The following is a 57,476-nucleotide window of genomic DNA, read 5'->3' on the forward strand; positions in this document are numbered from 1 at the left end:
CGCAGCCCTGATCTACGACGAGCAGCTGAACCCGAAGGGCCAGTACGACGTGCTGCAGCAGGATCTGGCGCTCGCCTCGGGCGCCCCGCACCGCTACGGCCGGGGCATCGGGCACTGAGCATGCGAAAGGGTGGTGGCCGCTCGGCGGGGCGGCCACCACCCTTTCATCCCCTTTTCACCCTCCGGCCGGCGCCGCTCGCACAGCGCCGGCTCGGACACTCAGCGGGAGGCGCCGGAGCGGCGCTTGGTCCACACGTCGAAGGCCACCGCGGCGAGCAGGACCGCGCCCTTGACGAGCATGACCTGCTCGCTGGGGGCACCGATCAGGCTCATGCCGTTGTTGATGACACCCATGATCAGGCCGCCGGTGATCGCGCCGACCACCTTGCCGACGCCGCCCTGCACCGCCGCACCGCCGATGAAGGCGGCCGCGATGGCGTCGAGCTCGAACGCGTTGCCGGCGGTCGGGTTGGCCTGGTTCAGCCGCCCGGCGAAGATGATGCCGGCGAGCGCGGACAGCACGCCCATGTTGACGAAGAGCCAGAAGACGACGCTCTTGACCTTGACGCCGGAGAGCGTGGCGGCCTGCAGGTTGCCGCCCACGGCGTAGATCTGGCGCCCGAAGACCGCTCGGTTGGTCATCACCGAGTACCCGATCACCAGCACCGCCAGCAGCACCAGCACCCAGGGCAGGTTGCGGAACCGGGCCAGCTGCACGACCACGAACATGAGGATCACCGAGGCGATCGCGATCTTCGCGATGAACAGCGGCAGCGGCTCGACCGCCTGCAGGTACTGCTGGCGGGCCGCCCGGGTACGCCACTGGGTGTAGACGATGGCGGCGACGGCGAGCAGGCCGACGAGGATGCTGAAGAAGTCGGCGCCGCCGAGCGCGCCGAGGCCGATGTTGCCCAGGTAGCCGTCGGTGAAGCCGTTGGCCAGGGTCCGCACCTCGTCCGGGAACGGGCCGATGCCCCGGTTGCCCAGGATCATCAGCGTGACCGCCCGGAACAGCAGCATGCCGGCCAGCGTGACGATGAACGCCGGGATGCCGAAGTACGCGATCCAGTACCCCTGCCAGGCGCCGATGGCGCCGCCGAAGATCAGCGTGACGATGAGGGCCAGCGGCCAGGGCACGTCCCAGTTGACCATCATGACCGCGGCGAACGCGCCGGTCGCCGCCACCACCGAGCCGACCGAGAGGTCGATGTGCCCGGCGATGATCACCATGATCATGCCGATCGCCAGGATCAGGATGTACGAGTTCTGCACCACGATGTTGCTGATGTTCTGCGGGGCGAGCATGTCGCCGCCGGTCAGCACCGTGAAGAGCAGCACGATCAGCGCGAACGCGATGTAGATGCCGCTCTGCCGCAGGTTGAAGTTGAACCGCCGCGGCGAGTCGCCCGGCTCGGACGCCGAGGGCGTGCCGAGCGCCAGGTCGGCGTTCGTGGGTGCCACGCTCGTCACGGCGCGACCTCCTGTCCGATGGTCATGAGGGTCATGAGGCCTTCTTGGGTGGCGTCGGCGCGGGACACCTCACCGGTGATCCGTCCCTCCGACAGGGTGTAGATACGGTCGCAGAGACCGAGCAGCTCGGGCAGCTCGCTGGAGATCACGAGCACGCCCTTGCCCTCGTCGGCGAGGCGGTTGATGATCGTGTAGATCTCGTACTTCGCGCCCACGTCGATGCCCCGGGTGGGCTCGTCGAGGATCAGCACGTCCGGATCGGTGAAGATCCACTTCGACAGCACGACCTTCTGCTGGTTGCCGCCGGAGAGCTTGCCGGTGACGCTCGCGACGCTGGGCGCCTTGATGTTCATCGACTGCCGGTACTCGTCGGCGACCTTGAACTCCTCGTTGTCGTCGACCCAGCCGCCCTTGGCGAGCTTGCGCAGCCCGGCCGCGGAGACGTTGCGCTTGATGTCCTCGATGAGGTTGAGGCCGTAGCGCTTGCGGTCCTCCGTCGCGTACGCGATGCCGTGGTCGATGGCGTCGCGGACCGACCGCAGGTGCACCTCCTTGCCGTCCTTGAAGACCCGGCCGGAGATGTTCGCGCCGTACGAGCGGCCGAAGACGCTCATCGCCAGCTCGGTGCGGCCGGCGCCCATCAGCCCGGCCAGGCCGACGATCTCGCCCCGGCGCACGGTGAGGTTGGCGTCGCGGACGACGACCCGGCCGTGCTGGGTGGGGCTGTGCACCGTCCAGTCCTCGATGCGCAGCACCTCCTCGCCGACGTGCGACTCGTGCGGCGGGAACCGGTGGTCGAGGTCGCGGCCCACCATGCCCGAGATGATCTTGTCCTCGGTGACCTCGTCGTCCACGATGCTCATCGTCTTGATGGTGCGCCCGTCGCGCAGGATCGTGACCCGGTCCGCGATGGCCATCACCTCGTTGAGCTTGTGCGAGATGATCACGCAGGTGATGCCCTGGTCGCGCAGCCCGCGGAGCAGGCCGAGCAGATGCTCGGAGTCCTCGTCGTTGAGCGCCGCGGTGGGCTCGTCGAGGATCAGCAGCCGCACCTCCTTGGAGAGCGCCTTGGCGATCTCGACGAGCTGCTGCTTGCCGACGCCCAGGTCGATCACCTCGGTGGTCGGGTTCTCCCGCAGGCCGACCCGGCGCAACAGGTCCGCCGCCGCCGCGTTGGTCCTGTTCCAGTCGATGAATCCCCGGCTGGCCTGCTCGTTGCCGAGGAAGATGTTCTCCGCGATCGACAGGTTGGAGGCGAGCGCCAGCTCCTGGTGGATGATGACGATGCCGCGGCTCTCACTGTCGCGGATGCCGGAGAACCGGCACGGCTCGCCGGCGAAGATGATCTCTCCGTCGTACGAGCCGTGCGGGTACACGCCCGACAGCACCTTCATCAGCGTGGACTTACCGGCGCCGTTCTCCCCGCAGATCGCGTGGATCTCGCCCTGGCGCACGTCCAGCGTGACGTCCTGCAGGGCCTTGACGCCGGGGAACGTCTTGGTGATGCCCTGCATGTGAAGGATGGTGTCGGCGCCGGTCACTTCAGGTCGGCCTCGGTGTAGTAGCCGGAGTCGACGAGCTCCTTCTTGTAGTTGGTCTTGTCGACGATCACCGAGTCCAGCAGCATCGACGGGACGACCTTGACACCGTTGTTGTAGTCCTTGGTGTTGTTGGTCTGCGGGGTCTGGCCCTTGAGCACCGCGTCGGCCATCTCGACGGTGGTCTTGGCCAGCGCCCGGGTGTCCTTGTAGATGGTGCTGTACTGCTCACCCTTGATGATCGACTTGACCGACGCCTGCTCGGCGTCCTGGCCGGTGACGATCGGGTACGGCTGGCCGGCGGTGCCGTAGCCGTTGCTCTTCAGCGCCGACAGGATGCCGATCGACAGGCCGTCGTAGGGCGAGAGCACACCGTTGACCTTGGCGCCGCTGCGGTACGTCGAGGTCAGCAGGTTCTCCATCCGGTCCTGGGCCACCTTCGGCTGCCAGCGCAGCGTCGCGACCTGCTTGAAGTCGGTCTGGTTGCTCTTGACGACCAGGGTCTTGTCGTCGATGTACGGCTGGAGCACGCTCATCGCGCCGTTGAAGAAGAACGTGGCGTTGTTGTCGTCCGGCGAACCGGCGAACAGCTCGATGTTCAGCGGGCCCTTCGCGCTGCCCTTGGAGCCGTCGGCGTTGAGCACCTTGAGCCCGGTCAGCAGCGACGTCGCCTGCTGCACGCCCACCTTGAAGTTGTCGAAGGTGGCGTAGTAGTCGACGTTGGGGCTGTTGCGGATCAGGCGGTCGTACGCGATGACCGGGATGTTGGCGGCCTTCGCGTTCTCGAGCTGGGTGGTGATCGCGGTGCCGTCGATCGAGGCGATGATCAGCAGCTTGGCGCCCTTGGTGATCTGGTTGTCGAGCTGCTGCGTCTGGGTCGGGATGTCGTCCTCGGCGTACTGCAGGTCGACCTTGTAGCCCAGGCCCTCGAGCTGCTTCTTGACGTTGTCGCCGTCGCTGATCCACCGCTCCGAGGACCGGGTCGGCATGGTCACGCCGATGAGCGCGCCCTTGTTGTCGGCGGCGCCGCCCTTCTGGTCGACGGTCTTCTCACTGGATCCACAGGCGGCCATCGCCGCCGCGAGCGTCATGGCCGTGGCCACGGACGCAAGCCGGGTGAACTTCATCGTTTCTCCTTCATATGGCTGCGATGGACGCGCACAAGTGGGACGACTTTCCCGCACGTCCGATCAGAAGTGAACAGGTACGGACACGGTTGTTAGCGGGGCGTTACCTTTGGGATCACCTGGGGAACTGCCGGTAATACGCCTGGTTCCAGCGGACCCGGTCGGCGAAGTCGTGCGTGGTGGTGCTCTCGTCGATGACGAGCAGCTCGGTGTGCACCATCGTGGCGAAGTCGCGCAGCGTCTCCACCCCCACCGCCTGGGTCAGCACGGTGTGGTGCGGGCCGCCGGCCATCAGCCACGACTCGGCCGAGGTCGACAGCGACGGCGCGGGCTTCCACACCGCCCGCGCGACGGGCAGCTTCGGCAGCGGCTCGTCCGGCGGCGTCACCTCGATGGTGTTGGCCACGAACCGGAACCGGTCCCCCAGGTCGGCCAGGCCGATCACCACGCCCGGGCCCGCGGCGGCGTCGAAGACCAGGCGTACGGGGTCCTCACGGTTGCCGATGCCCAGCGGATGGATCTCGCACGACGGGCGGTCGGCGGCGATGCTCGGACACACCTCGAGCATGTGCGCGCCGAGGATCTTCTGCTCCCCGGGCCCGAAGTGGTACGTGTAGTCCTCCATGAACGAGGTGCCGCGCCCGGTCGCCGTACCCATGGCCTTCACGGCCGCGAGCAGCGCCGAGGTCTTCCAGTCGCCCTCGCCGCCGAAGCCGTAGCCGTCGGCCATCAGCCGCTGCACGGCCAGGCCCGGCAGCTGGCGCAGGCCGCCCAGGTCCTCGAAGTTCGTGGTGAAGGCGCCGAAGCCGCCGTCGGTGAGGAACTGGCGCAGGCCGGCCTCGATGCGGGCCGCGTAGCGCAGCGACTCGTGCCGGGCGCCGTCGCGGGCCAGCTCCGGCGCGAGGGTGTACGCGTCCGAGTACTCGGCCACGAGGGCGTCGACCGCGGAGTCGCCCACCCCGTCCACGACCGCGACGAGGTCGTTCACCCCGTACGTGTTCACCGAGACGCCGAACCGCAGCTCCGCCTCGACCTTGTCACCCTCGGTGACCGCGACGTCGCGCATGTTGTCGCCGAAGCGGGCGAGCCGCAGGCCGCGCAGGTGCGCGGCGCCCGCGGCGGCGCGCGCCCAGCCGTCGATCCGGGAGACGACCGTGGGGTCGGCGGCGTGCCCGGCGACGGTCTTGCGGGCCACGCCGATGCGGGTCTGGATGTAGCCGAACTCCCGGTCGCCGTGCGCGGCCTGGTTGAGGTTCATGAAGTCCATGTCGATGGACGCCCACGGCAGCGTCTGGTTCAGCTGGGTGTGCAGGTGCAGCAGCGGCTTGCGCAGCGCGTCCAGGCCGGTGATCCACATCTTGGCCGGCGAGAACGTGTGCATCCAGGCGATCACGCCGAGGCAGGCCGGATCGGCGTTGGCGTCGATCATGACCTGGCGGATCGCGCCGCTGTCGGTCAGCACCGGCTTGCCGACGATCTCGGCGCTCAGCCCGCCCGCGACGAGCAGCTGCTGGATCTGCTGCGACTGGGCGGCGACCTGTTCGAGGGTCTCCGGTCCGTACAGGTGCTGGCTACCGGTCAGGAACCAGATCTGCGGCTTCACTTGGCGGGCTCCTGTCCGTAGACGTTCTGGTATCGGGCGTACAGCGCGTCGATGTCCGCCCGGTCGATCGGCACGGGTTCACCGATCTGTCGGGAGATGTGCACGGTCCGGGCGACGTCCTCGCACATGACCGCGGCCTTCACCGCGGCCTTCGCGTCCCGGCCGATCGTGAAGACGCCGTGGTTGCGCATCAGCACCGCCGGCGAGCGGTGGCCGCGCAGCGTCTCGACGATGCCCCGGCCGATCGAGTCGTCGCCGATGAGCGCGAACGGCCCGACCGGGATCTCACCGCCGAACTCGTCGGCGATCATCGTCAGCACGCACGGGATCGCCTCGCCGCGCGCCGACCAGGCGGTCGCGTACGTGGAGTGGGTGTGCACCACCCCGCCGACCTCCGGCATGTGCTTGTACACGTACGCGTGGGCCGCGGTGTCGCTCGACGGGCTCAGCTCCCCCTCGACGAGGTTGCCGTCGAGGTCGCAGACGACCATGTTCTCCGGGGTGATCTCGGCGTAGCGGACCCCGGACGGCTTGATGACCAGCAGGTCCTCGCCGGGCACCCGGGCCGACACGTTCCCGGCGGTCCAGACGACCAGCTCGTTGCGCGGCAGCTCGGCGTGCAGGTCGGCCACCTGCTTGCGGATCTCCTTCAGCACGCTCGTGATCACGCCGCCACCGCCCGCCGGCGAAGGGCCCGCAGCTTGCGCATGACCTTGTTCTCGCCCCGGCCGAAGTAGTCGTGCAGCCGCGTGTACTCGGCGAAAAGCTCGTCGTAGACCTCGCCTGCCGCGGGGTCGGGCTGCCACACCGCCTCCTGCTTACGGCCCATCGCCGTCGCCGCGGCCCGCACGTCGGGGTACGCGCCCGCGGCCGCCGCGGCGTGGATCGCCGAGCCCAGCGCCGGCCCCTGATCCGAGCCGATCACCGACAGCGGCCGCTTCAGCACGTCCGCGTAGATCTGCATGACCAGCGCGTTCTTCATCAGCCCGCCCGCGACGACGAACTCGCGCACCGGCACGCCCGCCCGGTCGAACGTCTCGACGATCGTCCGGGTGCCGAACGCGGTGGCCTCGATGACCGCCCGGTACACGTCCTCCGGCCGGGTCGCCAGGGTCTCCCCCACGACCAGCCCGGACAGCTCGTGGTCGACGAGCACCGAACGGTTGCCGCTGTGCCAGTCGAGGACCAGCAGGCCGTGCTCGCCGGGACGCTGCTTCGCGGCCAGCTCGGTGAGCTGCTCGTGCGTGTACGTCGGCGGCACGTAGTGCGCGAAGATGTCCCCGACGCCGCTCTGGCCGGCTTCGTAGCCGTACAGCCCGGCGACGATGCCGCCTTCGACCACGCCGCACATCCCGGGCACCGTCGCGACCTTGTCACCGTTCATGACGTGGCAGGTGGACGTTCCCATGATCGCGACCATCTGCCCCGGCTCGAGGGCCTGCGCGGCCGCGGAGGTGACGTGGGCGTCGACGTTGCCGACCGCCACCGCGATGCCCTCGCGCAGCCCGGTCCACTCCGCGGCCCGGGCGCTCAGCGTGCCGGCCGCGTCGCCCAGCTCGCCGATCGGCTGGTCCAGCTTCTCCGCGACGAAGCCGGCGAACGCCGGGTTCAGCTCGGCGAGGAACTCCTGCACCGGGTAGTGCCCGTCCTGGCGGATGCCCTTGTAGCCGGCCGTGCAGGCGTTGCGGACGTAGTCGCCGGTGAGCTGCCAGACGATCCAGTCGGCGGCCTCGACCCAGCGGGCCATCGCGGCGTAGATCTCGGGGTCCTCCTCGAGGACCTGCAGGCCCTTCGCGAACTCCCACTCCGAGGAGATCAGCCCGCCGTAGCGGGCCAGCCACGGCTCGCCGCGCTTCGCGGCGAGCCGGTTGATCCGGTCCGCCTGCCCCTGCGCGGCGTGGTGCTTCCAGAGCTTCGTGTACGCGTGCGGCCGGCCGGCGAACTCGGGCAGCTCGTCGAGCGGCGTGCCGTCGGCGGTGGTGGGCACCATCGTGCAAGCGGTGAAGTCGGTGCCGATGCCGATGACCTCGGCCGGATCGATGCCGGCGGCGGCCACCGCGGCGGGCACCGCGGTCTTGAGCACCTCGACGTAGTCGGCGGGAACCTGCAGCGCCCAGTCCGGGCCCAGCCGGGTGCCGCCGGGCAGCGCCTCGGTGAGCACGGCGTGCGGGTACTCGTGCACGGCCGACCCGAGCTCGGCGCCGTCGGAGACGCGGACCACGACGGCCCGGCCGGACAGGGTGCCGAAGTCGACGCCGATCACGAAGGACCCGGACGGTGCGACGGACATGGTGAAGTACCTCCGCGGAGGGGGGAACCGGCGTGTCACAGACCACATGCCGGTCGGCGTGCGTCGAGTGTGAACGCTAACAATTCTGGTGTCAACGGGTCGGCGGCAACAAGGTCGCAATCTCGCGGAAATGGCGGGCCGGGTTGCCCCTCGGGGCAGCCGGGGGTCAGGCCGGCGGTGCGACGCTGGCGCGCTCGACCAGGGTCGGGGCGATCACGACCCGGTCCGGCGTGGTGGTCTCCGCGGTGATCTGCGCGAGCAGCAGGTCCAGGCCCGCGTGCGCGACCGCGCCGAAGTCCGGCCGTACGGTCGTCAGCGGCGGGATGAAGAACGCCGCCTCCGGGACGTCGTCGAAGCCCACGACGCTGACGTCCCCGGGGACCCGGCGGCCCCGTTCGCTGAAGGCCCGCAGCAGGCCCAGCGCCTGGTGATCGTTCGCCGTGAAGACCGCGGTCACCTCGGGCATCCGGGCCAGCATCTGACCGGCGTCGTAGCCGGACGCGGCCGACCAGTCACCCGGGACCAGCGGCGGCACCTCCGCGCCGGCGTCCTCGAGCGCGGCCCGCCAGCCCTCGATCCGCCCGGCGGCGTCGTACCAGTCGGCGGGCCCCGAGACGTGCCAGACCGTACGGTGCCCGGCGGCGAGCAGCCGTTGCGTGGCGAGCCGGGCCCCCGCCGCCTGGTCGACGATGACCAGGGCGTGCGGGCGGCGCGGGTCGCCGTCGATCGTGACCAGCGGCACCCCGGCCGGCATGTCCTCGAGCGCGTCGTCGGCCGAGGCGACCGGCGCAATGACGACGAGCCCGGCCACCCGCTGGTCGAGGTGCCGCTCCACCGCCCCGGCGATCGACTCGCGGTCGAGCCGGCCCACGCTGCCCACGCTCACGGCGAAGCCGGCCTCCGCGGCGGCCTGCTCGAACGCCGCCAGCAGCGAGGCCGGGCCGTACAGGGTGCTGTTCTGCGCCACCACGCCGATGAGCTGGGACTTGCCGGTGACCAGGGCGCGGGCCGCGCGATTGGGGCGGTAACCCAGCTCGGCGATGGCCGCCCGCACGCGCAGGCGGGTCTGCTCGCGGACGTTCGGATGGTCGTTGAGGACCCGCGAGACGGTCTGGTGCGAGACCCCGGCGAGCCGGGCCACGTCGGTCATGGCCGGGCTGCGGGTCGCCCTGACGTCCATCACCACTCCATCCCGCCGCCTGACGGCGCCCGTTCGTGCGGCCGCCGGCAGACCGGCGCCACCCAGCGACCGGGCACGCAGCTCACCGCTCCGGGCCGGATCGTATCCCCGGGGCACGGGTGGCTGTGGACCCGGTGTGCGTCCCGGTATCCGGACCCGCGATGCATTGTTAGCGATAACAAGATCCGCGTCAACCACCCGGCGCTTCCGGGCGGCCCCGGGTGCGTACGCTCGGTAGCGATGGACGCGAGACCCGTTTCCCCGCCCACCGCCGGCCCGGCGGAGCCCGCTTCTCCCCCGGTCACGGAAGGTTCTCCCGCCCCCGCGGCGGGCGATGCCGTCCCGCCGACCGGCCACATCGTGCTCGACGGCGGGCGCGACGACGGGTTCACGTCCCTGCGCCGGCCCGGCCGGCCCCGCGCGGAACGCTACGAGCTGGGCCGCTCCCTGCGCGACCGCTCGCCGCGCTCCGACCTCGCGCACTGGAAACCCGCGCCGGACCGCGCCGACCCCGTCGACCAGATCATCCAGGCGCATGAGGGGCGGCTGGACTGGCTCGTCCCCGTCCGCGTCGGGCGCATGATCTCCTCGCCGTACGCGTTCCTGCGCGGCTCGGCGAACATCATGGCGGACGACTTCGCGAGCCTGCCGCGCACGGGCATCACCCCGGTCATCTGCGGCGACGCCCACCTGGGCAATTTCGGGTTCTACGCCTCCCCGGAGCGGGAGCTGGTCTTCGACCTCAACGACTTCGACGAGGCGCATCCCGGCGCCTGGGAGTGGGACCTGCGCCGGCTGGTGACCAGCGTGCACGTCGCCGGGCGGCAGAACGGCTTCCGCGAGCACGACTGCGCCGATGCGGTGCAGCACTGCGTGCAGGAATACCGCGAGCAGATCGGCCACCTCGCCGAGATGCCGCTGCTGGCCCGCTCGTTCGACACCGTCGACGTCGACGATCTGCGCAAGGCGGCCAGCAAGGCCAGCTTCAAGGACGAGATCGAACGCGCCGCGCGCCGCGCCCGCCGCCGCACCAGCGACCGCGCGCTGCCCCGCTTCACCGAGCAGCGCGACGGCACCGTACGCCTGGTCGAGGAGCCGCCGCTGATCACCCGGCCGACCGACGCCGACCTCGACCACCTGGCCGCGGCGCTGGACGGCTACCTGAACACGTTGCCGCCGCACTGGGCGCGCATTCTCGCCGGCTACCGGATCGTCGACATCGCACACAAGGTCGTCGGCGTCGGCTCGGTGGGGCTGCGCGCGTACGTGGCGCTGTGCGAGGGCAGCAGCCCGGACGACGTGGTGTTCCTGCAGCTCAAGCAGGCCCGCCGCTCGGTGATCGCCAAGCACCAGCACGGCGCCGCCGCGTGGCACCGCCATCAGGGGCAGCGGGTGGTGGAGTATCAGCAGGCCCTGCAGACGGTCAGCGACCCGCTGCTCGGCTGGACCACGGTGGGCGACGTGCAGTACTACGTCCGGCAGTTCCGCGACATGAAGGGGGCGATCCTCGTCGAGGACATCAACGCCTCCGCGCTCGAGGACTACGCCGGGATCTGCGGCTACCTGCTGGCGAAGAGCCACGCCCGCACCAGCGGCGCGTCGATGATCGCCGGGTACGTCGGGGGGAGCGACAAGGTGGACGAGGCGCTGGGCAAGTTCGCCCGCGCGTACGCCGACCAGGTGGAGAGCGACCACGAACGGCTGGTGGCGGCCGTCCGCGCCGGCGTCCTGCCCGCGGAGACGGCCCGGTGAGCGGGCCGGTGGATCTGCGGTCGCCCGCGCTGCTCGAGTTCTGGACCGCGCGGCATCTGTGCACGTTCACCACGCTGCGCCGGGACGGCTCGCCGCATGTCGTGCCGGTCGGCGCGACCCTCGACGTCCCCGCCGGCCTGGTACGGGTGACGGCGTCGCGCACCTCGGCGAAGGTCCGGCACGTCCTCGCCGGCGGCACGCGCGTGGCGATCTGCCAGGTCGACGGCCGGCACTGGAGCACCGTCGAGGGTGCGGCGGTCGTCCGCGACGACCCGGCCGCGATCGCCGAGGCCGAGCGGCGTTACGCCGAGCGGTATCGCCAGCCGCGGCCGAACCCGGCCCGGGTGGTCATCGAGGTGACGATCACCAAGGTGCTCGGCTCGGTCTCGCTCGGCGGAAGCTGATCCCCGTCCCGGCGCGGCAGCCGGGCCGGGACGGCCGCGTCGGCAGGGCCCGGCGGCGGTACCCCGCCGTCGCGAGCCGGACGTGTCCCGGCCGGCCCTCTGGTCACTGGAAGCTGACCAACTCCGGGACGTTCTTGAACTTGAGCAGGTCCTTGGCGCCGTACCGCTTGATGTCCTCGTCGTAGAAGAGCTTGTAGCCCAGGTGGAACTGCTGCGGGCGGCGGAGCCTGTTCCAGGTGGCGTCCTTCTCCGAGCGGGTGCCGAAGCCGTCGACGTGCTGGACCATGGCCAGGCCGGGCCGCTTCTGGATGCGGGCGACGTCGGGCAGCATCGACGAGCGGAACTGGTGCAGCACGAACAGCTTCTCCGGCAGGTTGTGCCGCTTCACCAGGCCGGCGACGTAGTCCGAGACCCGGTTGACCTCGGCAGAGCCGACCCGGCCGATGGTCTTGCCGGGGACCTTGCCCTTGGGCATGCGCCACTCCGGGTCGAGGGCGAGCCCGACGTGCGGCTGGACGAGGAACCGCTCCAGCTGCCGCGCCTGGGGCAGGAAGTCGCCGCGGCCCGGCTGCAGGTCGAGGATCACGAGGACCTTGTTGCGTCTGGCCTGGTCGACGTACTGCTGGATCTTGTTCATCGCGATCATCTGGCTGTAGTCGCCGTCCTTGCCCGGCCCGGCCTGGGCGACGCTGGCGATCAACTCGTACGCCACCTGCACCTTGCGGCCGCCGGCGAAGGGTTTGGCGGCGGCGCGCAGCTTCGGGAGCATCTTGTCCGGGCTGCCCTCGCCGAGCACGCCCAGCGTGGCCGTTCCGGCCGTGCCGTAGTAGGCGACCACGCGATAGTCCGGGAAGATCTTGGTGCCGCCCAGCGGAAGCTGCGCGGCGGGCGTGGCACCCGGCCCCGCGCTCGTCGACGCGGCGGGAGACACCGACGGAGTGACCGGCGCGGGAGCCGAGGCCGGCGCGGAGGCCGGGCTCGGGGCCGCCTCGTCGGCGGACGGCTCCTCGGTGCCACAGGCGGCGAGGGCCGCCACGGCCAGAACGGTGACAGCACGGCGCACCAGCACATCGACCTCCTCGTCTGCGAGCTCGGGCCACCCTACTGCCGGACACCGACAAGACCGTCCCGGGTACCCGGGACGAGGTAGGTATTCGGGCTCATCCGTGCAGGCCGGCGCCACGAAAGAGTGGCTGCCATGACCTCCGCCACGCTGCTGGCCGCCCGTACGCCGGCCACCCGGGACCGCTACGCCGACCTGCTGAGGGTCGCCTCGCTCGGCACCGTGATCGCCGGACACTGGCTCATGGCCGTACCGGACGGCGCCCGGATCACCAATGTGCTCGCCGTCGTACCGATCCTGCAGCCGCTCACCTGGCTGCTGCAGGTCATGCCGCTGTTCTTCCTGGTCGGCGGTTTCGCGCACGCGACGGCCTGGGCGTCGATCCAGCGTCGCGGCGGCGGGTACGCCGACTTCGTGCGTACGCGGTCGGCCCGGCTGCTGCGCCCCGCCGCCGTGTTCCTCGGAGTCTGGCTGGTGATCGCGCTGGCGGCGGCTTCGGCGGGACAGGACCACGGCATCGTGCGCGTGGCCCTGCGTACGGTGGTGCAGCCGTTGTGGTTCCTGGGCGTCTATCTGGGACTGGTGGCGCTCGCGCCGGTCATGCTGCGGCTGCACCGGGCTTTCGGCGTACGCGTGCCGGTCGTGTTGTTCGCCGCGGCCGCCGTCGTGGACCTTCTGCGATTCCACGGGTACGCCGGAGCCGCCACGCTCAACCTCCTGCTGGTGTGGGCGGCGGTGCACCAGCTGGGCTACCTGTACGCCGACGGCACCCTCCAGCGGTACGGCCTCCCGCTCGCCGTCGGCGGCATGACGACGCTGCTGCTGCTGACGACCGTGGGCCCGTACCCGACGTCCATGGTGGGTGTTCCCGGCGAGGCGGTGTCCAACATGTCCCCGCCCACGGCGGCCCTCGCCGCCCACGCGGTGTGGCTGACCGGCCTGGCGATGCTCCTGCGCGGCCCGGCGACCCGCTGGCTGGCGCGCGCCCGGGTGTGGCGTACGGTCGTCGCCGCCAACCGCCTGGCCATGACCGCCTTCCTGTGGCACCTCAGCGCGGCGTTCGTCCTGCTCGCGGTCTTCCGGGCGGGCATCGGCGGCGCACCCGGAACGACGTCGTGGTGGCTGACCCGGCCCGTGTGGCTGGCGGCGGCCGGCGCGATCACCGCGGCGCTGGTGTCGGCCTTCCGGCGGTTCGACACGCCCGGTCCGGCGGAGATCACACCCGGGGCGTCGACGGCCCGGGCGGCGCTGGGTACGGCCCTGTGCACACTCGGCGTGCTCGGCGTGTCCGCGGTCGGCTACGGCGGCCTGCTGACCGGGAAGGCGGCGACGCTGCTCGTGGTGCCCGTCACCGCTCCGGTGTCGCTGGCGCTGCTGGCCCTCGGGGCGGCGCAGCTCCGAAGCCGTGGGAACTGTCAGAGGGCGCGGGTAGCGTCGCCGGCATGAGCAATCTGCAGGCGGATCCCGAGGTCGGCGGCCACGTCGCGGAGGTGCTGGAGGGCGCGCCGGTCGCGCTCGGCGGCCCGCGCGGCATGGAGGTCGTGCGGACCCTGCCGAACAGGCATCGGCGCATGGTGGGCGCGTGGTGCTTCCTGGACGCGTACGGGCCGCACGACCTGACCACGGCCTCCGGCATGCGGGTCGGGCCGCACCCGCACATCGGCCTGCAGACGGTGAGCTGGCTGGTGCAGGGCGAGATCCTGCACCGCGACAGTCTCGGCAACCTGCAGGAGATCCGGCCCGGCAGCCTCAACCTCATGACCGCGGGACGGGGCATATCGCACTCCGAGGAGACGCCCGGGACCCATGGGCCGGTGCTGCAGGGCGTACAGCTGTGGGTGGCCCTGCCCGCCGCCGACCGCGACGTGGCGCCCTCCTTCGCGCATCACGACGACCTGCCGGTCGTGACCGCCGCGGGCCTGACCGCGACGGTCCTGATGGGCGAGCTGGCCGGCGCCACGTCACCGGCCCGCTGCCACACCCCGCTGGTGGGCGCGGAGATCACCCTCGCCGCCGGGTCCGACGCCCGGCTGCCGCTGCGACCCGGCTTCGAGTACGCGGTGCTGGCGCTGGACGGCGAGGCGGCCGTGGCGGGGACGCCGGTGAAGCCGGGACCGTTGCTGTACCTCGGAACGGGCCGGTCCTCGTTGGCGTTGTCGGCGGGGATCGAGAGCCGGGTGCTGCTGCTGGGCGGGGAGCCGTTCGAGGAGAAGCTCGTGATGTGGTGGAACTTCGTGGGCCGCGAGCACGAGGAGATCGTCGCGGCGCGGGAGGCCTGGGAAGCTCGGGAAGCGGAGGCTTCCGAAGGGCGGGAGGCTTCCCCACCGCGAGGGGCCGGGGGAAACGGCGGGGGTGGGCGGTTCGGGGTGGTTCGCGGGTACGACGGGGAGCCGATACCCGCTCCGCCCATGCCGATCACCCGGCTGGTGCCGCGCGGAAGGGTTCGCTGAGGACGCCCGCCTTCGGGACGCACGAAGATGGCTTGACGCTCGTAGCAGGGCGCCGGAAGTTCCGTCGCACGAAGATGGCTTGACGCTGGTAGCGGGGCGGCGGATGGTCGGGAGAGACAGCTTTTCCCGGCAGGCCGGAGGAGCCGATGAGCCTGCTCGACGTGGGCAAACTCGCCCTCATCACCGTGACACCGACGCTGCTCGGCACGGCAGCGGTCTACGGACCGCGCCTGTGCTCGGCGATCGCCCGCGCCTGGGCGGACCGCAGGCCCGAGGAGCCGCGCCCGCTCGGCCCGCCGATCGAGCAACTCGCGGCGGACCTGCGCCGCCTGCTGCGCCTGCATGAAGCCTTGACCTACTCGGCCCACATCGCGATGCGCGCCCACCGGCTCTGGGCCGTGGAGGCGGCGATCGCCGTCCGCGCGGTCGAGGCGGCCCAGGCGCTGGACGTGCCGCACCGGCAGCCGGAGAGGCCGGGCGAGCTGACGCGAGCGGAGCTGGCTGCGCTGCTGCACGGGCTGGCGGACGCGGGGATGGTGCTGCCGTCCACGGTGGGGCACTTCACCAGCGACGGCCGCCTCTGATCCCGACGTCGCACCCGCCGGCGGGCCGGCAACGCTTGCGCGGCAGACGCGCAAGCGTTGCGGCCCGGGACCGCCACGCCGCGTGCCACGCAGCAGCCAACCCCTGCGCAGTCGCCGCGCGAGCAGCGCCCCTCGGAACCGCCACGCCGCATCCCACGCAGCCGGGCCCTCGGGCGTCGAACGCCGCAGGAGAGCCTGCCGTCCGCGGACCGGCACGCGGCTGGAGAGCGCAGGCCCGCACGCGGCGGGAGCGGCCGGGCGCCACAAGGCCCGCACGCCCGCAGACCGCACGCGGGTCGGGCGACCTCCCGGCCGCAGGCCGGCGGCCGGTGGACCAGCGCGGCCGCAGGACCCCGGAAGCACCGCGGCCGCCCCCGTCACAGCGACGGGAGCGGCTCGGCGTTCTCTCGGTTCGGGCGAAACGGCGGCGGGTGCACCCGCCGCCGTCTCTGGGCCCCGGCGGCGGCTAACGGGGGCGGACGCCGCCTGCCGGGGAGTTCATGGTGGACAGAGTCCAGGTGTCCAGCCGGCGCAGGGCCGTGCGGACGGTGGCGCGTACGGCGCCGAGGTCGAGGCGCGGCATGATCCGCTCCTTCCGATCAGTGTCGGGTATCCGTCTTTTCCGGGGACTCGAGGCTCCCGGGGCGGCCGGTCCGGACGTCCGGCGAAGGCCGGATCGCGCGTCCGGCAGCGGGCCGGCACGGCGCAGGGCCGGCCTTCGTCCTCCACGGTGCCACCTTCCCACCCATGATCCGTACGGCGCCGGCGTGTCCCTCGCCACGATCACGACGGTCACCGGGGGTAGCCGCAGGCCGGTCGGGACATTCTGCTCGATTTCCTCAGCGGGCCATTAAGAATGGCTTAACTTCTGCGGCCCGCTACTCGCGGGAAACATTCCGGGTCGCTCCCGGAATGGCCGGCTCCGGCTCCCGTCGTGGTGACTGTGCGTCAAAGCCGGTCGACCTTGCGTACGCCGCAGCACGGGAAATGAACCGCTCGGCCGCTGTGCCCGTACTGTGTGTCGACGGTCGACTCCCGGCGGGCCGCGGCGCCGGGCCGGCAGGCGGGTGCGAGGGGCGCCGGCGGGCCGGGTGACGGGTCTCCGCGGGCGGTAGCGCCGTACGCAAATCCGTGGTTAACCTTCCAACTCGACCGCGCGGAAGGTGCCAGGGGGCGCCTGGCGCGCGTACGCGGCGGCGAGGACGGGGGGACGGATGCGGCAACGGGCCGGCTCGGCGTTCCCCGGGCCGTGGCGCACCGGGGCGGGCCGATGAGCTACGAGGACGACGAGTACTGGGAATCCGAGTACGAGGACGAGCGTCCCGTGCCGTACGCCGAGACAACCGCTACGGCGCGTGATCCGTACGCGGAAGCCGCAGTTCTCTCCCGCTGGGGTCCCGACACGCGAAAACCGCCGGAACCGCGCCGCCCCGCGCCCCGCGCGCAATACATCGAAGACGATGACTTCGACGATTCGCCGCGCCATTCCCGTACGCCCGAACCGGCGGCCCCGCCGGCCGTCGACGAGCTCGCCGAGCGCCGCCAGCGACGCCAGGCCGGACACCAGCGGTCGCCGAACCGTGACAAGCAGATCAAGTCCGCGTTCGACGGCGAGCGCCCGAGCTGGCTCGACGACCCGGACTTCGAGGAGGCCGACCTCGACGCCGCGCCCGTCTCGCCCGGCATGGACGGCTGGTCGATGCGCAGCATCGACTTCGACGAGCTCGAGTACGACGACCGCGACTTCGACGCCTCCGACTGGGAGGCGCAGCGCCGCTACGTCTCGGCCCAGCGCGCCCGGCGCATCGAGACGTCGTCGTTCTGGGACGAGGACCAGCAGGACGAACCGGCCCGCCCCCGCCGCGGCCGCCGCAAGACCGCGGAGCCCTCGGCCCCGGTCACCGGCCGCGCCCGGGTCACGCCGCCGGAGCCCGACGAGGACGACCAGGCCGTCCAGGACCTCTACGAACCCCCGCGCGAGGGGCGCCGCCGGTCGCGCCGGCCCGAGGACATCCCGTACGCGGACAAGCGCAGCCGCCGCGACGGATCCCGCGACGACCGCCCCGCCACGGGCACCCCGGCCGCCCCCGGTCGCGGCGCCCGGCCGGCGTCTCCGCGACGCGACGCGGAGGACCCGGCGGCCTTCCGGCGCGACGTCGAGCAGCCCGCGGCGTTCCGGCGCGACGCGGAGCAGCCTGCCGCGTTCCGGCACGACGTCGAGCAGCCCGCCGCGTTCCGGCGCGACGTCGAGCAGCCCGCCGCGTTCCGGGGTGACGTCGAGCAGCCCGCCGCGTTCCGGGGTGACGTCGAGCAGCCCGCCGCGTTCCGGGGTGACGTCGAGGGGCCGGCAGCGTTCCGCCGCGAGGGGGAGGGGCGGCCTGCTGCTCCCCGTACCGAAGTCTGGTCGGACGTTCCCGACGAGCACGCGCCGTACCGTCCGGCCGCCAAGCCGCAGCCGGGTGACCGCCCCGCGGAGCCCGGGAGCGACGGACCTCGCGTCCTGAGCCGCGCCACTCCCCCGGCCGCGCCGAAGATCCTCAGCAAGGCCGCCCCGCCGGCACCGCCGAAGGTCATCAAAAAGGCCGACCCGCCGGCGCAACCCCGCGTCGTCAGCGCCCCGCCGCAGACCGCCCCGCCCCGCGCCGTCACCCCGGCGCCGCCCGCGACGCCGGAGCGACCGGCGGCCCACAGCCAGCCGGCGCCGACGCTCGATCGGCCGGCGGCGGCGGCTCACGGCGGCCCGGCGCCGACGCTCGATCGGCCGGGGGGCCACAGCGGGCCGGCGGCCGCTCAGGACCGTCCCGGGGCCGCTCACGACCAGCCGGCGGCGGCTCACAGCCGGCCGGGAGCCGCTCACGACCCGGCGGCGGCACATGATGGGTCGGCGGCCGCCTACGACGGTCAGGCGCGGCCGGGCCGCGTCGGGTACATCACCGCCGAGGGTCCGATCATTCCGCCGGGCCGCGACCACCGCGCCCGGGGTACAGCAGGCGTCCAGCCCGCGGACCCGGGCCACAGCGCGGCCGGCCCGGAGACGCGGCCGGCCAGCCCGGCGGCGCTGGACCGGGGTAGCGAGCGGCCGGTCAGCCCGGCCGCCTACGTGCCGCCGCCGGCCGGCCCGGCCGCTGCGCCGCCGCCGGTCATGCCGGCTACTCCGCCCGCCGACGGACCGACGCCGTTCATGCCGGCCGCCGGACCGACGCCTGGAATGCCGGCCGCCGCGCCACCGCCGGTCATGCCGGCCGCCGGACCGACGCCTGGAATGCCGGCCGCCGCGCCACCGCCGGTCATGCCGGCCGCCGCGCCACCGCCGGTCATGCCGTCGGCTCCGCCGCCGATCCGCCGTCCCGCTGCCGCCGCTCCCCCGCAGAGCCCGGTCGCCGACCGGCCCGCCTTCGCGCCGCCGCAGGCGTCGCCGGCCTTCAGCCCGTGGGGCGACCAGCAACCCAGCTCTGCGCCGCCCGCCGCCGGGCCGCAGCACGCCGCGCCACCGGGGGCTGGGCAGCATCCGGCAGCCGCGACGCCGCCCGGGGCCGTCGTTCCGCAGGGCCGGTCGTCGGTGGAGGACGCCACGACCGCGGAGCGGCCGATCGTGGGTGGTCCGCGTACGGCGATGATCCTGTCGACCGGTGAGCCGTCGCCGGTGCCGTTGCCGCCGCGGCCACCGTCGCGCATCGCGCCGGTCGGCGGCGCACCCGGCCACGAACGCCCGATCAGCGGGGCGCCCGGGCACGAGCAGCCGGTCAGCGGGCCTGCGTACGCCCGCCCCACCAGCGGCGCACCCGGCCACGAGCGACCGGTCAGCGCGATGCCGGGCGCGTACGTCCACCCGGCCGCCGGCGCGCCGGGCCAGCAGCAGCCGGTCAGCGGCGCGCCGGCGCAGGCGCGTCCCACCAGCGGCGCGCCGGCGCAGGAGCGGGCCCCTGGTCAGCACCGTCCGGTCAGCGCGGTACCTGCCCAGCAGCAGCCCGTCACCCCCGCGGTGGCGAAGGGGCGGGCGACGATCGACCCGCGCCTCATCGGTACGCCGACCGACGAGGTTCCGATCGTCACGTCCCCCGGCGACAGCGCCCGCGGCGACGCTCCGACGGTGGGCGTGTCGCGATCGGCGGCCGTACCGGTGCCGGCGCCGCGGGCCCCGCACGTGGAGCGTCCGCAGGTCCCGAGCCCGGACCGGCAGGCCGAGGCCGAGGCCGCCCGCCGAGCGGAAGCGGCACGCCAGGCGGAACAAGCCCGGCAGGCCGAGGCGGCACGCCAGGCCGAACAAGCCCGGCAGGCCCAAGCGGCACGGCAGGCCGAGGAAGCCCGGGCGCAACAAGCTCGGCAGGCCGAGGAAGCCCGGGTCGAGGAAGCACGCCGGGCGGAAGCGGCGCGGCAAGCTGAAGAGGCCCGGCAGGCGGAAGAAGCCCGCCAGGCCGAAGCCGCCCGGCAAGCCGAAGCGGCCAGGCAGGCCGAGGAAGCACGCCAGGCGGAAGCGGCCCGGCAGATCGAGGCGACTCGGGCGTTGCAGCAGGGCGGGCAGTCCACGGCTGCGCAACCCGTCTCGGTGGCGCCCCCGGCGTCGCGGCCCGGGCCGAATCCGGCCGCCAACGCCGCCCCGATCGCGCGGTTGGCGACTTCCGGGCCTGATGGTCCCCGCAAGTACGCCGACTCGGATCTGGGGCCGACGTGGTTCGGTCCCCCGAAGCCGCGGGCCGAGAAGCCGAACCCGCCGGCCGAGAAGCCGAACCCGCCGGCCGCCCCGACGGACCACCAGGTACCGGGTACGGCGACGGACCAGCAGGCATCGGGCGTCGAGCCGGAGGCGCAGGCCGCGACCCCGGCAGCACCGACGACGCCGTCTCCGGAAGCCACGGCAGCCCCCGCCGAGGCGCCACCGGCCGAGAAGCAGGGCGCGGCCGAGCAGGCCAACGGTGTGTCCATCGACCTGGACCTCACCGGTTTGATGAACGGTCTCATCGGCGCCGCCGCGACCATCGCCCGGCAGCCGATCGCGCCCGCTGACAAGAGCACGACCGACAAGAGCACCCCGGACCACAGCACCCCGGACCACAGCACCCCGGAACACAGCATCTCGGAGAAGAACTCCCCGGAGGACGACGCCTCCGAGAACAACGCCCCGGCGAAGACGGCCGCCGACAGCACTCCGACGGCGGACACTTCACCCCGGAAGACCCCCACGCCGGCCGCAACCCGCGCTCCCGGCGTACCGGAGAAGACGAAGAGCAAGCCGCTCGGCCCGGAGGATCTCGCCGCGATCCGGTGGCGTCTGGACGGGGCGACCCTCAAGGAGGTCGTCGACGATCGGGAGGCGCTGCGGGAGCTGGGTGAGCGGCTCGACGGCCCGCTCGCCGAGGAGCAGGACAACGTCGCCCGGGCCGGGTTGCTCAGTTTGCGGGCCGAGGTCTACCGGCTGCTGGACGAGCTGGGGATGGCCGCCGCCGCGAGCCGGTTGGCGCTGGCCCATGCCGAGTCCGCCGGGGATGTGCAGGCGACCGTCATCGCTCAGGCCGAGCTGGCGCACGTGCTGCGGTTGCGCGGCGACTACCAGGAGGCGGACCGGCTGTTCGAGCAGGCCGCCAGTGCGGACGTGCCGGATCTGCTGCGCAGCGTCGTGCATGAGAACGCCGGGCGGAGCGCGTTCGATCAGGGGCGGCACATGGAGGCGCTCGATCATTTCGCGCGGGCCGTGCGGCTGGGGTTGCCCGACGATCAGGAGTTGGTGCAGCGGATCGACGTCGCGCTGGAGGCGATCTACATCCACGTGCTGCGCGACGGGTGGGGTCCCTATCCGCGGCTGCGCCGCGAGATACTCGGGCTGGTCAAGGCCGCCGGTCCGGACGCCGGCTGATCCGGGCGTACGCGGTCCACGTTGTGGCGGTCGGGCGCGGTGGCGGTACGGCCCCGGCCCGACGTCTTGGCCTGATAGAGGGCGGCGTCCGAGGCGGTGACGAGCTCGTCGACGGTGGTGGCGTCGCCGGGCAGGACCGCGACGCCGATGCTGAGGCGGGGCGGGCCACCCGCGAGGCCGGCGGCGGCCGACACGAGTTCCCGGACCGTCTCGGCCACGCCGATCGCGGTGGGGCGGTCCGTACGCAGCAGCATCACGAACTCGTCGCCGCCGAGGCGGGCCGCCACCCCGGCGTCGCCGACCGCGTGGCGTAGCGCGGCGGCGACGGTCTGCAGGGCGCGGTCGCCCTCGGTGTGCCCATACGTGTCGTTGATGGCCTTGAAGTGGTCGAGGTCGACCGTGACCAGCGCGAGGCTGCCGCCGGTGCTCGCGGCCCACGCGCCGGCGTCGCGCAAGGACGCGGCGAAGAAGCGCCGGTTGGCGAGCCCGGTGAGGGCGTCGGCGTTGGCCTGTTCCTGCAGCACCGCGCGGAGCTTGTCGCCGCGGGCGCGCAGGCCCGAGACGACGATCGCCGTCATGGTCATCGCCAGGACCATCGCGACCCAGTCGGCTAGCCCGCGGCTGGGACCGAGGATGCGGAAGACCACCACCGCGTCGCCGATGAACACCAGGGCGAGGTTGAGGTGGATGAGGCGGCGGCCGAGGAAGTTGGCGGCGTACAGGACGGGCCAGAGGTAGAACAGCTGGGCGCCGGTGCTGGCGTCGTGGGTCCCCACGTTGAGCACGGAGATCAGCGCCGTGGAGAGGACGGGCACCGCGAACCAGAAGGCGCGCGGGAGCCACTCCGGCCGGCGCCAGCAGGTCAGGCCGGCGGCGGCCATGACGGCGGCGACCAGGACGATGCCGGCCGCGCCGAGCCGGGTGAGGTGTGGCGTCAGCAGGCCGGTGACCAGCACGTACGGGGACGCGGCCAGGGTGAGGTACGCGACCGCGCGGGAGGCTCCCTGCAGGTCGCGCAGCTCGTATCCGGGGCGGTCCTCCCTGAGCAACACACCCCCAGATCGGCGTACCGGCGGCGGACGTGAGGGTTTGGCGCCCGGTCGCCGGGGTCACTCGGTGCGCAGCGCCACGACCGGGTCGAGACGTCCCGCACGCTGGGCGGGCACGACGCCGAAGACGATGCCGACCGCCGCGGACACGCCGAAGGCCAGCGTGAGCGACCACCAGGTCACCGCCGCCGGCACCGGCGTGAGCCGGTCGGCGAGCAGCGCGGCGCCGATCCCCAGCGCCATGCCGAGCACGCCGCCGATCGTGGTGAGCAGGACGGCCTCCAGCAGGAACTGCAGGCCGATGTCGCGGGGGCGGGCGCCGACGGCCTTGCGCAGGCCGATCTCCTTGGTGCGTTCGCGGACGGACACCAGCATGATGTTGGAGACGCCGACGCCGCCGACGAGCAGGCTGATCCCCGCGATGGCGGCGAGGACGCCGGTGAGCACGCCGAGGATGTCGCCGAGCACGCCGAGGATCTGCTGCTGGGTGACGGCGCTGAAGTCGGTGTCGGGGTGCCGCTCGCCGAGCGTGGCGACGATGTCGGCGCCGAGCGCGTCGATGCGGTCGCGGTCCGGGGCGCGGATGGCGAGGGCGTCGATGCGGTCGGTGCCGAGCAGCCGCTGGGCGGCGGTGACCGGTACGTGCACCTCGTTGTCGCGGTCGACGCCGAGGCTCTGCCCGAGCGGCTCGAACGTGCCGATGACCCGGAAGCGGACGCCGCCGATGGTGATCTGCCGCCCGATCGGATCACGGTCGCCGAACAGCGCCGAGGCGACGCCGGCCCCGAGCACGGCCACGCGGCGGGCGGTGTTGACGTCGGAACGGGTCAGGTACGACCCGCGGTTGAGGTGGCGGACGAACACCGTGGGCGTGGTCTCGAGCACGCCCTGCATGCTGGCGAAGGTCTGCCGGCTGCCGGCGCGCACGTTCTCGCCGGACGCGACGGTGACGGCGACGCGGTTGCGGTCGCCGACCACCCGGCCGACCGCCTCGGCGTCGTCGAGCGAGAGGGTCGACGCCGAGGGGGCTGCGCCGGCCTCCAGGCGGCCCGGCACGACGATGAGCAGGTTGGAGCCGAGCCCTTCGACCTGCCGCTCGATCTGCTGTTTGGTGCCGGTGCCGATGGCCACCAGCGCGACGACGGCGGCGACCCCGATGACCACCCCGAGCATGGTCAGCACGCTGCGCAGACGGTTGGCCCGCAGGGCGTCGAGCGCCACGCGCCAGGCCTCGGCGAGCCTCACGAGGCACCGCCCGCCCCGCTCGCGCCGGGCGCCGGGACCGCGCCGCCGGACGGGTCGAGGCCCGCGGCCGGAGCGGCGCCGCCGGACGGGCCGTGGCCCGGGGGAGAAAAGGCGGCGGCGGGCGGATCCGCGGAGACGATGAGGCCGTCGCGCATGACGATCCGGCGGCGGGCGCGGGCCGCCACCTCCGCGTCGTGGGTGACCAGCACGACCGCCACGCCCTCGGCGTTGAGCGACTCCAGCAGCTCGAGCACCGTCTGGCCGGTCGCCGAGTCGAGGTTGCCGGTGGCCTCGTCGGCGAGCAGCACCGAGGGGCCGGTGACCAGGGCACGGGCGATCGCGACGCGCTGCTGCTCGCCGCCGGACATCTGGTTGGGCTGGTGGTCGACGCGGTGCCCGAGGCCGACGCGGTCGAGCATCTCGGCGGCGCGGGCACGGCGTTCCCGGCGGCCGACGCCGCGGTAGACCAGCGGCAGCGCCACGTTGTCGCGGGCGGTCGTCCGGGCCAGCAGGTGGAACGACTGGAACACGAAGCCGATGACCTCGTTGCGGAGCCTGGCCATCTCGGGTGGCGAGAGTGTGGACACGTCGCGGCCGCCGATGACGAGCGTGCCGCCGGTCGGCCGGTCCAGGCCGCCGAGCAGGTGCATGAGCGTGGACTTGCCGGAGCCGGAAGCACCCACGATGGCCACGTAGTCGCCCTGGTCCACGGTCAGCGAGACCCCGCGCAGGGCCCGTACGGAGACGCCGCCGAGGTCGTACGTGCGGCTCACGCCGGTGGCGACGATCGCGGGCCCGCTCACGGCAGGTCTTGCCCGGCACTGACCTGGTCCGCGCCGGCGACCACGACCCGGTCGCCGGCGGCGATGCCGGAGACGATCTGGACGACGTCCTCGCCCTGCACGCCGAGGGTGACCGGGACCCGCTGCGCCTTACCGCCGCGGACGGCCCAGACGGTGTCACGGCCGTCGCTGGTGACGACCGCCCCGGCGGGGACCGTCACGGCGTCGGCCGCCTGGCGTACGCGCAGCCGCACGATCGCGCTCATCCCGGGGCGCGGCGTGGGGGCGGCGCTGCCGTCGGCGTACGTGCCGGCGCCCAGCGAGAGGCGTACGCGATAGGACACGCCGCCGCGCGCCGAGGTGGTCGGCAGCAGGTCGGCGGCGCGCACCTTGGCCGGGTACGTGGCGCCGGTGGCCGCGTCGAGCTCGACTGTGCCCGTGCCACCGGGCTTGACCAGCAGCACATCGGTCTCGTCGACCTCGGCGGTGACGCCGAGCGCGCCGGTGTCCACGACGGTGAGGATCGGGGTGCCCGCGCTGACCGCCGCGCCGACGGGAACGGCCTCGTCGACGCCCGGCAGCGGAGCCTGCGCGGCCGAACCGAGCGCCGCGGGATCGGCGTTGTCGATGAGATCGGTGAGCGACGGCGCGCCCGCGGAGCCGGTGCCGCCGAGCTGGACGACGCCGGAGACCGGGGCTCGCAGGGTCAGCGCGTCGACGGCGGCCGCGGCCAGGTCGTACGCCTGCCGGGCCTGCACCCGCTGGGCGGCGGTGAGGGCGTCGACGGCCCGGCTGACGCCGGCGACCCCGCGTTGCAGCGAGTCGACGGCGGCCGAGGCGGCCGAGGAGACGGCCTCGTACTGCTTCTGGGCGGCGGTGACCTGGGCGAGCAGCGCCTTGCGCAGGGTCTCGTCGGTGACCTTGCCGGCGGTCTCCCGCGCTGTGGTGAAGGCTTCGGCGGCGTCGGCGTCCGTGCGCTGCCGTACGGCGGTGAACCCGGCCGCGCCGCCGCCGGAGGGGACGCCACCGGCCGGGGCGGCGTCGAGCGCCTCGGTGGCCGCGTCCAGCCGCCGCTCGGTGGCCGGGGAGTCGACGACCGCCACGACCTGGCCCTTGCGGACCTTGTCGCCGCTCTCCACGCGCAGCGCGGCCAGGGTGCCGTCGGCGGGTGAGCCGACCGTGGCGGCGGCGCGGGCCGTCACGGCGCCGGACGCCTCGACGATCTCGGCGACGGTGCCCCGGCCGGCCGGGCCGACCGTGATGCCGGACGGCTTCTCGCCACAGGACGCCGCGGTCAGCGGAGGCAGCAGGACGCACGCGAGCAGCAGGACCGTGGCACGCCGGGGGGATCGGGACACGCACGCCACTCTATGCCGGGCGGGCGCCGCGACGGCCGGGCCGGACGGCCGGGACCGCCACCACCGGACGTCCCGGACCGGCACACTCCGGGCGTCCCGGATCGGCACACTCCGGGCGTCCCGGATCGGCACACTCCGGGCGTCCCGGATCGGCACACTCCGGGCGTCCCGGATCGGCCCGGCCGGGCGGCCGGTGCCGGCGAGCCGAACGGTCTGCTGATCGATATCGGACGTACGGACCTGATACCCGGTTCGTGTCGGGTATCGGCGCCGGGGCTGGCGTGCGCACGACCGCGCGTCCCACCATGGCCTGCCAGCCTGGAAGGTGACCGGAGCTTTCCGGCCGCCGCCGATGACTATCGGCCGTCGGCGTTGAACCGCGAGGCCACTCGCGCCCGTAGTGACCAGCACCGTGCCCGCCACTGTCCGAGGAACGTGACCCATGTCGCTGCATGCTCTGCCCGGCCCGGCCGCCATGCTGCGCGCCGACGAACTGACCGTCGTGCACCACGACGACACGGTCAGCCGCTTCACGGACGTGTCGTACTCGCTGAGCCGCGCGGGCCTGCGGGTGGTGACCGCGGACGGCGACGAGAAGGCGTTCCCCGGTCACGACGTGCTGACCACCCACGTCCGCCTGGCCCACGGCGCACTGGCCGCATGACGAGACGGCGGCCCGCCGGAGCGGGCCGCCGTCGTGCGATCCGGTCGATCAGGTTCCCGGGCGGCGCCCGATGACCTTGACCCTCATGCCGATCTTGCCGATGCCGTAGTACGCCTTGGCGTCGGTGCCGAGCAGGTTGACGCACCCGTGCGAACCCCGCCACGCGTCGTGCAGGTACGTGGTGGTCTGGTGGAAGCCGATCCCGCCGACGAAGCGCTGCCAGTACGGCATCCACACCTCGTACGGGTCGGACCACTCCTTCTTCGTCCGCTTGTTGATCTTGTAGCTGCCGGCCGGCGTCCGGTAGCCCTTCATGCCGCTGCGGATCACCGTCGGCTTGCGGTACACCTTGCCGCTGCGCATCACCCACGTGGTCTGGTGGGTCAGATCCACGCAGAACGTGGTGCCGGTCCGTTTCGCCTTGCACGCCGACGTCTTCGTGGCGGCGAGACGCTTGGCCACCCCGTACGTCGTGGGACCCGCGAGCCCGGCGGCCGGCTTGATGCCGTACCGGCTCTGGAACTTCTTGATGGCCTTGCAGTCCGCGGCCGACTGCCTGCCGTCGACGGTGACGGCGCCGAAGCCGCCGAGCTTCTTGAGGTAGCCCTCCACCTGCTTCTGGTACTTGCCCGTCGAACACGAGGCCGCGGCGGCCTTCGTGACGACGACGGCGGCGACCGGCGCCGCGCCGACGGACCGGGGTACGGCGCTCGCCGTACCCGGGGTCAGCGCGAAGGCGCCGAGGCTGCCGCCGGCCGCCGTCGCCACGACGGCGGCGGCGAGGCGCGCGGAGACCCGCTGCACTCCCAAATCGTCCTCCCCAGGAGATCGTGTGACGCACATCGAAGCACACCCGTGCTCCGGGGAGGGTCGGCCGCACGACCATGGCACGGAACCGGTACGCCGGCCCCGTCCGCCCGCGGGTCGCGCGGCGCAGGTCACTGCGGGGTGGCGAAGTCCTGAACCCAGTACGGCGTGCGGTCGGCGGAGAACGCGAGCCCGACCCCGACCTGGTGCAACCGGCAGTCGAGGATGTTCTCGCGGTGCTCGGGGCTGTTCATCCAGCCGTCGACGACCTCGTACACGCTGTCCTGGCCACGCGCGATGTTCTCGCCGAAGCGCGACCACTGGTAGCCGGCGTCGGCCACCCGCTCACCGGCCCGGTCACCGTTGGGGTCCTCGTGCGCGAAGTAGCCGCGCCGGGCCATGTCGGCCGCGTGCCGGTTGGCGGCGGCGATCAGCCGCCGGTCGACCGTGACGTCGTCGCAGCCGGCCCGCCGCCGCTCCCGGTTGACCAGGTCGCGGGCCTGCTGCTGCACGTCACCGCGGGGGTCGGAGGAGAGCGCCTGGCTCGCGGTGACGTCGCGGTGCGCGTCGGCGACGGTGCCGGGCTGCTTCGCCGGGGTCCGCGACGGCGACGCGTCCGGCGAGGGGTCGTTCGCGGCCGGACGGGCCGGCTTCGGGCCGTCCGCCGGCTTCGGGCCGCCGTCCGCCGGCTTCGGGTCACCGGCCGCCGGGCTCGCGGTGACGGGACCCCCGGGCCGTGCGGGCGCCGGGCCGGCGGCGGGCTCACCCGGGTCGCCTGGCTCGGCAGCATCAGGTACGGCCACAGCACCACTGGGCAGGTCCGGGAGTGCGGACAGATCCGGCCCGGCGACCGACGGCACCCCGGGCTGGTCCGGAGTCGTCTCCGCACCGGCGCTCGTCGCCACCATGATCCCGCCGGCCAGGACCGCCGACACCGCCACGGCCACCACGACAGCAGGCTTGCGCATGGATGTCCTTCCGCGCTCACGGCGCCGCGCCCGGTGCGCGCCGCCCTCGCGGGGTACCAACGGGTCGCGGCGCGGACGGTGACCCGCCGGCGGTCCGGCGCCGCCCGGCCGTAACCCCCGGCGAAACGGCCGTTGACCTGGCGTTTCACGGAGGAGTCAGGCGCCGCGGCGATCGCACAGTCGCACGGACAAAAACGACACTTCATTCGTCCGGGGTAATCCGGCCGGGCGTACTTGCCGTCCACGCGGACGGTCCCCGCCCCGCGCCGCCGTGGCTACCGTTTCGCGGTGCGCAACCGCTACCTGGATCTCCTCCGGGCCGCCGCCATCGTCCGGGTCGTCGTCTACCACCTCTTCGGCTGGCCGTGGCTGTCGATCCTGCTGCCGGCCATGGGCATCATGTTCGCGCTGGCCGGGTCGCTGACCGCAGCCTCGCTCGACCGGCGCTCCGCCGGCAGCGTCATCACGTCCCGGCTGCGCCGGCTCCTGCCTCCGCTGTGGCTGCTCGGCGCGATCGCCGTCCCGGCCATGCTGTACGCCGGATGGGCGCAGCAGGACGGTGGCGACTCGCCCTGGAGCTGGAAACTGGGCCTGTGGCTGCTCCCGATCGGCGACCCCCCGGGCAGCCACGCGGGCATCGACGCCTGGGAGCCGCTGTGGTACATCCGGGCGTACCTGTGGTTCGTGCTGCTCTCGCCGCTGATGTACCTCGCGTACAAGAAGGTGGGCTGGGCCGCCGTGATCGCGCCGGTGGCCCTGCTCGCGGCGCTCGACAAAACCGGGTTCTCGCTGCCGTTCGGCCGCGCCGACTCGGCGATGTGGGACTTCGCCACGTACGGCGCCTGCTGGATCGCGGGCTTCGCGCACCACGACGGCCGCCTGCACCGGCTGCGCCCGGGTCTCGTGGGCCTGGCGGCCGTGGCGCTCGGCGGCGCGGCCCTGTACTGGCTGCACGGGCACGCCGGGGACGAGGGCTGGGACCTCAACGACGTGCCGGAGGCCCAGGCGCTGTGGTCGCTCGCGTTCGTGCTGGTGGCGCTGCACTGGCGGCCGGACATGACCTGGCTGGCGTACCTGCGGCCGGTCGACCGGGCGGTGAACCTGCTGAACTCGCGCGCGGTGACCGTCTACCTGTGGCACAACATCGCGATCGCCGCGATCTGGCCGATGTTGACGTTCCTCGCCCTGGACGACCTCGGGTCGATGGAGGGGCCGGTCACCCTCGCGGCGACGTTCGCCCTGACCGCGGTCGCGGTGCTGGCGTTCGGCTGGGTGGAGGACCTCGCGGCCCGCCGCCGGCCCCGGATCTGGCCCGCCACCGCCTCCCCCGCCCCGGTCTCGTCTCCGGCCGCTCCCCCGCCGCCGGGCGCTCCGCTGCACGCCGAGGTGGGCCCGCTCCCGCCGCCGGTCGCGCCGCCGCCGGTGCCGCCCGCCCGCCGGGCGCTGCCGGCCCCGGCGGAGGAACCGGCCGCGATCTCGTGGTTCGGCGGCGGCCCGGAGCCGCGCTGAACGGTCCCGGGACGGGAGTGAAAGGTTCTCGCCAACGAGCCTTGAATCGCCGCTAACCTGAGCGAATGGGGCAGGTCGGACAGGCGGCGGCACCGGTGGGGACGGCCGCCGGGGAGCCGACGCTGGTGTTCCGCGCCGGCCCCCTGCTCGGCGCGCTGCGGCTCGCCGAGGTCGTCGAGACGATGCGTCCGCTGCCCGTGCATCAGCTCGCGGGCACGCCGCCGTTCGTCTCGGGAATCTGCGTCATGCGCGGCGAGCCCACCCTGGTGGTCGACGTCGCGCGTCTGCTCGGCGGCGGCGAGGCGGAGGTGGCGCGCTACGTCGCCGTACGGACCGGGCGCGGGACGATCGCCCTCGCCACGGGCCCGGTCCTCGGCATCCGGACGCTGGCCGCCGACCGCGAGGCGCGGCACGCGGCGCTGCTCGGCGAGGCCCCGGCCCGCCTGGTCGCCGCCGTGGGCACGGTCGACGCCGAGCCGGTCCTGCTGCTGCAGAGCCTGCACCTCGTCCCGGACGAGACCTGGGCGGCCGTGGCGGCCGTGGCGGCGTCATGATCTCGACCGCGGGCGTGGCGCGGTTCCGCGCGGTCCTGGCCGAGAGCCTCGGGTGGACCTTCGACGACAAGGACGCCCCGCAGCTCGCCCAGGTGCTGCTGCGGCGGGCCGGCGCCACGCACCTGGAACGCGGCGAGTACCTGGCCCGGCTCGGCGCCGGCGACTGGGAGGCGGAGCTCAGCACGCTCGCCGAGGAACTGACGATCAACGAGACGTACTTCTTCCGGCACGGCGAGCAGTTCCGGGTGCTCGCCGACGTGGCGCTGCCGGAACGGATCCGGGCGCGCGGCGCGCAACGCGTCCTGCGGCTGCTCTCGGTCGGGTGCTCGTCCGGCGAGGAGGCGTACACGCTGGCGATCGTCGCGCGGCAGGTGCAGCCGGACCCGGACTGGATCGTGTCGGTGCTCGGCGTCGACGCCAGCCCGGCGGTCCTGCGGCGGGCGCGGGCCGCGCGCTACTCGGCGTGGTCGCTGCGCGAGACCCCCGACGCCGTACGCGAGCGCTGGTTCCACCCGCACGACGGCGAGTACGAGGTCGACGCCGGCATCCGCGCGGCCGTACGGTTCCGCCTGCACAACGTGGCCGGCGACGACGAGGAGCTGTGGCGGCCCGGGCAGTACGACGTCGTGTTCTGCCGCAACCTGCTGATGTACCTCACGCCGCACGTGCGCGACACCCTCGTCCGGCGCATGACCGGCGCGCTGAGCACGGGCGGCTACCTGTTCCTCGGCCACACCGACTCGCTGGGCAGCGACCCGGACGGGCTCGAGCCGCAGCAGAGCGACCACACGTTCTTCTACCGGCGCCGCCCGGGCCGCCCGGCCGCCGTCGCCGTGCCGCGGCCGCTTCCGCCGCGCCCGGCACCGGTGGCCGCCCGGCCGGCTCCGCGCCGGGAACCGCAGGCGGACGGCCCGTACGAGCGGACGATGCGGCTGCTGCGTGACGAGCGGTTCGCGGAGGCGCTGACCGTCGTGGAGGCGGGACTGCACGGCCGGGTCGTACCGCGCGACCTGCTCCTGCACGCCGTGCTGCTCACGCAGGCCGGACGGCTCGAGGACGCGGAGACCGCCTGCCGCCGCCTGCTCGACATCGACGGCCTGTACGCCGACGCGCACCACCAGCTCGCCGTCTGCCTCGAGGCCGGCGCCGCGGCCGACGCGGCGATCGGCCACTACCGGCTCGCGGCCCACCTGGATCCCGACTTCGCGATGCCCCGCCTGCGCCTCGGGCTGATCGCCCGCCGCCGTGGCCGGTCCGAGGCGGCCGCCGCCGAGCTGGACCGGGCGCAGACCCTGCTGAAGCACGAGCGCGAGGACCGCATCGCCATGTTCGGCGGCGGGTTCGGCCGGCTCGCGCTCACCGCGCTGTGCCGTACGGAAGGAGCGCGCCGATGAGTCCCAGCCGCCTCGCCGACCTGCGGGACGCGTTCGACCGCTCGTTCACCGAGCCGGTACGCCGCCACGACGCCGAGTTCGTGGAGCTGCTGGCCGTCCGCGCCGGCGGCCGCCCGTACGCGTTGCGTCTCTCCCAGGCCTCGGGCCTGCACCCGGACCGGCCCGTCACGCCGTTGCCGGGGCCGCAGCCGGCCCTGCTCGGCGTCGCGGGTTTCGGCGGCACGATCGTGCCCGTCTACGACCTCGCCGCCCTGCTCGGGCATCCGGTGCCCGAGCGCCCCCGCTGGCTCGTGCCGTGCGCCGGCGCGCCGCCGCTCGCGGTGGCCTTCCACGAGCTCGACGGCCACCTGCGGGTGCCGGCCGACGAGATCGTGGACGAGGCCGGCGACCGTCCCGCCCAGGAGGTGCTGCGCGGGATGGTGCCGCTGCCCGGCGGCACCCGGCCCATCGTCGACCTGCACGCGGCCCGGACGCTGGTGCACCAGCTCACCGGCCGTCTCCACTACGCCCACGAGGAGCAGTGATGGCTCGACGCAGCTTCGGCTACAAGCTCACCCTCAGCTTCGGTGCGACCCTGGCGCTGACGCTGGTCATGGGCGCCGCCTCGGTCGCCGCGCTGGCCGTCGTCGTGGACGCCAAGGACGCCGCGATCCGGGTCGCCGCCGACGACCTCGGCTCCGCCGAGCACCTGCGGACGAAGGCGGAGGCCCGGATCAGCGACTACCGCGGCTTCCTGATCACCGGTGAGCAGGAGTACCTGGACGCGACGGACGCCGACCGCAAGGAGTTCCTCGGGGTGGTCACCCAGCTGCGGGGCACCCTCACCGAGCCGGCCGCGCTGAACCTGCTGCAGGCCGTCGCCGACGCGGAGGCACAGCACGCGGCGGTGCTGGACCCGGTGATCGAGCGCCGCAAGTCCATGTCGGACCTGCGCGACATCGGGCGGCTCAACGCCACCGACGTCGCGCCGGCCCGGCAGAAGCTCCAGGACTCCATCGCCGCGCTGACCACCCGCGTCCGCGCCGACGTGGAGACCGCGCGGCGCGCCGCCTCCGCCAAGGCGAACCGCGCCATCGCGATCATCATCGGGCTCGCCGTGCTGGCGACCGCCTTCGGCATGTCCGTCGCCGCGAAGCTGAGCCGCGACCTTCGGCGCGAGGTCGGCGCGGCGGTCGGGCACATCCAGAGTTCGTCGGCGCAGCTCGAGGCGGCAGCCGCGCAACAGGCCGGCGGCGGCCGGGACCAGGCGAGCGCGATGAGCGAGATCACCACGACGATCAGCGAGCTGCTGATCACCTCGCGGCAGATCGCCGACAGCGCGCAGCGGGTGTCGAAGATCGCCGAGGAGACCGCGGAGGCGGCCGAGAACGGCGACGCGACCATCGATCAGACCCGGGCCTCGATCGCCGCCATCCGGACCCAGGTGGACCAGATCGTGCAGCACATGCTGACGCTCGGCGAGCGGTCGCAGCAGATCGGCGGCGTCGCCGACCTCGTCTCGGAGCTGGCGGAGCAGACCAACATCCTGGCCATCAACGCCACCATCGAGGCGAGCGGCGCGGGCGAGTGGGGCCGGCGGTTCGCCGTCGTGGCCGAGGAGATCCGCAAGCTGGCCGACCGGACGGCCGGCTCGGCGAAGGAGATCCGCGCGCTCATCGACGACGTCCGCGGGGCGGTCAACACCACCGTCATGGCCACCGAGATCGGCGCCAAGTCCGTCGACGCGGGGGCCCGGCAGTTCGACGACGCCACGAGCTCGTTCCGGCGCATCGCCCAGCTCGTGGCCACCACCAACGACGCCACCCGCGAGATCGAGCTGTCCACCAAGCAGCAGACCACCGCGGTGGAACAGGTCAACGTCGCCGCCTCGGACACCGCACGGGTCACCCGGGAGACCGAGGCGAGCGCGGTGCAGACCCGGCAGACGGCGGCGCATCTGTCCACCCTCTCCGCCGACCTGCTCGACCTGGTGGGCAACGGCCGTCGATGAGCACCGATCCGCTGCGCTACTTCCGCGTCGAGGCCCGCGAGCTGATCGACCAGATCAGCGCGGGCGTGCTCGACCTGGAACAGCGGCACGACACCGACCTGGTGCCCCGGCTGCTGCGCTTCGCGCACACGCTCAAGGGCGCCGCCCGGGTGGTCCGCCAGCAGGAGATCGCCGACCGCGCGCACGCCTTCGAGGAGGTACTCGTCCCGCACCGCGGGGACGACGGGCCGCTGCCTGCCGACGAGATGCGTGAGCTGCTGCGGCTCAACGACGAGATCGAGCGGTACGTGGCCGCGCTGGAACCCGGGTACGAGCCGCCCGCGTCCGCCCCGGACGAGCCGCAGCCCGAGGCCACCCCGCACCCCGAACCGCTGCCGGCCGCGCGGGCGGCGACCGCGGACGTCGACGACCTGCTCGACGCGGTGGGCGAGACGCACGCCCGGTTCGCGCCGCTGCGGTCCGGGCGTACCTCGCTGGAGCAGCTGCGCCGGTCCGCGGAGGCGCTCGCCGACCAGCTGCGGTCCGGGCGGCCCGGCAGCGCGGAGACCGCACGGACGGCCGCCGTACGCCTCGCCGTCGAGATCGGTGCCGTGACCCGCCGCCTGACCGACACGGTGGAACAGGTCGAACGCGAGCTCGACGAGGTGCGCGGCCGCGCCGAACGCCTGCGCCTGGTCGCCGCGTCGAGCATCTTCACCGCCCTGCACCGCGCCGTCCGGGACGCCGCCGACGCGCAGGGCAAGCGGGTGCGTTTCGACGGACGTGGCGGGGACCTGCGCCTCGACCCGCAGGTGCTCACGTCGGCCGCCAACGCGATGCTGCACATCGTGCGCAACGCGGTCGTGCACGGCATCGAGCCGGAGCCGGACCGGGTGGCGGCGGGCAAGCCGGCGGAGGGCGGGATCGTCGTCGCCATCGAGCGCCGGGGCAGCTACGCCGCGTTCCTGTGCAGCGACGACGGCCGCGGGTTCGACCTGGCCGCGGTACGCCGGGCCGCCCAGGAGCGTGGCCTGCTGCAGCCCGGGGAGGCCGAACCGGACACGCAGACACTCCTCGAGCTGGTGCTGGGCGGCGGCATCAGCACCTCCCCCACGGTCACCGACGTGGCCGGGCGCGGCATCGGCCTCAACGTGGCCCGCGACGTCGCCGACCAGCTCGGGGGCGAGGTGACCGTGCGTACGGAGTCGGGCCGGGGCACCACGATCGAGCTGGTGCTGCCGCTGGCTCTGCTGTCGCTGCAGGGGCTCGTCGTCGAGGCGGCCGGGACCGTGGCGACCGTGCCGCTGGACGCGGTGCGGACCTGCGTACGGTTGCTTCCCGTGCAGGCGACGGCGGCCTCGGTGACCGGCAAGCTCGCGCACGACGGCGAGGCCCTGCCGTTTCTGCCCCTGGCCCGGGCCCTGTACGCGGGCACCGTCGTCCCCGAGGGCGGCGGATCCGCCGTGGCGGTCGTCGTCCGGGCCGGCGACCGGTCCGTGGCCGTCGGTGTCGACCGGCTGGCCGGCACCTCCACGCTCGTCGTGCGCCCCCTGCCCGATCTGGCGCCGGCCGCGCCGGTGATCGGCGGTGTCTCCATGGACCTCGACGGCAACCCGCGGCTCGTGCTCGACGCGGCCGGCCTGATCGACGAGACCGGGCGGCTGGGCGGGGGCGGGGTGGCCCCGGCGGAACCGGCCCGCCGGCTGCCCATCCTGGTCGTCGACGACTCGCTGACCACGCGGATGCTCGAGCGCAGCATCCTCGAGTCGGCCGGATACGAGGTCGACCTGGCGGCGTCCGGCGAGGAGGGCCTGGAGAAGGCCCGAAATAGACAATACGGGCTTTATCTTACAGACATTGACATGCCTGGCATCGATGGGTTCGCCTTCGTCGCGCAGACCCGGGCGGACCCGGAGCTGGCCGAGGTCCCGGCGATCCTGGTCAGCTCGCGCGCCAGCGCTGAGGACCGGGCCCGGGGCGCGGCGGCCGGGGCGAGCGCGTACGTGGTCAAGGGCGAGTTCAACCAGGAGGAGCTGCTCGCCCACATCCGCCGGCTGGTGCCGGCATGATCCGCGTCCTGGTGGTCGAGGACTCCGCGACCATGCGCGCCCACCTGCGCGAGTCGCTCGGGACCGACCCGGAGCTGCGGGTGGTCGGCGAGGCCGTGGACGGCGGCCAGGCCGTCGAGATGGTCGGCCGGCTGCGCCCGGACGTGATCACGATGGACATGATGCTGCCCACGATGAGCGGCCTGGTCGCCACCGAGCACATCATGGCGGAGTTCCCCACCCCGATCCTCGTCGTCTCCTCGGCGGACCGGCAGGAGCTGTTCAGCACGTACAACGCGCTGGCCGCCGGGGCGGTGGACGTGCTGGAGAAACCGCGCGGCGACGCGTCCGACGCCGGCTGGGCGCGGCGGTTGTGCTCCGCCGTACGGCTGGTGTCCCGGATCCGGGTGATCACACACCCGCGGGCCCGTCTCGACGGCCGCCACCGCGCCGAGCGGCCGCAACCCGCGCCGGCACCGCCGCTGGCGCCCGCCGCCGGTGATGACGCGGCGCTGGGCCTGGTGGTGGTCGGCGCGTCCACGGGCGGCCCCGGCGCGCTGACGGACCTGCTGCGGGCCCTGCCGGCCGGGTTCGCCGCGCCCGTGCTGTGCGTGCAGCACATCGCCGCGAGCGAGCCGTTCGCGGTCGCGTTCTCCGACTGGCTGGCCGGGCAGACCGGGCGTGACGTCAGGTACGCCACGGACGGCATGCGTGTCCGCGGGCTCGCCGGGCGCGTCCTGCTCGCCCCGCCGGACCGGCACATGTACGTGGGCGACGGCCTGGTCCGGCTCAGCGACGCGCCGCCGCGGCACTCCTGCCGGCCCTCGGTCGACGTGCTCTTCGAATCCGTGGCCGCGGAGTTCGGCGCGTCCGCGGCCGGCTGCCTGCTCACCGGCATGGGCCGCGACGGCGCCGGCGGGCTGCTGCGGATCCGCTCGCACGGCGGCGTCACCTTCGCCCAGGACGAGGCCAGCAGCATCGTGTACGGAATGCCGCGCGAGGCCGCGCTGCTCGGCGCGGCCGCCTACATCCTGCCCCCGGCGCGGATCGCCGCCCGGCTGGCCGAACTGACCCGGACGGGGACCCGCCGATGAGCCCGGCCGTGCTGATCGTGGACGACAGTCTCACCGTCCGCATGGACCTGCACGAGGCGTTCGAGGCCGACGGCTTCACGACGGTGCTGTGCGCCACCGGCGAACAGGCCCGGCAGGCGTTCCGCGAGGCCGATTTCGATGTCGCGGTGCTCGACGTCATGCTGCCCGACGCCGACGGCGTGGACCTGCTGCGCGAACTGCGGGCCCTGCCCGGGCGCGAGCACACCGTCACGGTGCTGCTGTCCAGCGAGGCGGACGTCGCCGACCGGCTGCACGGGCTGCGCACCGGCGCCGACGAGTACGTGGGCAAGCCGTACGACGCCGGGTACGTCGTCGCGCGGTCCCGGCAGCTGCTCGGCGAGGTACGCGCCGCGGACCCGCAGACCACCGTCCTGGTGATCGACGACAGCGTGACGTTCCGGGAACGTCTGCGGCAGCTGCTGGAGCCCGAGGGGTACGCCGTGCTCACCGCGGCCTCGGGCGAGGAGGGCCTGCGCACGGCGGCGGACCGGCGCCCGCAGGCGGTGATCGTGGACGGTGTCATGCCGGGCATCGACGGCGCGACGGTGATCCGGCGGATGCGGCTGGACCCCGCGCTGCGCGACACTCCCTGCCTGCTGATGACGGCCGCGGACGACTACGCGACCGAGGTGCAGATGCTCGAGGCGGGCGCCGACGCGTTCGTCCGCAAGCAGCAGGACCTCGCCGTCGTGATCGCCAAGCTGGCGGCGGTGCTGCGGACCAGCGCCGAGCAGCTGCCCATCGAGGGGATCGGCAGCCTGCACGGGCCCGGCAAGGTCCTCGTGGTGACGGCGGAGCGGACCCGGCTCGAGGAGTGGGGCGACGTGCTGCGCGCCGACGGGTACGACGTCGTCGCGGCCACCGGCCCGGACGACGCCCTCGACATGCTCGCCGCGCAGCCGGTCGACTGCATCGTCCTCGGCCTCGGGAGCGGGGCCCGGGAGACGTGCGCGCGGATCAAGGAAGTGCCCCAGATCCGCGACACGCCGCTGGTGATGACCGGCGCCCGGGACGACGCGCTGCTGGAGTGTCTCGCGGCGGGCGCCGACGACTACGTGCGCGAGACGGACGGGGCGGAGACGCTGCGGGCCCACGTACGCGCCCAGATCCGCCGCAAGCAGTCCCTGGACGAGAGCCGGCGCATCCGCGAGGAGCTGATGCGCCGCGAGCTGGACGCGGCGGGCGAACGGGCCGCACGCCAGCTCGCCGAGACGCGGGCGGCGCTCGTCGAGGAGCTGGAGTGGCGCAACCGAGAGCTGGAGGCGTTCAGCGGCTCGGTGTCGCACGACCTGCGCGGGCCGCTGCAGGTCATCACCAGCTACGCCGAGACCATCCTCGACGAGGACGAGCCGCTGGGCGAGGAGACCCGCCACCGGGTCGAACGCATCCACGCCGCCGCGGGGCGCATGGCCGACCTGGTGGAGTCGCTGCTGATCCTGGCCCGGGCCAGCCGCGGCGAGCTGCGCCGGAACCGCCTCGACCTGACCGAGACGGCGTGGCAGGTGATCCGCGAGGTCGAAGCCCGGGAGCCGGGCCGCAAGATCCGCTTCTCGGTGACCGAGGCGATGACCGCGGACGCGGACGAGGGCCTGGTCCGGGTGATCCTGGAGAACCTCATCACCAACGCGTGCAAGTTCACCCGCAAGGTCGAGGAGCCGGTCGTCGAGGTCGGCTGGAGCGGCTCCGGCGACGACCTGCGGTATCACATCCGCGACAACGGGGCGGGCTTCCCGGAGGGCAAGGCGGGTGAGCTGTTCCGGCCGTTCGCCCGCCTGCACAACGCCGCCGACTTCCCGGGCACGGGCATCGGCCTGACCACCGTGCACCGGGCCGTGGAACGCCACGGCGGCGAGATCCACGCGGAGGGCCGCGAGGGCGAGGGCGCGCTGTTCTGGTTCACCCTGCCCCCGGACGGCCGGGCCCGTTGAGCCGGTTCGCGCGGACGGCCCGATCCCGGGCAGCGCGCCGCGCTGCCCGGGATCCCGTCGGGTCGCGCCCGCTCAGTCGGTCGCCAGCGCGGCGACCGGGCTGACCTTGGCGGCGCGCCGGGCCGGGAGCACCCCGGCCAGGGCCGTGAAGAGGACCAGCGCCGCGAAGACCCCCACCAGCTGCCCGATCGGCAGCTCCAGCGGGGCGTTGACCCCGAGCGCCTTGAGGAACAGCCAGGCGTACGGGACGCCGAGCAGGACGCCGATCGTCGCGCCGATGACGCCGTACAGGCTGGACTCGGCGGTCAGCATGGAGCGCAGTCCGCCGCGGGAGAGCCCGACCGCGCGCAGCAGGCCGGACTCGCGGACCCGCTCGACCACCGACAGCGCCGTCGTGGTGCCGACGCCGACGACGGCGATGAGCACGGTCAGGCCGATCAGGCCGATGACCACGGCCAGGACGCCGTTGAGCACCGCGTTCGCCTCGTCGCGCTGGTCGGCGAGCACCTCCACGCCCAGCCCGGTGCGCCCCTGGGCGAGCTGCTGCATCGCCTTCTGCCCGGCCGTACGCCCGTCCTCGCCGGCCTTCGCCGCGTCGGCGAGCAGGCCGGAGGCGGTGGCGGGGGCGCCGAGCTTGGTCAGGTCGGCCGGGTCGGCCAGGACGTCGGACTGCAGCGGTCCCGAGTCGGGCAGCGTGGCCACGACCTGGACCTGCAGCTTCTTCTTGCCCACGGCGAGCGTGACGGTGTCGCCGACGCCGAGGCCGGTGACGTCGGTGGCGAACCCGCCGAGCGCGACCTTGCCGGGCCCGATGCCGGCCAGCGACCCGTCCGTGACGTCGATCTTCGACAGCGTGGGCAGCGCCTTCATGTCCAGATCGCTGGCCTGCAGCGTCGGCTCGGCGCTCCCCGCCTTGACGGCCGGCAGCCGCCGGTACGGCGTCACGTGCGTCAGATCGGGGCTGGCCTTCGCCTGCTCCAGCACGGCGGCGGGAACCCGCTCGTCGCCGTTGGCGGCCAACTCGTAGTCCGCCGGCACCGACGTGGCCATCTCCCGATCGGCCAGCACCCGGACGGACGCGCCGGTCACCACCACACCGGCGATCAGCGTGACGCCGAGGGCCACCACGACCGACACCGCGGCCGCCCGCCGGGGAGCGCCGCCGACCCCGCCGACGGCGAGGCGTCCGAGCGGCCCGAGGCGCCGCAGCGGCCAGCCCACCGTGGCCAGGACGGGCCGCACCAGGACCGGGCCGAGCGCCATCAGCGCGAAGAACGCGAGCGCGCCCGAGGCGACGGTGGTCAGCAGCATCGACGAGGGGTCGTAGTCCTTCGTGTCGCGCCCCGGCAGGTTCATCACCACGAACGCCGCGGAGAGCCCGGCGAGGAGGGCGAGCAGGATGCCGAACGCGGCGCGCAGCTTGCCGATGTCCTTGCGTCCAGCGGTGGTGCTCGCCGCGCGCAGCGCCTCCAGAGGCGCGACCTTGGCGGCCGTGAACGCCGGGGCCAGCACCGCCAGCACGGTGATCACGGTGGACAGCAGCACGACGCCGAGCGCCGGCAGCAACGGGACACCCGGGGAGGCGACGTCGATGTCGAACGCGCGCAGCAGCGGCGGTACGGCGTGCCCGACCGCCAGCGCACCGGCGACCCCGACCGTGCCGACGACGAACCCGATCACGGCGCCCTCGACGGCCAGGGCCCGCCACAGCGAGCCGCGGCCCGCGCCGACCGCCCGCAGCAGCGCCAGCTGGCGCATCCGCTGGGCGAAGACGATGCGGAACGTGGAGGTGGCGACCAGGGCCGCGGCTACCACCGCGATCGCGACGAACATGCCGACCGCGATGAAGATCTCGTCGAGCTCGGAGACCGCGTTCTGCGCCTCCTGGTGGCGGATGTCGGCGCCGGTGGAGACCTTGGGCCGCTCCATACCGTCCTTGGGAGCCGGCGCGGCGGCGATGAGATTCTCCGCGGCGGCGCGCACCGAGTCGAGGTCGGTGCCGGGGTTCAGCCGCAGGTCGACCTGCTGCAGCGTGTTCTCGCCCGAGAGGGTGGTCACCGCACTCTGCGGCGCGTACGCCGAGAAGCCGTAGTCGGCCGACGCCTCCACGATGCCGACCACCTTGACCTTCGCGTGCTTGGTGGGCTTGCCGTCGTCGTCCCACCCGGTCGTCATGCTGACCGTGGAGCCGATGGGCAGCCCCATCCGGTCCGCCGTCCGCGGCGTGACGGCGACCTCACCGGAGGCCGACGGATAGGCGCCCTGGGTGACGTGCACGGTCGACAGCGGGCCGCTGCCCGGGTCGGCGACGACGCTCAGGTACTGCCCGCCGACGTCGCCGCCGGCCTCGACCCGCCCGACCGCCTCGGCGACCCCGGGCAGGGCCTTGAGCTTCGCGAGATCGGCCGTGGTGACGAGTGCGGACGGCCCGTCCGGGCTGCTGCCCACGGCCAGGTCGACGGCGGCCGGGGTGCCGCTGAGGCCGTCCAGGACGGTGGCCTTGGTGATGTCGCGGGCCAGCACCGTCGCGTAGACCACGAAGGACGCGACGAGCACCGCGAGACCGGTGAGCAGCAGCCGGGAGGGACGCCGCGCGGCTCCGGCCAGCTGGGTACGCAGCACGCTCACTGGTGGCTCCCCAGGCTCTGCAGGGCCTCGGTCACGGCGGCGCGGTCCGGGCGGTCGATCTCACCGGCGATCCGGCCGTCAGCGAGCAGGACGACGCGGTCGGCGTACGCGGCGGCGCCCGGGTCGTGGGTGACCATCACGATGGTCTGCCCGAGATCGCGTACGGAGTTGCGCAGGAACGACAGCACCTCCGCGCCCGAACGCGAGTCCAGGTTGCCGGTCGGCTCGTCGGCGAAGACGACCTCGGGGCGCGACACCAGCGCGCGGGCCAGCGCGACGCGTTGCTGCTGGCCGCCGGAGAGCTCGCTGGGCCGGTGGCTGAGCCGGCCGGTGAGCCCGAGCACCTCGCTCAGGTGGGCGAGCAGCCCCCGCTCGGCGGTACGGCCGGCCAGGTCCAGCGGCAGCGTGATGTTCTGCTCGGCGGTCAGCTGGGGCAGCAGGTTGAACGACTGGAAGACGAAGCCGATCCGCTCCCGGCGCACCTTGGTCAGCACCTTGTCGGGCTGCACGGTCAGGTCGGTGCCGCCGAGCATGGCGCGCCCGGAGGTGGCCTTGTCGAGGCCGGCGAGGCAGTGCATGAGCGTGGACTTGCCGGAGCCGGACGGGCCCATGATCGCGGTGAACTGGGCGCGGGTGAAGCCGACCGTGACGCCGTCGAGGGCGCGTACGGCGGTGTCGCCGGTGCCGTACACCTTGACGAGGTCCACGGCCGCCACGGCGGTCATGCGCTCGTCCGGGCCGGCGCCGGCGGAGGTCGTCGGCACGACGGCCGGGGACTGCGGGTACATCGGTTTGCCTCCGGAATGGGGATCTGTGCGAACGCTGAGAATCCTGCGGCAGGCCGGGCCCCGCCCACATCGGTCCGCAGCGGGGGCCGCCGCCGGGCGTGGATCTGCCTTTCGGCCGATGGGAGCCCCGCGAGCAGGCATTACGCTCGAGTCACGATGTTGACGCAACGCGACCTGCTGTTCCGCCTCGCCCAGTTCGCCGCCCTGTTCCTCATGGCGTGCATCGGCCTCTTCGACCTCGCGTCCGGCATGGCGGACAGCGGTGCGCTGGTGCTGCTGCAGGTACCCATGGCGATCGCCACCGCGGCGGTCTGGCTGCCCCGGCACCGCCAGGGCTCCAAACGCCTGCCCCGGACCGCGCTGATCCTCGCCGTCTGCTCGCTGTTCCTGACCGTGGTGGTCGCCTCGTCGACCTCCGGGTACAGCGGAGGCAGCTACGGCCTCGCCGAGACGGTGGGCCTGATGGGCGTGCTGTTCGTCGTCTGCCGGCGCGGCGACCCGCAATGGGCGGTCGGCGCGGTGCTGGCGCTCGGCATGGCGCTGGGCTTTCTGCCGCTGCGCAGCGGCGCCTCCTACGAGATGGTCATCATCGGGCTGGTGCAGGGCCTGGCCGCCACCGCGGTCATCGGCGCCGGCGTCTACCTGCGGATGATCGAGTCGACCCGGAACCGGGCCATGGACTCCGTCCGCGCCGAGCAGCGCGCCGAGTTCGCGCGCGACCTGCACGACTTCATCGCCCACCACGTCACCGGCATCGTGGTGCAGGCGCAGGGCGCGCGCTTCATCGCCGAGCAGGACCCCAAGCGCGCGCTGATCGCCCTGGAGCAGATCGAGGCCGCCGGCGCGGAGACCATGGCGTCGATGCGGCGCATGGTCGGCGTGCTGCGCGACCCGAACGCGTCGCCGGACGCCCCGCTCACCCCGCTGGCCGGCGTGGACGAGCTCGGGCCGCTGCTGGAGCAGTTCACCAACTCGGGCGGCCCGCTCGCGCGGCTGCACGTGGACGGCAGCACCGCGGGGGTGCCCGTGGAGGTGTCGACATCGGCGTACCGGGTGGTGATGGAGGCGCTGACGAACATTCGCCGGCACGCGCAGGGCGCACGGGTGGCGGACGTCTGGGTCCGGCGTACGCCCGACTGGCTGCTGGTCCGGGTCGCGAACGACGGATTGCCCCCCAGGGCCGCCGCGCAGCGCGAGGCGCCGGGGTACGGTCTCGTGGGCCTGCAGGAGCGGGTCCGCGCGGTCGGCGGGCGCATCACCGCCGGGCCGGGCATCGACGGCGGCTGGGTGGTCGACGCGGCCCTGCCGTTGGACCAGGAGGTGACGCGGTGATCCGCGTGATGATCGCCGACGACCAGGCGATGGTACGCACCGGCTTCGGCATGATCATCGGTGCGCAGCCCGACATGGAGCTGGTCGGCGAGGCGGCCGACGGGGTCGAGGCGGTGGCCATGGCGCGCAAGCTGAAGCCGGACGTCGCGTTGTTCGACATCCGCATGCCCCGCATGGACGGCCTCGAGGCGCTGCGGCTGCTCGCCGGCCCGGGCGTCGCCGACCCCATGAAGGTCGTCGTGGTGACCACCTTCGACCTCGACGAGTACGTGCACCAGGCGCTGCGCAACGGCGCGGCCGGCTTCCTGCTCAAGGACTCGGGCCCGGCGCTGCTGGTCGAGGCGGTCCGCGCGGCGGTCTCCGGCGACGCGCTGATCAGCCCGTCGATCACCGTACGGCTGCTCGAGCACCTGTCCCCGCCCGCCCCCAGCGACGACGACGGTGGCCTCTCACCGCGCGAGCTGGACGTGGTGAAGCTGGCCGCGCGGGGGCTCACCAACGCCGAGATCGCGACGCAGTTGTTCATCTCGGTGGGGACGGTCAAGACGCACCTGGGCAGCGTGCAGACCAAGCTCGGGGCCCGCAACCGGGTGGAGATCGCCGCCTGGGCCTGGGAACGCCGCCTGGTCAGCTGACCCCCGATCGGGCGATTCCCGCGCACGGTCGGGCAACCCGCCACGCGCGTCATGATCTTCGCCGACGATCGTGGCCATGCAGCTCACCCGACCCGCCCGCCTCGGTCTCGCCCTGGCGACCGCCCTGGCCGGCCTCGTCCTGCCCGCCTCACCGTCCCCGGCCGCGGCGCCGCCGGAGAACTGGGCCCAGGACGGCTACGGCCCCGGCCACACGTCGTACAACCCCACCGAGTCGGTGATCAACTCGTCGACGATCACGAAGCTCAGGACCCGCTGGACCGTCACCCCGGAGCCGGCCACCGACGGATGCGCGCCCGCCCCGGTCGCGCCGGTGGTCGTGGCCGGGCGGATGTTCGTTCTGGAGCCCGACGGCGGCGGTGTCGGCGCCTTCGACACGAAGACCGGCAAGCGGTTGTGGACCTACACCGCCGGATACGTCGTCGCCACGGGTCTCGCGGTCGCGGGAAGCACGGTGCTCGTCACTGACCTCAACTGTTACTCCAACAGCAGCTACGACAGCAATGTGGTGGCCCTCGATGCCGCGACCGGCACCGAGCTGTGGAACAACCTGACGCCTTGGACGACCGGCACCATCGTCGTGGACGCCGGCGCGGTCGCGGTGTCGGGCTACTGCGGAACCTGCGACGACGCCGAATACGGGGTCGAGGCGTTCCGGCTCTCCGACGGCGCCTCGCTGTGGCGGCGCCCCAACGCCGTTCTCGCCGGGCCGGTCTCGTCCGGTGGCCGCGTCCTGCTGGCGGGCACCCGGAGCCCGTACACCGCGGCCGTGTCGATCACGACCGGGACCGGCCCGTGGACGACCGGCCTGCGCTACTCGGCGAGCGCGGCGGATCCGGCGCGTCCCCAGTTCTACGTCAGCGGCGCCGCCGGGCTGCGCGCGCTGGCCACCGCGACCGGGAAGACACTGTGGACGGTCGGGAACGAGTCGGGCGAGCTCGCCACCGACGGCCGCCGGGTGTATGTCGCCTCGGCCGGGCGGATCAACGCGTACGACACCGCGAAGGGCAGGCTGCTGTGGACGCGGGTTCTCAAGAACCCGCATCACCTGGTCCGCGCCGGCGGCCTGCTCTACGCCACCAGCGGCGCCTCGCTGCTGGTCCTCGCGCCCACGAGCGGACGGACGATCCGCGCGTTCGGTACGGCGAGCGAGCACGTGGTCGTCGCGGGCGGCCGGCTGTACGTCACGAACGGGCGCACGGTCCGGGCGTACACGCCGTGATCAGCGCCTCCACCGGGCCGGGGCCGACCGGTTCGCCGGTCACGAGCACCCGGTGGTGGATCGGGCCGACCAGCCGGTCCACCAGCACGTCGAGGTCCGGGTCCGCGGGCGGTTCGCCGCGCTCCACCGCGCGTTCGAGCGGCCTGCGGTCGCGGGCCCGCTGAGCGGCTACTCCCCCGCCACCGCGATCCAGTAACGGCGGACCCGGCCGATCTCCGTGTCGCGGATGTCCTCCAGCACCCCGCCGTTGCGCTCGATCGTGCGGCGTGAGCCCTCGTTCGCCACGTTGCAGGTCAGCAGCACCCGATCAAGACCCAGGCTCTTCGCGTACGGCAGCACGCCCGCCAGCGCCCACGACGCGAGGCCGCGGCGGCGGGCGGCGGGGCGCACGCCGTAACCGATGTGCCCGCCGGCTTCGAGCAGGAAGTCGTTGAGCTCGTGTCGCAGCGCGATCGCGCCCAGCACCTCGTCGTCCTCGACGACCCACCAGTAGGTGCAGTGCACCCAGCCCGGCGCGGGCGGGACAGCCGGGTCCGACTCGCGCAGCAGCTTGCGGACGAACGCCGCGAAGCCGTCCGCCGTGTCCACCTCGTCGCCGGGGCGCAGGCCGGAACCGTCCTGGTGCACGCCGTGACCCAGTCGTCGCGCGCGGCCAGCCAGGCACGGTGCAGGCGGGCGGTCGGGGCGATCAGCTCGGGCATGCAGGCAGGTCAGGCGCGGCCGGCCGGTCCCGCGACCTGGCTCGACCCGCACGCCTCGATGCGGGTCATGATGCGCCGGGCCATGTCGCCGAGCCGGGCCAGGTCGTCGGGGCTGAGCGCGTCCAGGACGAGCGCCCGGACGGCGGCGACGTGACCCGGCGCGCTCTGCCGTACCTTCTCCCAGCCGGTTTCGGTCAGCACCGCATTGGTGTAGCGGCCGTCCTCCGGGCAGGCCTCGCGTTCGATCCAGCCGCGTGCTTCGAGCCGCTTGACCACGTGGGACAACCGCGAGAGGGAGCCGTTGGCGAGGGCGGCCAGCTCGCTCATCCGGCGGGTGCGCCGCGGCGCCTCGGAGAGGTTGGCCAGCACGAGGTACTCGAAGTGGCTCAGGCCCGAGTCGCGCTGCATCTGCGCGTCCAGGGCCGCCGGGAGGCGCAGGAGCAGGCCGCCGACCGGCAGCCAGGACTCGAGCTCGCCGGCGCTCAGCCATCGGGTGGGTTCGGCGCTCACCGGCCCATCGTACGTTCGTTTTTGAAGCTTCAACTAGGTCCGGCGAGGGTGAGCAGGCGCCGGATCTGTCCCTGTCGCGCCGCGGTGATCTGCCCGGCGAGCGCCTTGGCCGGTGGGTACTGCCCGCCGGCGGTCTCCATGCGTGCCACCTCGACACAGTTGTGCAGGTGACCCAGGAGCAGGCTGACCGCCTTACGGTCGAACTCCGCGCCGCGGGCCGCGGCCAGCTCGCCGATGTCGGCGTCGCGCAGCGAGTGCAGGTCGCCGTGGCCGGCGTGCGCGCCCGCGTCCGGATCGGCCGAGGGCGGCTGCTGCCAGCCGGTCAGCCAGCGCTGCATGGTCCGCGCTTCGTCGCGCCACTGGTCGCGCACCTCGGCGGCGAGCGCCCGGACCCGCGGATCGGACGCGCCCTGCGCGGCGGGTGACACGACGAGCTCGCCCTGCCGGACGTATTCGAGGCTCATCTGCAGGAACATCACGTCGGTCGGGTTGTGGGCGGGCGCCGGCGGGGCGGCCGGCGACGCGCCGCACGCCGCCAGCATCGTCAGCAGGACCGCGACCATGAGGGTGGGGGCGGATCCCCGGCGCCGGCCGTGGATCCGCCCCGGGTACGTCGTCAGATCCGTTCCCACAGCGCGGGCACGTTCGGCGGCTCCCAGCCGGCCAGCGCGGTGTGCGCCTGCCGGCAGCGGTACGTCGCACCGCCGTAGGTGACCACGTTGCCGGACGCGTACGCCGTGCCGGCCTGCCACGTCCCGCCCGCCGGCGGCTGTGTGGGCGGCGGGGTGGTGGGCGGTGTGGTCGGCGGGTTCGTCGGCGGCGGCGTCGTGGGCGGCGGCGTGCTGCCGCCTCCGCCGATGTTCAGGTCGACGCAGGCGTAGAACGCGTTGGCCGTGTCGGCGATGTTCCACCGGGCGAGCACGGTCTGCCGCCCGCGGAAGCCGCCCATGCTGACGGTGTGCGACTTGGTCGCGCCCGGCTGCGCGCCGCCGTCGTTGAAGGAGGCCAGCCGGGTACCGCCGATGAAGTACTCCCACGTGCTGGTGGCGTGCCGTGCCGTGAGCACCCAGTTGAACGTCACGGACGTGCCGACCGAGGCGGCCGGCCAGTTCCTGCTGTTGTCGTTGAGAACGGCGAAGCGGCTGCCACCGCCGTTGCACTGCATGGAGCCCTTGGGGGCCTCCACGCTCTGCGGCTCGTAGATGATGTCGCCGCAGTTGGGGACGGCGCCGCTGGCGCAGTTGGCCTGGCGGCTGGGGGGCGAGGAGATGTAGCCGTGCGCCGAGGCGGGGGCCACGGCGACGAACAGGGAGGCGCCGACGGCGGCGACGCTCAGGAGGGGGAGGGTGATTCTGCGTCTCATGAAGGGCTCCTCTTCATGGGGGACGGCGAGCCGGGCGTGGGGGCGACCGACCCGCCGCGGGGACCGGGGACGTATGGGGGACCTCCCCGGCTGTTCGCCCAACATAATTTAAAGCTTGTTAACAGTAAATAGAACTAATGAAGATTCTCGATGCGTGCACCCGTCCCGGCAGCGGGCGGATTAAGGTACGGCGCGCCGCTGCCGATACCGACGGAGTGCCGGACATCCACCACGTGATCGACTCCCGGGCCATCACCCCCGTCTTCCAGCCGCTGGTCTCGCTGACCACCGGCGACCTCGTCGGATACGAGGCGCTGAGCCGCGGCCCCGCGGGCACCCCGTGGGAGTCCCCCGCCACCCTGTTCGCGGCCGCCCGGACGGCGGGACGCGACAGCGAGCTCGACTGGGTGTGCCGGGCGGCGGCATACCGCGCGGCGCTCGCGGCGGACCTGCGTACGGCCCTGTTCGTCAACATGGAGCCGACGTCCTGGCGTACGCCCTGCCCGCCCGACCTCGCCGGCGTGGTCGCCGAGGCCCAGCGGCGCCTGCACGTGGTCACCGAGATGACCGAACGCGTGCTCGCCGACGACCCGTCCGCCCTGCTCGCCGCGACGACGAGCTGCCGCGCGGCGGGCTGGGGCGTGGCCCTCGACGACGTCGGCGCGGACCCCATGTCGCTGGCCCTGATGCCGTTCGTGCATCCCGACGTGGTGAAGCTCGACATGTCGCTGCTGCACTCGCCCACCGAGCGGCACACCGCCGAGGTGGTCGCCGCCGTCGCCGCGTACGCCGAGGCCAGCGGCGCGACGATCCTCGCCGAGGGCGTCGAGACCCCCGAGCACGAGCTCACCGCCCGCACCATGGGTGCCACCGTGGCGCAGGGCTGGTACTACGGCCGGCCCGCGCCGCTGCCGGCCGCTCCCCCGGCGCGTACGGCTCCCCTGCCGCCGGTGTGCGCGCCGGCGGCCGCCTCCGGGACGCCGTACGAGATCGTGGCCGCGCACCGCCCGGTGGTGGAGACGACCAAGTCGGTGCTGATGCCGATCAGCCACCACATCGAGGCCCTCGCCGACGGTGGCCAGGTGCTGCTCGCCTGCTTCCAGGACGCCCGGCACTTCGGACCGGCGACGGCCCGCCGCTTCGCCCGGATCGCCGCCGGCAGCCCGCTCGTCGCCGCCTTCGGCACCGGGCTGGCCGCCGAGCCGGCCCCGGGCGTCCGCGGCGCGGGCCTGGACGCCGCCGACCCGCTGCGCGGCGAGTGGAACGTCATCGTGGTCGGCCCGCACCGCTCGGTCGCCCTGGTGGCGCGCGACCTGGGCGACACCGGTCCGGAGGCGGACCGGCGCTTCTCGTTCGCCGTCACCCACAACCGCGACCTGGTGGTGGCCGCGGCGCGCTCGCTGCTGCAGGCGATCACACCGGTCCGCGCGGCGGCCCTCGAAGGCCTCGTCGCCGCGTAGCAGTAGCATCCCCGCCATGGCCCGGCCGGTGATCTTCGACCTTTATCACACCCTGATCCACGGCGCCGACGAGGAACGGGACCGGGTCGTCGCCGAGATGGCGCCCATGGTCGGCGTGGCCCCCGACGCGCTGGTCGAGGCGTACCACCGCAGCTGGCGGGACCGGATCGTGCGATGGAGCGTCGAGGACACCATCCGCATCCTCAGCGGACGCCTCGGCGCCCACCCCACCGACGAGCAGGTGGCGCGCGCCGCGGAGCACCGGCGGGCCCTCGTCCGCCGGATCCTGGACACCGTGCCCGCCACGACGCTGCGCACGCTCGACTCGCTGCGTGCCGACGGGCATCCGCTGGCGCTCGTCAGCAATGCCACCTCGGACACCGCCGAGGCGTGGCGGCACAGCCCGCTGGCCGACCGGTTCGACGTCGTCGTGTTCTCCTGCGACGTCGGGGTGGCCAAGCCCGATCCGGCCGTCTACCGCACCGCCACCGACCGGCTCGGCGCCGATCCGGCGGACTGTCTCTTCGTCGGCGACGGCGCGGACGGCGAACTGGCCGGCGCGGCCGCGGCCGGCATGGCCACGCTGCGTGTCACCGAGCTCAACGACACCGATCCGCACTGGCAGGGACCGGCGCTGGCTTCCATCGGGGATCTGCCGGCTCTGCTCAGGAGGCGGTAGCCAGCTCCTCCAAAGTGGCCCGCGCGCCGTTTGTGTGCAGGGACGCCAGCACCGAGCGGTACGTCGACACGAAGCGTTCGTTCTCGGCGAGGGCCCCGAACAGTTCGCGGTTGGCGATGAAGGCCAGCGGGTCCTCGCGCTGGCGGCGAGCGAGCGGCACGAGCGTGTCCGCGAACCGGTCCACCACCTCGATCGGCTGTCCCTGCTCGTCGACGCCCTCGGCGTAACGGGCCCAGGACGCCACGACCGCCGTCGCGCGCAAGATCTCCCCGCCGGTGTCGAGGTTGTGGCGGATCACCGGCAGCAGCCACTTCGGGATGCGGTCCGAGCTTTCCGCGCACAGCCGGGCGACGGTGTCTCGCACCTGGGCGTTGGAGAAGCGGTCGATGAGCTGGTGCTTGTACTCGTCCAGGTCGATGCCCGGCACCGGCTCCAGCGTCGGGGTGGCTTCGCGGTCCATGTACGCCAGCAGGAAGCCGGCGAACAGCGGGTCCTGCGCGACGTCGTGCACGAGCCGGTAGCCGCTGAGGTAGCCGAAGTAGCAGAGCGCCTGGTGGCTGGCGTTGAGCAGGCGCAGCTTCATCAGTTCGTACGGCTCGACGTCGGCGACCACCTGCACGCCGGCGTCCTCGAAGGGGGGCCGCCCCTGCGGAAAGACGTCCTCGAGCGCCCACTGGGTGAACGGCTCGCACACCACCGGCCAGGCGTCGTCGACGCCCCACCGCTTGCGGACCTCCTCGCGGTCCTCGTCGGTGGTGACGGGCGTGATGCGGTCCACCATGCTGTTGGGGAAGGCGACGTGCTGCTCGACGTACTCGCCGAGCGCCGGGTCGCGCAGGGTGGCGAACGCGACGAAGCTGCGCCGCGCGGCGTGGCCGTTGCCCTGGATGTTGTCGCAGCTCATGATCGTGAAGGGCGGCACGCCCCGGTCGCGGCGGCGGGCCAGCGCCTCGGTGATGAGGCCGAACGTGGTCCGCGGCACGGCGCCGGGCTGCAGGTCGTGCTGCACGTCGGGGTTCTCGGCGACGAACTGGCCGGTGACCGCGTTGAAGTTGTAGCCGCCCTCGGTGACGGTCAGCGAGACGATCCGGGTCTGCGGCGCGGCCATCTTCTCGATGACCGCCTCGGGGTCGTCCGGCGCGAACAGATACTCCTTGACGGAGCCGATCACCCGGGCCTCGAGGGTGCCGTCGGGCGCCTTGACGACCAGGGTGTAGAGCCCGTCCTGGGCCACCAGCGCGTCGCGCATCCGCCGGTCCGCCGGCATCACCCCGACGCCGCAGATCGCCCAGTCCAGCGCCTTGCCGTCGCTCATCAGCCGGTCGAGGTACATGGCCTGGTGGGCACGGTGGAAGCCGCCGACGCCGAAGTGCACGATCCCGGTCCGCAGCGCCCCGCGGTCGTACGACGGCACGGGCAGGCCGTCCGCCAGGGACGGCAGGTTCTGGGCAGTCAGCGGCAACATCGGTGTGTCCTCCCAGCGGTGCTCGACGGGCCTGACGCCCACAGCATCGCACCCGGGAGGGGCCCTCGCCCGGCCGCGGCGAGGCAGGATCTTCGCACCGTCGATGAACCCGGGCACCCGCGCCGCGGCAACGGTCACGGCCCGGCGGCGCACCGCCGCCGGGCCGTTCGCGTTCCTGCCGGTCAGACCGTCAGGGCCGGTGCCGTGGCGGGCTTGTCACCGGTCATGTGCCGCAGGTACGCGGGCAGGGTGAGGAATTCCGGGCAGGTCCGCTCGGTCAGCAGGACCGTGAGCAGGGTGCGGGCCTGCCCGAAGCAGCGGGCGGCGTCCTCGTCGAGGGCGCCGGTCTCGGCGAGCACGTCGAGCTCCTCGCGCAGCATCCGGGTCACCAGGCCCGCCGTGACCGGCACGCCGTAGTCGGTGGGGGTGCCGTGCGAGATCCACTGCCAGAGCTGGGCCCGGCAGATCTCGGCGGTCGCCGCGTCCTCCATCAGGCCGCCCAGCGCCACGGCGCCCCGGCCGCCGAGCCAGGCGGCGACGTACCGCAGGGCCACGCTGACGTTGGTGCGCAGGGCCACCTCGCTGACGGCGACCGCGGTCTCCTTGACGTCCAGCAGCTCCTTGGCCGTGACCCGCACGTCGTCGCGACGGCGCACGATCTGGTGCGGCTCGAAGCCCAGCCACTGGTCGAAGACCTCCTTGCAGGTCTCCACCAGGCCCGGGTGCGCGACCCAGGAGCCGTCGAAGCCGTCGCCGACCTCGCGCCGCTTGTCCTGCCGGACCTGGTTCAGCGCCCGCTTCGCCGCGACCGGGTCGCGGCTGGGCACGACGGCGGCCATGCCGCCGATCGCGTGGGCCCCGCGCCGGTGGCAGGTCTTGACCAGCAATTCCGTGTACGCCCGCATGAACGGCGCCGTCATCGTCACCTGCGAGCGCTCCGGCAGCACCACGTCCGGCCGGTTCTTGATCATGCTGAACAGGTAGTCCCACCGGCCCGCGTTGAGCCCCGCCGAGTGCTCGCGCAGCTCGTACAGGATCTCGTCCATCTCGAACGCCGCGGTGATCGTCTCGATCAGCACCGTCGCCCGGATCGTGCCGCGCGGGATGCCGAGGGCCTGCTGGGCGTAGACGAAGACGTCGTTCCACAGCCGCGCCTCGAGGTGGCTCTCGAGCTTGGGCAGGTAGAAGTACGGCCCGCTGTCCCGCTCGATCTGCTTGCGGCCGCAGTGGAACAGGTACATGCCGAAGTCGAACAGCGACGCGGACACCGCGCGGCCGCCGATGCGCAGGTGGCACTCCGGCAGGTGCCAGCCGCGCGGGCGGACCATGATGGTCGGGATCTCGGCGCCGATCTTGTACTCGCGGCCGTCCGGGGCGGTGTAGTCGAGCGTGCCGTCCAGCGCGTCGCGCAGGTTCAGCTGCCCGGTGATGATGTTCTCCCAGGTCGGCGCGGTGGCGTCCTCGAAGTCGGCCATCCACACCTTCGCGCCGGAGTTCAGCGCGTTGATCGTCATCTTGCGCTCGGGCGGCCCGGTGATCTCGACCCGGCGGTCCATCAGGTCCTCGACCGGCGGGGCGACCGTCCACGAGTCGTCTTTACGGATCGCCTCGGTCGACGGCAGGAAGTCCAGCTCCGTGGTGCGGGTGGCCCGCCGGCGCCGGCGCCGCTCGAGCAGCTGCACCCGGCGGGCGCCGAACTCGCGGTCCAGCGCGACGACGAAGTCGATCGCCTCGGGGGTGAGGATCTCGGCGTACCGGCCCTGGCTCTCGCCGCAGATGGTGACCTCTTCGCCGCCCATCAGAACTGCTCCTCCTCGGTCGAGCCGGACAGCGCGGTGGTCGAGCTCTCCGGGTTCAGCGCGGTCGAGACGGCGTCGAAGTAACCGGTGCCGACCTCGGCCTGGTGCTTGGTCGCGGTGTAGCCGTCGGACTCGGCCGCGAACTCGGCCTCCTGCAGCTTCACGTACGCGCTCATGCCGGTGGTCGAGTAGCCCTTCGCCAGCTCGAACATCGAGTGGTTGAGGGCGTGGAAGCCGGCCAGCGTGACGAACTGGAACTTGTAGCCCATCGCGCCGAGCTCCTTCTGGAACCGCGCGATCGTGGCGTCGTCGAGGTTGCGCTTCCAGTTGAACGACGGCGAGCAGTTGTACGCGAGCATCTTGTCCGGGTGCACCTTGTGCACGGCCTCGGCGAACTGCTTGGCGAACTGGAGGTCCGGCTTGCCGGTCTCCACCCACAGCAGGTCGGCGTAGTCGGCGTACGCGACGCCGCGCGAGATGGCCGCCTCGGGGCCGCTGCGCACCCGGAAGAAGCCCTCGGCGGTGCGCTCACCGGTGAGGAACGGCTTGTCACGCTCGTCCACGTCGGTGGTCAGCAGGTCCGCGGCGAGCGCGTCGGTCCGGGCGATGACGACGCTCGGCACCCCGGCGACGTCCGCGGCCAGCCGCGCGGCGTTGAGCGTACGGATGTGCTGCCCGGTCGGGATGAGCACCTTGCCGCCGAGGTGGCCGCACTTCTTCTCGGAGGCCAGCTGGTCCTCCCAGTGCACGCCCGCGGCGCCCGCGGCGATCATCGCCTTCATCAGCTCGAACGCGTTGAGCGGGCCGCCGAACCCGGCCTCGGCGTCGGCCACGATCGGCGCGAACCAGTCGCGCTCGTGCCGGCCCGCGGCGGTGTCGATCTGGTCGGCGCGCAGCAGCGCGTTGTTGATCCGGCGCACCACGGCCGGCACCGAGTTGGCCGGGTACAGGCTCTGGTCCGGGTACGTGTGCCCGGCCAGGTTGGCGTCCGCCGCCACCTGCCAGCCGGAGAGGTAGATGGCCTTGAGGCCCGCGCGGACCATCTGCACCGCCTGGCCACCGGTGAGGGCGCCGAGCGCGTTGATGTACTCCTCGTCGTGCAGCAGCTCCCACAGCCGCTGCGCACCGCGCTCGGCGAGCGTGTGCCGCTCCTGCAGGGTCCCGCGCAAGCGCACGACGTCCTGGGCGGTGTAGTCACGCTTCACGCCGAGCCAACGGGGATCGCCGGCCCACGCCCGAGTGAGGTCCGCGGCGGTACCGCCCCTGACTTCGGTCAGCTGATCAGTCATCTCAAAAGTTCCTTTCCTACTACCCGGCCTGCTCTCCGGTGGAAGAACTCGACTGTTGCGCAGCCCGCAACCCCTGATGAAGGCAAATGTGAGGAGAAGAAACGCAGAATTTCTGCTAGCGTCAATTCCCGTGACGGCTTCACCTTCCGAGACCTCAGTCGATCTCGTGACCCTCGGGCAGCGGCTGCGCCATCTGCGGCGCTCGAAGAACATGACCTTGGACCAGCTCAGCGCGGCGGTCGGGCGGGCGCCCTCGCAGCTGTCCCTGATCGAGAACGGCAAGCGCGAACCCAAGCTCAGCGTGCTGCAGGCGATCGCGGCGGCTCTCGGCGTACCGATGCAGGACCTGTTGCGTCCCGAGGCGCCGAGCCGGCGCGCCGGGCTGGAGATCGAGCTGGCCCATTTCCAGCGGGAACCCGCCTACAGCGCGCTCGGCCTGCCGGTCGTGCGCGGCGGGCGGCGGCTGCCGGCCGACGCGCTCGAGTCGCTCATCGGCCTGCACCGGGAGCTGACCCGGCTGCTGACCGAGCAGAGCGCCACGCCGGAGGTGGCCCGCCGGGCCAACCAGCAGCTGCGGGAGCGGATGCGCCGGCGCGACAACTACTTCGCCGACGTGGAACAGGCCGCGGCGAAGGTGCTGCAGGCGGTGAAGCACGCCACCGGCCCGCTGTCGCAGCGCGGCATCCTCGACATCGCGGCGCACCTCGGCTTCACCCTGCACTACGTGCCGGACCTGCCCGGCTCCACCCGCTCGGTCTCCGACCTGCGCAACCGGCGCATCTACCTGCCGCAGGTCGCCAGCAACAAGGGCCACGACCCGCGCGCGGTGGTGCTGCAGACCCTCGGCCACTTCGTGCTCGGCCACAACGACCCCGCCGACTACGGCGACTTCCTGCGCCAGCGCGTCGAGGCCAACTACTTCGCGGCGGCGCTGCTGATGCCGGAGAAGTTCGCCGTCGACTTCCTGCGCGACGCCAAGGCCGACCGGGCCCTCGCGATCGACGACTTCCGCGACGCGTTCGGCGTCTCCTACGAGACCGCCGCCCATCGCTTCACCAACCTGGCGACCCACCACTTCGGCATCCCGGTGCACTTCTGCCGGGTCCACGAGAGCGGCACCGTCTACAAGGCGTACGAGAACGACAACGTCCGCTTCCCCGCCGACGTCACCGGCGCGATCGAGGGCCAGCCGGTGTGCCGCAACTGGGCGTCCCGCACGGTCTTCCAGGCCCCGGACCCGTACTCGTCGTTCTACCAGTTCACCGACACGGTCGGCGGCACCTACTGGTGCACGGTCCACGTCGAGGCGACCGGCTCCGGCCTCTTCTCGGTCACGGTCGGCACGCCGTACGAGCACGCCCGCTGGTTCCGCGGCGGCGACACGACGCGGCGCACGGTCTCCCGCTGCCCGGACCCGGACTGCTGCCGGCGGCCGCCGGCCGACCTGGTGCGCCAGTGGGAGGGCAACGCGTGGCCGAGCGCCCGGGTCCACTCGCACCTGCTGGCGGCGCTGCCGCCGGGCACCTTCCCGGGCGTCGACCAGCAGGACGTCTACGAGTTCCTGCAGCGCCGCGCCGGGTCGTGACGCGGCGCGCCCGGGCGCGGTGACCGCCGGAACGGCTCACCGCACCCGGGCTCGATTCGCACCGGTCACACGAATTGTCGTCAGCGCACGAGAAGCGTGTAATTCGGCGCCACTCCGGTGCGGCAGCGGAATGTCGTCCACACCTTCCGGTCCACGCCGTCGGCACCCACGCGCGCGCATTCCGCACGCGGGTCGGCCACCTCGTTGTAGAGCGCGGTGTAGACCTGCGTCTCGGAGGCCGCAGCGGTCGTGCGCGGCGTGTACGTGACGATCAGATCGTCGCCGGCGAACCCGTGGCGGATGTGCGTGCCGGTCCACAGACCCACGGCCTGACCTGCGGCGGCGATGACCTCGGCCCGGCCGAACCCGTACGTGCCCAGCAGATCGGTCACCGGCGCGGGCGCGGCGTGGGCGGCGCCCGGGACGAGCAGAGTGGCGGCGGCCGCGGTGGCGGCCAGGGCGGTGCTTCGCATTTCTCGGCATCCTCCGGAATACGGCTGCGGGGTTCTTCCCGCAGCACTGTGTCCAACCGCGGGAGGGTCATCTCCGCAGCGGCTGGAAATCACCGTAGAAGCCGGCGCCGGCGTGCGATGCAAGCAAGCTCACACCAAATGGAGAAGAAGCTGTTACACCATTTCGGACGGCGCCCGTGAGCTAGGGGGCGATGCCCTCGAGAGCGAGGGTCAGCAGCCGGTCCGTCTCGCCCGGCCCGCCGTGCCCGGTGGCCACCGCGACGCCGTTGACCAGCGTCAGCAGGTCGGTCACCGAGATGTCCCGGCGGACCGTGCCGGCCTGCACCGCTCGGGTGAGCAGGCCGTCGCCCGCCTCGGCGAGCATCGCGACGCAGGCGTCGCTGTGGTGCGGGCCCGGCAGCAGCGACGCCGCCAGGCCGCGGGTCGACGTCACGTACGCGCCGAACTCGCGCAGCCATGCGACGAGGGCGGCGTACGGGTCCGGCGCGCCGGTCAGCTCGCGGGCCCGCCAGCAGACGCCCTCGACGCGCTCGTGGAAGACCGCTTCGAGCAGGGCCGCCCGGCTCGGGAAGTGGCGGTGCAGGGTGGCCGAGCCGACGCCGGCGCGGCGGGCGATGTCCTCCAGCGAGGCGTCGGCGCCGTCCCGGGCGACCACCTCCGCGGCGGTGGCCACGATCCGGTCGGCGTTGCGCCGTGCGTCAGCCCGCACACCCACCCCCCGGAAGTCTCGCGGCGCCAAGCATCGTACGACGCGGAGGCCGCCGCGCCGAGCGCAGCGGCCTCCGGCCGGGGACGGGACGTCAGTGACGGCCGGCCACCGACGCCAC

The 57,476-nt window shown here is 73.3% G+C and carries 48 protein-coding genes (1 of these 48 running past the window's edge); 21 read left to right on the plus strand and 27 right to left on the minus strand.

All coding sequences use genetic code 11. The annotated features are described in order from the left end of the window. Window positions 1-219: 219 nt before the first annotated feature. From mmsB to AB0K03_RS38115, 7 genes are all read right to left on the minus strand, one after another. Window positions 220-1,470: a multiple monosaccharide ABC transporter permease gene (mmsB, locus tag AB0K03_RS38085; RefSeq protein WP_364696000.1), complete on the minus strand. Its 1,251-nt coding sequence runs from the start codon at window positions 1,468-1,470 to the stop codon at window positions 220-222. After that, window positions 1,467-2,984 carry a multiple monosaccharide ABC transporter ATP-binding protein gene (gene mmsA, locus AB0K03_RS38090; protein WP_364696003.1) on the minus strand — a complete coding sequence of 506 codons (1,518 nt, stop codon included), beginning with the start codon at window positions 2,982-2,984 and terminating at the stop codon, window positions 1,467-1,469. Before mmsA ends, mmsB begins: the two co-directional genes overlap by 4 nt. Window positions 2,985-3,007: 23 nt before the next feature. Further along, a complete protein-coding gene (gene chvE, locus AB0K03_RS38095) occupies window positions 3,008-4,135 on the minus strand; it encodes a multiple monosaccharide ABC transporter substrate-binding protein (RefSeq protein ID WP_364696006.1) in 1,128 nt (375 codons plus the stop codon). A 115-nt stretch (window positions 4,136-4,250) separates the two neighbouring features. Then, a complete protein-coding gene (gene araA / locus AB0K03_RS38100) occupies window positions 4,251-5,738 on the minus strand; it encodes an L-arabinose isomerase (RefSeq protein WP_364696009.1) in 1,488 nt (495 codons plus the stop codon). Then, window positions 5,735-6,403, minus strand: coding sequence for an L-ribulose-5-phosphate 4-epimerase (locus tag AB0K03_RS38105; RefSeq protein ID WP_364696127.1), 669 nt, complete (start codon window positions 6,401-6,403; stop codon window positions 5,735-5,737). The genes araA and AB0K03_RS38105 overlap by 4 nt, the downstream gene beginning before the upstream one ends. Further along, complete coding sequence (gene araB, locus AB0K03_RS38110; RefSeq protein WP_364696012.1) at window positions 6,403-8,028, minus strand: ribulokinase; 1,626 nt, start codon at window positions 8,026-8,028, stop codon at window positions 6,403-6,405. The genes AB0K03_RS38105 and araB overlap by 1 nt, the downstream gene beginning before the upstream one ends. 166 nt (window positions 8,029-8,194) lie before the next feature. Then, a complete protein-coding gene (locus AB0K03_RS38115; RefSeq protein ID WP_364696015.1) occupies window positions 8,195-9,208 on the minus strand; it encodes a LacI family DNA-binding transcriptional regulator in 1,014 nt (337 codons plus the stop codon). Window positions 9,209-9,448: 240 nt separating this feature from the next. Between AB0K03_RS38115 and AB0K03_RS38120 the strand changes: the two genes are divergently transcribed. Both AB0K03_RS38120 and AB0K03_RS38125 read left to right on the plus strand, forming a co-directional pair. Continuing rightward, a complete protein-coding gene (locus tag AB0K03_RS38120) occupies window positions 9,449-10,960 on the plus strand; it encodes a DUF2252 domain-containing protein (RefSeq protein ID WP_364696018.1) in 1,512 nt (503 codons plus the stop codon). Next, complete coding sequence (locus tag AB0K03_RS38125; RefSeq protein ID WP_364696021.1) at window positions 10,957-11,364, plus strand: TIGR03618 family F420-dependent PPOX class oxidoreductase; 408 nt, start codon at window positions 10,957-10,959, stop codon at window positions 11,362-11,364. The genes AB0K03_RS38120 and AB0K03_RS38125 overlap by 4 nt, the downstream gene beginning before the upstream one ends. Window positions 11,365-11,467: 103 nt before the next feature. Here the strand turns inward: AB0K03_RS38125 and AB0K03_RS38130 are convergent, their stop codons facing one another. Continuing rightward, window positions 11,468-12,433: a hypothetical protein gene (locus AB0K03_RS38130; RefSeq protein WP_364696024.1), complete on the minus strand. Its 966-nt coding sequence runs from the start codon at window positions 12,431-12,433 to the stop codon at window positions 11,468-11,470. A 129-nt stretch (window positions 12,434-12,562) separates the two neighbouring features. On the opposite strand from AB0K03_RS38130, the gene AB0K03_RS38135 reads away from it, so the two are divergent. From AB0K03_RS38135 to AB0K03_RS38150, 4 genes are all read left to right on the plus strand, one after another. After that, a complete protein-coding gene (locus AB0K03_RS38135; RefSeq protein ID WP_364696027.1) occupies window positions 12,563-13,873 on the plus strand; it encodes an acyltransferase in 1,311 nt (436 codons plus the stop codon). An 86-nt stretch (window positions 13,874-13,959) separates the two neighbouring features. Then, the gene (locus tag AB0K03_RS38140; RefSeq protein ID WP_364696130.1) at window positions 13,960-14,877 is read left to right on the plus strand and encodes a pirin family protein; all 918 of its coding nucleotides are present in this window, start codon (window positions 13,960-13,962) and stop codon (window positions 14,875-14,877) included. Window positions 14,878-15,023: 146 nt separating this feature from the next. Beyond that, window positions 15,024-15,461, plus strand: coding sequence for a hypothetical protein (locus tag AB0K03_RS38145; protein ID WP_364696030.1), 438 nt, complete (start codon window positions 15,024-15,026; stop codon window positions 15,459-15,461). A gap of 1,270 nt (window positions 15,462-16,731) precedes the next feature. Next, complete coding sequence (locus AB0K03_RS38150; RefSeq protein WP_364696033.1) at window positions 16,732-21,312, plus strand: hypothetical protein; 4,581 nt, start codon at window positions 16,732-16,734, stop codon at window positions 21,310-21,312. Here AB0K03_RS38150 and AB0K03_RS38155 read toward each other — a convergent pair. Genes AB0K03_RS38155 through AB0K03_RS38170 form a run of 4 tightly spaced genes read right to left on the minus strand, consistent with a single transcriptional unit; the run spans window position 21,249 to window position 25,746 of the window. Beyond that, window positions 21,249-22,364: a GGDEF domain-containing protein gene (locus AB0K03_RS38155; RefSeq protein ID WP_364696036.1), complete on the minus strand. Its 1,116-nt coding sequence runs from the start codon at window positions 22,362-22,364 to the stop codon at window positions 21,249-21,251. The genes AB0K03_RS38150 and AB0K03_RS38155 overlap by 64 nt on opposite strands. A gap of 57 nt (window positions 22,365-22,421) precedes the next feature. Continuing rightward, on the minus strand, window positions 22,422-23,606 hold the full coding sequence (locus tag AB0K03_RS38160) for an ABC transporter permease (RefSeq protein ID WP_364696039.1): 1,185 nt from the start codon (window positions 23,604-23,606) through the stop codon (window positions 22,422-22,424). Next, window positions 23,603-24,409, minus strand: coding sequence for an ABC transporter ATP-binding protein (locus AB0K03_RS38165; RefSeq protein WP_364696042.1), 807 nt, complete (start codon window positions 24,407-24,409; stop codon window positions 23,603-23,605). The genes AB0K03_RS38160 and AB0K03_RS38165 overlap by 4 nt, the downstream gene beginning before the upstream one ends. Further along, on the minus strand, window positions 24,406-25,746 hold the full coding sequence (locus AB0K03_RS38170) for an HlyD family efflux transporter periplasmic adaptor subunit (protein WP_364696045.1): 1,341 nt from the start codon (window positions 25,744-25,746) through the stop codon (window positions 24,406-24,408). The genes AB0K03_RS38165 and AB0K03_RS38170 overlap by 4 nt, the downstream gene beginning before the upstream one ends. A 442-nt stretch (window positions 25,747-26,188) precedes the next feature. Here AB0K03_RS38170 and AB0K03_RS38175 point away from each other — a divergent pair, with 442 nt between their 5' ends. Further along, window positions 26,189-26,410: a hypothetical protein gene (locus AB0K03_RS38175; RefSeq protein WP_364696048.1), complete on the plus strand. Its 222-nt coding sequence runs from the start codon at window positions 26,189-26,191 to the stop codon at window positions 26,408-26,410. A 48-nt stretch (window positions 26,411-26,458) separates the two neighbouring features. Here AB0K03_RS38175 and AB0K03_RS38180 read toward each other — a convergent pair whose 3' ends face one another. Next, entirely contained in the window at window positions 26,459-27,214 is a 756-nt protein-coding gene (locus AB0K03_RS38180; protein WP_364696051.1) for a L,D-transpeptidase family protein, read from the minus strand. Between the two features lie 134 nt (window positions 27,215-27,348). After that, on the minus strand, window positions 27,349-28,185 hold the full coding sequence (locus AB0K03_RS38185) for a CAP domain-containing protein (RefSeq protein WP_364696054.1): 837 nt from the start codon (window positions 28,183-28,185) through the stop codon (window positions 27,349-27,351). A 288-nt stretch (window positions 28,186-28,473) separates the two neighbouring features. Here AB0K03_RS38185 and AB0K03_RS38190 point away from each other — a divergent pair, with 288 nt between their 5' ends. From AB0K03_RS38190 to AB0K03_RS38225, 8 genes are all read left to right on the plus strand, one after another. After that, window positions 28,474-29,694 carry an acyltransferase gene (locus AB0K03_RS38190; protein WP_364696057.1) on the plus strand — a complete coding sequence of 407 codons (1,221 nt, stop codon included), beginning with the start codon at window positions 28,474-28,476 and terminating at the stop codon, window positions 29,692-29,694. 65 nt (window positions 29,695-29,759) lie between these two features. Next, a complete protein-coding gene (locus AB0K03_RS38195; RefSeq protein ID WP_364696060.1) occupies window positions 29,760-30,248 on the plus strand; it encodes a chemotaxis protein CheW in 489 nt (162 codons plus the stop codon). Further along, window positions 30,245-31,642: a CheR family methyltransferase gene (locus AB0K03_RS38200; RefSeq protein ID WP_364696063.1), complete on the plus strand. Its 1,398-nt coding sequence runs from the start codon at window positions 30,245-30,247 to the stop codon at window positions 31,640-31,642. The genes AB0K03_RS38195 and AB0K03_RS38200 overlap by 4 nt, the downstream gene beginning before the upstream one ends. After that, the gene (locus tag AB0K03_RS38205; protein ID WP_364696066.1) at window positions 31,639-32,166 is read left to right on the plus strand and encodes a chemotaxis protein CheW; all 528 of its coding nucleotides are present in this window, start codon (window positions 31,639-31,641) and stop codon (window positions 32,164-32,166) included. The genes AB0K03_RS38200 and AB0K03_RS38205 overlap by 4 nt, the downstream gene beginning before the upstream one ends. After that, a complete protein-coding gene (locus tag AB0K03_RS38210; RefSeq protein WP_364696069.1) occupies window positions 32,166-33,632 on the plus strand; it encodes a methyl-accepting chemotaxis protein in 1,467 nt (488 codons plus the stop codon). The genes AB0K03_RS38205 and AB0K03_RS38210 overlap by 1 nt, the downstream gene beginning before the upstream one ends. Then, window positions 33,629-35,680 (plus strand): response regulator, encoded by a 2,052-nt coding sequence (locus AB0K03_RS38215; RefSeq protein ID WP_364696072.1) that lies wholly within the window; start codon window positions 33,629-33,631, stop codon window positions 35,678-35,680. The genes AB0K03_RS38210 and AB0K03_RS38215 overlap by 4 nt, the downstream gene beginning before the upstream one ends. Next, window positions 35,677-36,753, plus strand: coding sequence for a chemotaxis-specific protein-glutamate methyltransferase CheB (gene cheB / locus AB0K03_RS38220; protein WP_364696075.1), 1,077 nt, complete (start codon window positions 35,677-35,679; stop codon window positions 36,751-36,753). The genes AB0K03_RS38215 and cheB overlap by 4 nt, the downstream gene beginning before the upstream one ends. Further along, window positions 36,750-38,702 carry a response regulator gene (locus AB0K03_RS38225; RefSeq protein WP_364696078.1) on the plus strand — a complete coding sequence of 651 codons (1,953 nt, stop codon included), beginning with the start codon at window positions 36,750-36,752 and terminating at the stop codon, window positions 38,700-38,702. The genes cheB and AB0K03_RS38225 overlap by 4 nt, the downstream gene beginning before the upstream one ends. A 72-nt stretch (window positions 38,703-38,774) precedes the next feature. Here AB0K03_RS38225 and AB0K03_RS38230 read toward each other — a convergent pair whose 3' ends face one another. After that, window positions 38,775-41,330 (minus strand): ABC transporter permease, encoded by a 2,556-nt coding sequence (locus AB0K03_RS38230; protein WP_364696081.1) that lies wholly within the window; start codon window positions 41,328-41,330, stop codon window positions 38,775-38,777. Then, window positions 41,327-42,055: an ABC transporter ATP-binding protein gene (locus tag AB0K03_RS38235; protein ID WP_364696132.1), complete on the minus strand. Its 729-nt coding sequence runs from the start codon at window positions 42,053-42,055 to the stop codon at window positions 41,327-41,329. Before AB0K03_RS38235 ends, AB0K03_RS38230 begins: the two co-directional genes overlap by 4 nt. 219 nt (window positions 42,056-42,274) lie before the next feature. Here AB0K03_RS38235 and AB0K03_RS38240 point away from each other — a divergent pair, with 219 nt between their 5' ends. From AB0K03_RS38240 to AB0K03_RS38250, 3 genes are all read left to right on the plus strand, one after another. Further along, window positions 42,275-43,450: a histidine kinase gene (locus AB0K03_RS38240; RefSeq protein ID WP_364696083.1), complete on the plus strand. Its 1,176-nt coding sequence runs from the start codon at window positions 42,275-42,277 to the stop codon at window positions 43,448-43,450. Continuing rightward, window positions 43,447-44,085: a response regulator gene (locus tag AB0K03_RS38245; protein ID WP_199512923.1), complete on the plus strand. Its 639-nt coding sequence runs from the start codon at window positions 43,447-43,449 to the stop codon at window positions 44,083-44,085. The genes AB0K03_RS38240 and AB0K03_RS38245 overlap by 4 nt, the downstream gene beginning before the upstream one ends. Before the next feature lie 76 nt (window positions 44,086-44,161). Then, complete coding sequence (locus AB0K03_RS38250) at window positions 44,162-45,325, plus strand: PQQ-binding-like beta-propeller repeat protein (protein WP_364696086.1); 1,164 nt, start codon at window positions 44,162-44,164, stop codon at window positions 45,323-45,325. Here the strand turns inward: AB0K03_RS38250 and AB0K03_RS38255 are convergent. From AB0K03_RS38255 to AB0K03_RS38275, 5 genes are all read right to left on the minus strand, one after another. Next, window positions 45,288-45,452 (minus strand): TetR-like C-terminal domain-containing protein, encoded by a 165-nt coding sequence (locus AB0K03_RS38255; protein ID WP_364696089.1) that lies wholly within the window; start codon window positions 45,450-45,452, stop codon window positions 45,288-45,290. The two genes, AB0K03_RS38250 and AB0K03_RS38255, sit on opposite strands and share 38 nt — an antisense overlap. A gap of 41 nt (window positions 45,453-45,493) precedes the next feature. Further along, window positions 45,494-45,952, minus strand: coding sequence for a GNAT family N-acetyltransferase (locus tag AB0K03_RS38260; RefSeq protein ID WP_364696092.1), 459 nt, complete (start codon window positions 45,950-45,952; stop codon window positions 45,494-45,496). Between the two features lie 83 nt (window positions 45,953-46,035). Continuing rightward, on the minus strand, window positions 46,036-46,536 hold the full coding sequence (locus tag AB0K03_RS38265; protein ID WP_364696095.1) for a MarR family transcriptional regulator: 501 nt from the start codon (window positions 46,534-46,536) through the stop codon (window positions 46,036-46,038). A 29-nt stretch (window positions 46,537-46,565) separates the two neighbouring features. Next, entirely contained in the window at window positions 46,566-47,168 is a 603-nt protein-coding gene (locus AB0K03_RS38270; protein WP_364696098.1) for a DUF305 domain-containing protein, read from the minus strand. Continuing rightward, the gene (locus AB0K03_RS38275; protein ID WP_364696100.1) at window positions 47,153-47,899 is read right to left on the minus strand and encodes a lytic polysaccharide monooxygenase; all 747 of its coding nucleotides are present in this window, start codon (window positions 47,897-47,899) and stop codon (window positions 47,153-47,155) included. Before AB0K03_RS38275 ends, AB0K03_RS38270 begins: the two co-directional genes overlap by 16 nt. A gap of 137 nt (window positions 47,900-48,036) precedes the next feature. Here AB0K03_RS38275 and AB0K03_RS38280 point away from each other — a divergent pair, with 137 nt between their 5' ends. Both AB0K03_RS38280 and AB0K03_RS38285 read left to right on the plus strand, forming a co-directional pair. Beyond that, window positions 48,037-49,359: an EAL domain-containing protein gene (locus tag AB0K03_RS38280; protein WP_364696103.1), complete on the plus strand. Its 1,323-nt coding sequence runs from the start codon at window positions 48,037-48,039 to the stop codon at window positions 49,357-49,359. A gap of 16 nt (window positions 49,360-49,375) precedes the next feature. After that, window positions 49,376-50,038: an HAD-IA family hydrolase gene (locus AB0K03_RS38285; protein WP_364696106.1), complete on the plus strand. Its 663-nt coding sequence runs from the start codon at window positions 49,376-49,378 to the stop codon at window positions 50,036-50,038. On the opposite strand, the gene AB0K03_RS38290 is transcribed toward AB0K03_RS38285, so the two are convergent. The 3 genes from AB0K03_RS38290 to aceA form a co-directional block, all read right to left on the minus strand. Then, window positions 50,025-51,503 carry a mannitol dehydrogenase family protein gene (locus tag AB0K03_RS38290; protein ID WP_364696109.1) on the minus strand — a complete coding sequence of 493 codons (1,479 nt, stop codon included), beginning with the start codon at window positions 51,501-51,503 and terminating at the stop codon, window positions 50,025-50,027. The genes AB0K03_RS38285 and AB0K03_RS38290 overlap by 14 nt on opposite strands. 182 nt (window positions 51,504-51,685) lie before the next feature. Next, window positions 51,686-53,302: a malate synthase A gene (gene aceB, locus AB0K03_RS38295; protein WP_364696112.1), complete on the minus strand. Its 1,617-nt coding sequence runs from the start codon at window positions 53,300-53,302 to the stop codon at window positions 51,686-51,688. Continuing rightward, window positions 53,302-54,591 carry an isocitrate lyase gene (gene aceA, locus AB0K03_RS38300; RefSeq protein ID WP_364696114.1) on the minus strand — a complete coding sequence of 430 codons (1,290 nt, stop codon included), beginning with the start codon at window positions 54,589-54,591 and terminating at the stop codon, window positions 53,302-53,304. Before aceA ends, aceB begins: the two co-directional genes overlap by 1 nt. A 130-nt stretch (window positions 54,592-54,721) precedes the next feature. Between aceA and AB0K03_RS38305 the strand changes: the two genes are divergently transcribed. Continuing rightward, the gene (locus AB0K03_RS38305; RefSeq protein WP_364696117.1) at window positions 54,722-56,176 is read left to right on the plus strand and encodes a helix-turn-helix domain-containing protein; all 1,455 of its coding nucleotides are present in this window, start codon (window positions 54,722-54,724) and stop codon (window positions 56,174-56,176) included. Window positions 56,177-56,256: 80 nt separating this feature from the next. On the opposite strand, the gene AB0K03_RS38310 is transcribed toward AB0K03_RS38305, so the two are convergent. The 3 genes from AB0K03_RS38310 to AB0K03_RS38320 all read right to left on the minus strand — a co-directional run. After that, window positions 56,257-56,649: a hypothetical protein gene (locus AB0K03_RS38310; RefSeq protein WP_364696119.1), complete on the minus strand. Its 393-nt coding sequence runs from the start codon at window positions 56,647-56,649 to the stop codon at window positions 56,257-56,259. 181 nt (window positions 56,650-56,830) lie between these two features. Beyond that, complete coding sequence (locus AB0K03_RS38315; protein ID WP_364696121.1) at window positions 56,831-57,358, minus strand: helix-turn-helix domain-containing protein; 528 nt, start codon at window positions 57,356-57,358, stop codon at window positions 56,831-56,833. Between the two features lie 91 nt (window positions 57,359-57,449). Then, on the minus strand, window positions 57,450-57,476 hold the final stretch of the coding sequence (locus AB0K03_RS38320; RefSeq protein ID WP_364696134.1) for a glycoside hydrolase family 9 protein. Its footprint extends 2,145 nt past the window's final position; the window shows 27 of its 2,172 coding nt (coding positions 2,146-2,172); its start codon lies off the right edge, out of view; the stop codon is at window positions 57,450-57,452.

It is taken from the genome of Actinoplanes sp. NPDC049316 (genome assembly GCF_040677315.1).
Lineage (GTDB): Bacteria > Actinomycetota > Actinomycetes > Mycobacteriales > Micromonosporaceae > Actinoplanes.

What these genes read in the sequence shown, in the direction of transcription:
- mmsA (WP_364696003.1), bottom strand. Translation starts at nt 2,984, where the DNA reads ATGCAGGGCATCACCAAGACGTTCCCCGGCGTCAAGGCCCTGCAGGAC.
- chvE (WP_364696006.1), bottom strand. Translation starts at nt 4,135, where the DNA reads ATGAAGTTCACCCGGCTTGCGTCCGTGGCCACGGCCATGACGCTCGCG.
- araB (WP_364696012.1), bottom strand. Translation starts at nt 8,028, where the DNA reads ATGTCCGTCGCACCGTCCGGGTCCTTCGTGATCGGCGTCGACTTCGGC.
- AB0K03_RS38115 (WP_364696015.1), bottom strand. Translation starts at nt 9,208, where the DNA reads ATGGACGTCAGGGCGACCCGCAGCCCGGCCATGACCGACGTGGCCCGG.
- AB0K03_RS38120 (WP_364696018.1), top strand. Translation starts at nt 9,449, where the DNA reads ATGGACGCGAGACCCGTTTCCCCGCCCACCGCCGGCCCGGCGGAGCCC.
- AB0K03_RS38135 (WP_364696027.1), top strand. Translation starts at nt 12,563, where the DNA reads ATGACCTCCGCCACGCTGCTGGCCGCCCGTACGCCGGCCACCCGGGAC.
- AB0K03_RS38140 (WP_364696130.1), top strand. Translation starts at nt 13,960, where the DNA reads ATGGAGGTCGTGCGGACCCTGCCGAACAGGCATCGGCGCATGGTGGGC.
- AB0K03_RS38145 (WP_364696030.1), top strand. Translation starts at nt 15,024, where the DNA reads ATGAGCCTGCTCGACGTGGGCAAACTCGCCCTCATCACCGTGACACCG.
- AB0K03_RS38150 (WP_364696033.1), top strand. Translation starts at nt 16,732, where the DNA reads ATGAGCTACGAGGACGACGAGTACTGGGAATCCGAGTACGAGGACGAG.
- AB0K03_RS38175 (WP_364696048.1), top strand. Translation starts at nt 26,189, where the DNA reads ATGTCGCTGCATGCTCTGCCCGGCCCGGCCGCCATGCTGCGCGCCGAC.
- AB0K03_RS38185 (WP_364696054.1), bottom strand. Translation starts at nt 28,185, where the DNA reads ATGCGCAAGCCTGCTGTCGTGGTGGCCGTGGCGGTGTCGGCGGTCCTG.
- AB0K03_RS38195 (WP_364696060.1), top strand. Translation starts at nt 29,760, where the DNA reads ATGGGGCAGGTCGGACAGGCGGCGGCACCGGTGGGGACGGCCGCCGGG.
- AB0K03_RS38200 (WP_364696063.1), top strand. Translation starts at nt 30,245, where the DNA reads ATGATCTCGACCGCGGGCGTGGCGCGGTTCCGCGCGGTCCTGGCCGAG.
- AB0K03_RS38205 (WP_364696066.1), top strand. Translation starts at nt 31,639, where the DNA reads ATGAGTCCCAGCCGCCTCGCCGACCTGCGGGACGCGTTCGACCGCTCG.
- AB0K03_RS38210 (WP_364696069.1), top strand. Translation starts at nt 32,166, where the DNA reads ATGGCTCGACGCAGCTTCGGCTACAAGCTCACCCTCAGCTTCGGTGCG.
- AB0K03_RS38215 (WP_364696072.1), top strand. Translation starts at nt 33,629, where the DNA reads ATGAGCACCGATCCGCTGCGCTACTTCCGCGTCGAGGCCCGCGAGCTG.
- cheB (WP_364696075.1), top strand. Translation starts at nt 35,677, where the DNA reads ATGATCCGCGTCCTGGTGGTCGAGGACTCCGCGACCATGCGCGCCCAC.
- AB0K03_RS38225 (WP_364696078.1), top strand. Translation starts at nt 36,750, where the DNA reads ATGAGCCCGGCCGTGCTGATCGTGGACGACAGTCTCACCGTCCGCATG.
- AB0K03_RS38235 (WP_364696132.1), bottom strand. Translation starts at nt 42,055, where the DNA reads ATGACCGCCGTGGCGGCCGTGGACCTCGTCAAGGTGTACGGCACCGGC.
- AB0K03_RS38240 (WP_364696083.1), top strand. Translation starts at nt 42,275, where the DNA reads ATGTTGACGCAACGCGACCTGCTGTTCCGCCTCGCCCAGTTCGCCGCC.
- AB0K03_RS38250 (WP_364696086.1), top strand. Translation starts at nt 44,162, where the DNA reads ATGCAGCTCACCCGACCCGCCCGCCTCGGTCTCGCCCTGGCGACCGCC.
- AB0K03_RS38275 (WP_364696100.1), bottom strand. Translation starts at nt 47,899, where the DNA reads ATGAGACGCAGAATCACCCTCCCCCTCCTGAGCGTCGCCGCCGTCGGC.
- AB0K03_RS38280 (WP_364696103.1), top strand. Translation starts at nt 48,037, where the DNA reads ATGAAGATTCTCGATGCGTGCACCCGTCCCGGCAGCGGGCGGATTAAG.
- AB0K03_RS38285 (WP_364696106.1), top strand. Translation starts at nt 49,376, where the DNA reads ATGGCCCGGCCGGTGATCTTCGACCTTTATCACACCCTGATCCACGGC.
- AB0K03_RS38290 (WP_364696109.1), bottom strand. Translation starts at nt 51,503, where the DNA reads ATGTTGCCGCTGACTGCCCAGAACCTGCCGTCCCTGGCGGACGGCCTG.
- aceB (WP_364696112.1), bottom strand. Translation starts at nt 53,302, where the DNA reads ATGGGCGGCGAAGAGGTCACCATCTGCGGCGAGAGCCAGGGCCGGTAC.
- aceA (WP_364696114.1), bottom strand. Translation starts at nt 54,591, where the DNA reads ATGACTGATCAGCTGACCGAAGTCAGGGGCGGTACCGCCGCGGACCTC.
- AB0K03_RS38310 (WP_364696119.1), bottom strand. Translation starts at nt 56,649, where the DNA reads ATGCGAAGCACCGCCCTGGCCGCCACCGCGGCCGCCGCCACTCTGCTC.